Origin of the sequence: Streptomyces milbemycinicus, from assembly GCF_002154605.1 — a bacterium.
Lineage (GTDB): Bacteria > Actinomycetota > Actinomycetes > Streptomycetales > Streptomycetaceae > Streptomyces > Streptomyces milbemycinicus.
In genome coordinates this window covers 1-51826 of record NZ_MUNE01000334.1, presented here as the reverse complement: position 1 = coordinate 51826, position 51826 = coordinate 1, and the positions used below count along the sequence as shown (strand labels likewise).

Genomic DNA, 51826 nt, shown 5'->3' with positions numbered 1-51826 from the left:
CCGACCGCGGCTTCGGCGCGGCGGACATGGTCGCGCTCGGCCAGGCCATGCGCGGCTTCACCGTCGAGTCCTCCGAGTTCGTCTCGGTCCCGGTCCAGCTGCCCGGCACCCCGGTCAAGGGCCTCGGCTCGACGCTCCGCTGGGACCGGGTGCGGGCCGCGCGCCTGTTCCAGGCCCTCCGCGAGGACCGCCCGCTCGCCGTCCACCGCCGCAAGCGGCTGCGGGCCACCCCGGTCGACGTGCCGCCCGCCCAGGTCCGCGTCCGCGTGTTCAACGGCACCAGCACCACGGGCCTGGCCCGGCGCACCCTCCGCGCGCTGCGCACCCACGGCTTCGCCACCACCGGGGCCCCGGCGGACGCCGCGTCCTCGGCGGTGCGGCGCACACTGATCGAGTACGACCCGATCTGGAACCGCTCGGTGCGCACCCTGGCCGCCGCCCTGCCCGGCTCCCGGCTGAAGCCGGTGGCGCGGCAGGGGTCGGTGATGCGGGTCACGCTGGGCTCGGACTTCCGGTCGGTGCACCCGGTGCGGGCCGAGGACCCCTCGGCGGACAAGGGCGCGGGCAAAGCGGTCAGCGGCGCCGAGGTCGCCTGCCTTTAGGGGGGCGGACGGTGCCGGTGTTGCGGAGGGGGCTGGTGTCGTGGGGCCCCGCGGGCTGCGGCTCTCTCCGGGCCGCACCGGCCCGCCGCCCGCCCACGTACAGCCCGATCAGGGCGGTCAGCAGGGACAGGATCTGGGCGCACAGGCCCACCAGGGCCGTCGCGATCGCCGGCACATTGGCCTGGAGCGTCGTCCCGCCCTGCCCGGTGCCCTGCCGCGCCGCGGGCAGGGCTGCCGCGCTGTGCAGGGCCGCGGGGCGCCAGAGCGCCCTCGGCTGCCCGCCCTGCGGCTGCTGCTGGGGTTGCTGCTGGGGTTGCTGGGGCTGGTCCGGCTTGGGTGGTTGCTGGGGCTGCGGCTGCTCGGGCCGGTGCGGTGACTCCTGGGGCCCCGGTGAGTTTGTGTCGGGGCCGCCGGTCGGGGGCGAGGTTGGCGGTGAGGTCGGCGGTGAGGTCGGCGGTGAGGTCGGAATGACGTCGGGGCCGGTCGGGGCCGGCGTGACCGGCGCCTGGCCCGGCGTGGTGGACCAGGTGGGGTTGGGTTCGGGGGTGACGGTGCGCACGGGCCTGACCGTCAGCGTGACGAGTCCGCCCGCGTTGATGACCGTCCCGCCGACCATCAGCCCGACGGCGACGAACAGCAGGGTGGCCGGGATGTGGATGACGGCCAGCGAACCGGCGCGGGGAAGGCGTGGCATGCGCCCACTGTACGAACCATGGGTAAGCGCGCAATCACACACCGTTGCGCCTGTCGGGGGCGACCCCGGGGCGGCCCCGCGGCACCTCAGGCGTCCTCGATGCCCTCCGCGGCCCGCTGGGCGCGCAGCTCCTTGATCGCGCGGCGCCGGGCGAGCCGGTGCGTACGGCGGATCTGGGCCTCCTCGTAGCGCCGCTTGTCCCGCCCGGTCTCCGGTATGACCGGCGGTACGAGGCGCGGCTTGCCGTCGGCGTCGACGGCCGCGAAGACCAGATAGGCGCTGCCGACCTGGGTCGCAGGCGTGGATTCGTTCCAGCGCTCGGCCATCACCCGCACCCCGATCTCCATCGAGGACCGCCCGGTCCAGTTCACCTGGGCCTTCACATGGACGAGGTCGCCGACCCTGACCGGCTCCAGAAAGGCCATCTCGTCCATCGAGGCCGTGACCGCGGGGCCCTCGGAGTGACGCCCGGCGACCGCTCCCGCCGCGTCATCGACCAATTTCATGATCACGCCGCCGTGCACGGTGCCGAGGAGATTGGTGTCACTGCCGGTCATGATGTGAGAGAGGGTGATGCGTGCGGCGGACGTGGGCTTACCCGGAATGTCTGACTCCGGATCCGAGGCCTGAATGGTCATGCCGACAACCATATGCCGGGCGGATTCTTATCAGGTCTGCAACAGCCGTGCCCCGATCCGGCACCCGCCCTGTAAGGCGACCGCCCCGGGAAGGCACACTTCCCTTCATGAATGATTGGCCCGACGGGTGGACGAGCGACCGCAGGGACCGGTACGGCAGCGGCAGCGGCAGCGCCGAACCGGAAGGCGCCCGCGCCATGCCGCAGGTGCGGCGCGCGGGCCAGGGCGTCGGAGGCCCGCCGCGGCACACCGAGCCGCCGCTCCCCCCTGATCTGTCGCCGCGCCGCTCCGTCCCGCACCAGCAGCAGGCATCCCGGGGCCAGGACGACTACGACGACTACGGCGGCCACGCCGACGACGGCTACAACACCGGTCAGGTCTACGGCCGCGGCGGCCCCGGCGACCCGGGCGGGCCCGGCGGACCGGGTGGACCGGACGGCCACGGCGGCGCCCCGCGCGCGGCCCGGCCCAAGAACTGGAAGCGCCGCATAACCATCGGCCTGATCACCTTCCTGGTGCTGCTGCTCGCGGTCGGCGTCGGCACGTACTTCTGGGCCGACTCCAAGCTCCGGCGCGAGGTGGACCTCAGCAAGGTCGAGGACCGGCCGGACGGCAGCAAGGGCACCAACTATCTGATCGTCGGCTCGGACAGCCGCGAGGGCCTGTCCGACGATGAGAAGAAGAAGCTGCACACCGGCTCCGCCAACGGCCGCCGCACCGACTCGATCATCATCCTGCACGTCGGTGACAACGGAAACACCATGGTCAGCCTGCCCCGTGACTCCTGGGTCACCATCCCGGCCTTCACCGGCCCGGACACCGGCAAGCGGTACCAGAACTCGCAGAACAAGCTGAACGCCTCCTTCTCGATGGCCGGCCCCGAGCTGTTGGTCCGCACGGTCGAGTACAACACCGGTCTGCATATCGACCACTACGCGGAGATCGGCTTCGACGGCTTCGCCAAGATCGTCGACTCGGTCGGCGGCGTGGAGATCGACGTCCCGCAGGACATGAAGGAGAAGCACGCCGGCACCAACCTGAAGAAGGGCAAGCAGACGCTGAACGGCACGGAGGCGCTGGCCTTCGTCCGCCAGCGCTACGGCCTGGCCGGCGGCGACCTGGACCGCACCAAGAACCAGCAGAAGTTCCTGTCCGCGCTGGCCAACAAGGCCGCCACGCCGAGCACCGTCCTCAACCCCTTCAAGCTCTACCCGACCATGGGCGCGGGCCTGGACTCGCTGATCGTGGACAAGGACATGAGCCTGTGGGACGTGAAGGACATGTTCTTCGCGATGAAGAGCGTCTCCGGCGGTGACGGCAAGCAGATGAACATGCCCGTCTCCAACCCCGGCCTGGCCACCTCCAAGGGCAGCGCGGTGCAGTGGGACATGCCGAAGGTCAAGCAGCTGGTGGAGGAGCTGAAGAACGACGAGAAGGTAACCGTCTCCAGCAAGTAGGGCCACCGCGTGACCTGCGCGGAACGTGAACGGCTGCCGCACCTGATTCGGTGCGGCAGCCGTTCCGCTTTTCTTGCGCGTCGGCTACGACTCCGCCGTCCCGCCGAATCCGGCTATCCGCTTACTGCTCAGCACCCACATGAGCAGCAGATAGCCGAGCAGCACACCGAAGTAGACGGCCGTCGTGCCGCCGACCGGGCCGAAGAACACCTGCCGCAGCAGCGAAGAGGCGTAGAAGGCGGGGTTCGCCCAGCCGATCCAGACCATGAAGTCCGGCAGCAGATGGGCCGGGATGGCCACGGGCCCGAGCGAGACCATGGCCAGGACGGACAGCAGGCTCAGCGAACCGGCCTCCTCCGGGCTGTTCGCCCGGCTTCCGAGCCATGCGCCGTAGCCGACGAACGGCAGGACCACCGCGAGCAGCACCGGAACGGCCAGCGGCGAGAGGCTGACGTTCAGCCCGAGGATCAGCACACCGAACAGCGTGGTGCACACCAGCGCGGGCAGCGCCAGCAGGGTGAACGCGGCCGCCGTGGCGACGATGAACGCCTGCGGGCGCACCGGCAGCGCGGCGTAGAAGGCGAAGGCGTCATTGAACTTCATGAAGGCGAAGTTCGCGGCGACCTTGTTCTGCGTCTCGAAAAGCAGCGCCAGGGTCAGACTGCCGACGAATACCTGCTGCACCGACTGGCCGCCCGATTCCTTGGCGAATACCCCCATCGCGGCGAGGGTGAGGATGGGCGCCACCATGCCGGTGATCACCATCCCCCGCCAGGACCACCGCCAGTTGGAGAGCTGCACCAGAAACAGGGTCCATACCGCGCGATGGAACGGCAGCGGCTTGCGCTCAATTCCCTCAGTTCCCGTACTCAAAATACACCTCCTCCAGCGTCTTGGACTGCAGCCGGAATTCGAGGACTTCGTCGAGATCGAGATCGGCGGTCAGCCGCGCGACATCCGTACGGGAGACCTGCGCGACCACCTTGCCTCGGTGCCGGCTCTGCACCAGGAGGTAGTCGGGCAGCTCGGCGGCCATCCCCTCGCGCAGGGTCAGATGCACGCTCAGCGTTTTGGCCAGCCCGCTCTTGAGCTCCGCAGGCCGCCCCACGGCCACCAGCCCGCCCTCGCGGAGGATGCCCACCCGCTCGATCACCTGCTCGGCCTCGAGGGCGTTGTGGGTGATCAGGACGATGGTCTGCCCTTGTTCATGGTTGAGTTCGCGCAGCAGGTCCCAGACCATGCGCCGGCGCGCCGGGTCCAGCTCGTTCGTCGGCTCGTCGAGGATCAGCACGGGCAGATCGGCCACCAGCGCCACCGCCAGCTGAAGCAGCCGGCGCTCCCCGCCGGACATCCGCCGGGCGGCCTTGTTCCGCATCGCCCCGATGTCCAGCCGCTCGATGAGCGCGTCCCGGCGGCGCCTGGCCTCCCCCCGCCCGAGCCCCCTCAGATGCGCCGTGACATAGATCGCCTCGGCGGCCGTCAGGCTGTTGAGGGCGAACGCGGTCTGGGGCATGTACGAGACCCGCATGCTGGTGAAGACGGGGTCGGCGAGCACGTCCTTGCCGTAGAGCCGGATGGTGCCCGAATTGCTCTTCAGCAGTCCCACCATCTGTTTGATCAGGGTGGTTTTTCCGGCACCATTGCTGCCAAGCATGCCGAAGAACTCACCCTGTTCAATGGTGAACGAAATATCTTCGTTGGCTGCCCGCTCGGCGCCGGCGAATCTCTTCGTAACGCCGCTGATTTCATAAACGACCTGGCCGTCCCCCATCCCCGCTCCTTACCCCCATCGCGAATTGGACGGGATGCTAGCAGCCGGGCAGAACGCTGGAGAGCCGGGTGCTCACCCTGGGCGGCTGGTCGGCGCGGTTGTCGGTGGCTCGTGACAACATCGGTTCGGATTGGGCCACTTGACCTTCGCAGGGAGAGGGCGACGATGTCGACCGATATGTACGGCGTGCGGGTGCTTTCCGTCGACCGGGAGCGGCTGCGCGCCCGGTTCCAGGTGTTCGTGGTCCGCTCGCCGCGCAGCAGTGGGAGCGGCTGCACGACTTCTACTACGAGCGCGACGGGGCCTGGCAGGACGAAGACCTGCTCGTCCAGTGCGAGTACGAGGTCACGGTCACCGACCGGCGCTGGCTGGAGCCGCTGCGCGAGGGTGCCGCCTGGGGGACGGCGGCGTTTCCGCTCATCGCGGACACCTGGACGGCGTTGGACGCGCCGCATATCCCGGACCTGGCCGGCCCCGCGGTCACCCTGCGCCCGTTCGACAGCGCCACCGGCGACCTGGCCTACGACCATCTCCTGGAGGTGGAGTTCTCCGACGACGGCAAGTATCTGGCCGTATGCAGCGACCAGAACCGGGTGTGGGTGTACGACACCGCCGACTGGAGCGAGGTGCTGCACACCTCGGCGGGTGACGAGTGGATCGTGCCGGTGCTGATGTGGGTGCCGGGGGAGCACATCCTCACGGTCAAGACATACCCTCAGCCGGAGGATGCCGAGGTCGAGCCGCAGTGGGCCTTCGACGTCGACGCTCGTACGGAGGCCGAGGTCCCGTTCCAGGGCGGGAAGACCCGCTCGCGGGACGGCGCCTACCGGCTCCACCCCAATGACGCGCGCGACGGCGGCTATGACCTGCTCGCCACGGAGCGGTCGCCGCGCCGGCGCGTGGCCCACGCCGACAGCTGGGACCCCATCCAGTGCGAAAGCTTCTCCGGGGACGACTCCCGGCTGTTCCTGGGCGCGCAGGAGAACCTGTACGTCGTCGATCCGGCGACGGGTGAGGTCGTCGACAAGGTCATGGACGCCTCGGAACGGCTGTTCCAGCTCGAGTCGAGCCCCGACGGCAGCTACCTCGTGGTCAACTGCTCCAGCCGCAAGCTGTCCTATCTGTACGAGGGCCAGGAGGGCCTGCAGGAGCTCTGTGTGTGGCGGACGGCCGATAAGGAGATCGTCATGGGTCGGCAGCTGACGACCTGGGTCGAAGGGCTCTCCTGGTCACCGGACGGACGGTGGCTGGCCGCTCTCCTGGAGCCCCGCGGCGAAGACGATTTCCACAACGGCCGGACCGAGCTCGTCCTCTTCGCCATGGGCCCGTCCGACAACTAGCGCAAGGAGATACCGGATTGACCCCCGAGCAGCTTCGCTCCTTCTGCCTCTCCTTCAATGCGGCAGTGGAGGAGTTCCCCTTCCCCAGAGTCCCGGAAGTCTCGGTCTACAAGGTGGGCGGCAAGATGTTCGCCCTGACGACCCTGGAAGCCCGCCCCCTCACGGTGAATCTGAAGTGCGACCCGGAGCAGGCGATCAGGTTCCGTGCCGAGCATCCGGAGTTGATCGTTCCGGGATGGCATATGAACAAGCGCCACTGGAACACGGTGACGGTCGACGGCGAGCTCCCGGACCGGCTGGTCCGGGAGCTCATCGAGGATTCGTACGACCTGGTGGTCGCGGGTCTGCCGCGAGCCGAGCGGCTGCGCCTCGACCGCCCCTGAGCCCTTAGCCCTGCACCCCGAGAGCTCAGTCGCACATGGGCGGGGTCGCCTTCGTCGCCGTGAAGTACACCGGTGGGAAGCCCGCCGCCTCGAACACCGCCTCGTCCTTCGCCATCAGCGTCATATAGCCCGCGAGGACGTCAGCCCCCTCCGGGGCATCGCCCTCGACCTGCCTGCTGATGCTGGGGCCGACCCCGGAGATCTTCCAGGTCCTGCCGCCGAAGGTCGCCCATGCGATGCCGCAGTGGCCCGGCATGTCGTACGGATACGCCACATGCACCTTGGGGTGCTTGGGCCCCTCCTCCCAGCGCTCGCCCTCCTTCTTCCGCGCCTTCAGCCGCTTCTCGGCCGGCGGCTCCCCCGGCGAGCCGCCGTCCCCACCGCACGCCACCGCACCTAACGCCAGCAGCAACCCCAGCGCCCCCACGCGCACTCTGCCCATGACTGCCCCCGCCCCCTGGCTCGACTGTCCTGTGGTGCTACGACGGCCAGGGAGGGCGGCGGGTTCCCCGAGCTCAGAGGCTGCCTGCTACGGCAGGTTCCTCGCCATCACGATCCGCTGCACCTGATTCGTGCCTTCATAAATCTGCGTGATCTTGGCGTCGCGCATCATGCGCTCGACCGGGTAGTCACGGGTGTAGCCGTAGCCGCCGAGGAGCTGGACCGCGTCGGTGGTGATCTCCATGGCGGCGTCGGAGGCATAGCACTTGGCGGCGGCGCCGAAGAAGGTGAGATCTTCCTTCCCGCTTCCCGCGGCGACGCGCTCGGACCTGGCGGCGGCCGCGTAGGTGAGCTGGCGGGCGGCCTCGAGCTTCATGGCCATGTCGGCGAGCATGAACTGGATGCCCTGGAAGTCCGCGATCGGCTTGCCGAACTGCTTGCGCTCCTGGACATAGCCCTTGGCGTAGTCCAGGGCGCCCTGGGCGATGCCGAGGGCCTGGGCGGCGATGGTGATACGGGTGTGGTCGAGGGTCTTCATGGCGGTGGCGAAGCCGGTGCCCTCGGCGCCGATCATGCGGTCGGCGGGGATGCGGACGTTGTCGAGGTAGACCTCGCGGGTCGGGGAGCCCTTGATGCCGAGCTTCTTCTCGGGGGCGCCGAAGGAGACGCCCGGATCGGACTTCTCGACGACGAAGGCGGATATGCCCTTGGAGCGCTTGTCGGGGTCGGTCACGGCCATGACGGTGTAGTACTCGGAGACCCCGGCGTTGGTGATCCAGCGCTTGACGCCGTTGAGGACGTAGTGGTCGCCGTCGCGCACGGCCTTGGTCTTCATACCGGCCGCGTCGGAGCCCGCGTCCGGCTCGCTCAGGCAGTACGAGAACATCGCGTCGCCCTTGGCCAGCGGCGCCAGGTACTTCTTCTTCAGCTCCTCGGAGCCGGAGAGGATCACCGGGAGGGAGCCCAGCTTGTTGACGGCCGGGATCAGGGAGGAGGACGCGCAGACGCGGGCGACCTCCTCGATGACGATCACGGTCGCGAGGGCGTCCGCGCCCGCGCCGCCGTACGACTCGGGTACATGCACCGCGTGCAGGTCATTGGCGACCAGGGCCTCCAGCGCCTCCTGAGGGAAGCGGGCCTCCTCGTCGACCTCTGCCGCATGGGGGGCGATCTTCGCCTCGGCGAGCGAGCGCACCGATTCGCGGAGCATGTCGTGCTCCTCCAACGGCCGGTACAGGTCGAAGTCCACGGAACTCGCCAAGATCTTCTCACTCCCCTGAGTGCTAACTACCGTTAAGTAACTGAATTCTAGAGCGCGGTCCCAAGCAGGTACAGGTGACTTTGCCGACAGCGGACGGCAGGGAGAAGAGCAGGGAGCGGTGCGGGGAGGGGACAGCGGATCGGAGCTCGCGCGCGGGCACGACTATGCTCAGGCAGCGCATCCCGCCCGCACGCCTACAGGAGCACGCATGGCCCTCAAGATCACCGTGATCGGCACCGGCTACCTGGGCGCCACGCACGCCGCGGCCATGGCCGAGCTCGGCTTCGAGGTGCTTGGCCTGGACATCGTCCCCGAGAAGATCGCGATGCTCTCGGCGGGCAAGGCGCCGATGTACGAACCGGGTCTTGAGGAGCTGCTGCGGCGGCATGTCCCGGGGTTCGAGGGATCGACGGGGCGGCTGCGCTTCACCACCTCCTACGAGGAGGTCGGCGAGTTCGGCGATATCCACTTCGTCTGCGTGACCACTCCGCAGAAGCACGGCGAGTACGCGTGTGACATGAGTTACGTGGACGCGGCCATCGACTCGCTCGCCCCGCATCTGCGCCGCCCGGCCCTGGTCGTGGGCAAGTCCACCGTCCCGGTCGGCAGCGCGGCCCGGCTCGCGGCCCGGCTGACGGAGCTGGCCCCGGCGGGGGCGGACGCCGAGCTGGCCTGGAACCCGGAGTTTCTGCGCGAGGGCTTCGCCGTACAGGACACCCTGCACCCGGACCGCATCGTGGTCGGCGTGACGAGTGACCGTGCGGAAAAGCTGCTGCGCGAGGTTTACGAGACGCCGCTCGCTGAAGGCTCGCCGTTCGTCGTCACCGACTACCCGACCGCCGAGCTGGTGAAGACCGCGGCGAACTCCTTCCTCGCCACCAAGATCTCGTTCATCAACGCCATGGCCGAGGTCTGCGAGGCGTCGGACGGCGATGTGGTCAAGCTGGCCGAGGCCATCGGCCATGACGAGCGGATCGGAAAGAAGTTCCTGCGGGCCGGGATCGGCTTCGGCGGCGGCTGTCTGCCCAAGGACATCCGGGCCTTCATGGCGCGCGCCGGCGAACTCGGCGCCGACCAGGCGCTGACGTTCCTGCGTGAGGTCGACTCGATCAACATGCGGCGGCGCGGCCACATGGTCGAGCTGGCCCGCGAGGCCGTCGGCGGCAGCTTCCTCGGCAAGCGCGTCGCGGTGCTGGGGGCGACCTTCAAACCGGACTCGGACGACGTACGGGACTCCCCCGCGCTCAATGTCGCGGGCCAGATCCACCTCCAGGGCGCCCAGGTCACCGTCTTCGACCCCAAGGGCATGGACAACGCGCGCGCCCTCTTCCCGACCCTCGCCTACGCGCCCAGCGCGCTGGAGGCCGCGCAGGGCGCGCACGCGGTGCTGCATCTGACCGAGTGGGCCGAGTTCCGCGAGCTGGACCCGGCGGCGCTGGACGGGGCGGTCGCGGAGCGCCGGATTCTGGACGGGCGCAACGCGCTCGACCCGGAGCGGTGGCGCGAGGCCGGCTGGACCTACCGGGCGCTGGGCCGCCCCACCGTATAGCCGTCCCCGCCGTATAGCCGTCCCCGCCGCGTCAGGTCCCCGCCGCGTCCAACTCCTCGATCGTCGCGAGGGAAGGCCCCCGGTGGGTGCCGAGGTCGCGCGCCACCGCCTCCGCGTCGCGCACCACCCGTACCGCGTTCTGCCAGGTCAGCTTGGCCAGATCGGCCTCGGACCAGCGTCGCTCCAGCAACTCGGCGATCAGGTTCGGGTAGCCCGCGACATCGGCGAGATCCACGGGGACGAAGGGCGTGCCGTCGTAGTCGCCGCCGATGCCGAGGTGGTCGATGCCCGCCACGTCCCGCATATGGTCGAGGTGGTCGGCGACGGTGGCGGCCGTGGCCACCGGGCGGGGGTTGGCCTCCTCGTACGCCTGGTGGACCTTGATCGCCTCGGGCGTGGTGGCCAGCGGGTCCAGGCCGTGGGCGCGCAGGTTCTCCTCCGCCGCCCGCGTCCAGGCCACGGCCTGTGGCAGGACGAACTTCGGGACGAACGTGACCATCGCCACACCGCCGTTGGCGGGCAGCTGGGCCAGCACGTCGTCCGGGATGTTGCGCGGGTGGTCGCATACGGCGCGCGCCGAGGAGTGCGAGAAGACGACGGGGGCGTCGCTCACCCGCAGCGCGTCCCGCATGGTGTCCGCCGAGACATGCGAGAGGTCGACGAGCATGCCGAGCCGGTTCATCTCCCGGACGACCTCCTCGCCGAAGCGGGTGAGGCCATGGGCGCGCGGCTCGTCGGTCGCCGAGTCCGCCCAGGGGGTGTTGTCGTTGTGCGTGAGCGTCATATAGCGCACGCCGAGTTCGTACAGCGCGCGCAGGGTGGCGAGCGAGCAGTTGATGCTGTGGCCGCCCTCGGCGCCCATGAGGGAGGCGATCCGGCCCTCGGCCCGCGCCGCCTCCATGTCGTCGGCGGTGCGGGCGAGCCGCAGATCGGAGCCGTAGCGGCCGGCCAGCTGCCGCACCGCGTCGATCTGTTCGAGGGTGGCGCTGACGGCGGCGTCGCCGCTCAGGCGCGAGGGTACGTAGACGGACCAGAACTGCGCGCCCACGCCGCCCGCCCGCAGCCGCGGGATGTCGGTGTGGAGGTGGGCGCGCTGGTCGAGGGCGATATCGCGCTGGTTCAGGTCGTAGCGGACCTGCTCGCGCAGGGCCCACGGAAGGTCGTTGTGGCCGTCGACGACGGGGTGGGCGGCCAGCAGGGCACGGGCTTGCGCGAGTCGGTCGGTCATTGCCCCATCCTCTTACGAGGCCCGGCCCAAGTCACGGGGCCACGGGCAGCCGCGCCCCGTATGCCCCTCCCGCTACTTCCCGAAGCCGAACGACCCCGCGCTCTCCACCTTGGCCCGCAGCCGCTTGCCCTTCTGCGTGGCCTGCTCGTTCAGCTCTTCCTGGAAGTCGCGCATCCGGGCGAGCAGTTCGGGGTCGTGGGCGGCCAGCATGCGGGCGGCCAGCAGCCCGGCGTTACGGGCGCCGCCGACGGAGACGGTGGCCACGGGCACGCCCGCGGGCATCTGGACGATCGACAGCAGCGAGTCCATCCCGTCCAGGTACTTGAGCGGGACCGGCACGCCGATCACCGGCAGCGGGGTGACGGAGGCCAGCATGCCGGGGAGGTGGGCGGCGCCGCCGGCGCCCGCGATGATCGCCTTGAGGCCGCGGGGCGCCGCGTTCTCGCCGTAGGCGACCATCTCGCGCGGCATGCGGTGGGCGGAGACGACATCCACCTCGTACGGGATCTCGAACTCGTCGAGGGCCTTCGCCGCCTCCTCCATCACGGGCCAGTCGGAGTCGGAGCCCATGACGATGCCGACGACGGGGGCGCTGGGGCTGCTCATTCGGTGATGGTCCCTCGGAGGTAGTCGGCGGCATGGCGACCGCGCTCGCGCACGTCGGCCAGGTCGTCGCCGTAGGTGTTGACGTGGCCGACCTTGCGGCCGGGCTTCACATCCTTGCCGTACATATGGATCTTCAGGGCCGGGTCGCGGGCCATGCAGTGCAGATAGGCGGAGTACATATCGGGGAAGTCGCCGCCGAGCACATTGGTCATCACGGTCCAGGTGGCGCGCGGGCGCGGGTCGCCGAGCGGCAGGTCGAGCACAGCGCGCACATGGTTGGCGAACTGCGAGGTGACGGCGCCGTCCTGGGTCCAGTGGCCGGAATTGTGCGGGCGCATCGCCAGCTCGTTGACCAGCAGCCGCCCGTCCCGGGTCTCGAAGAGCTCGACCGCGAGATGGCCGACGACCCCGAGCTCCGCCGCGATCTTGATTGCCATCTCCTGGGCCTGGCCGGACAGCTCCTCGCTCAGCCCGGGGGCCGGGGCGATGACCGTGTCGCAGACCCCGTTCACCTGGATCGACTCGACGACGGGGTAGGCGACGGCCTGGCCGTGCGGGGACCGTACGACATTGGCGGCGAGCTCGCGGGCGAAGTCGACCTTCTCCTCGGCGAGCACCGGCACCCCGGCGCGGAAGGGCTCGGCCGCCTCCTCGGCGTCGCCGACGACCCACACCCCCTTGCCGTCGTAGCCGCCGCGGACCGTCTTCAGAACGACCGGAAAACCATCGCCCTCCGCGGCGAACCGCTCCACGTCGGCGGGGTCCGCCACGATGCGGTGGCGGGGGCAGGGCACCCCGGCCGCGCGCAGCCGCTCCCGCATGACGCCCTTGTCCTGGGCGTGCAGCAGCGCCTCGACGCCGGGGCGGATGACGACGCCCTCCGCCTCCAGGGCGCGCAGATGCTCGGCCGGGACGTGTTCGTGATCGAAGGTGACCACATCACAGCCTTGTGCGAAAGCACGAAGGGTCTCCAGGTCGCGGTAGTCGCCCACCACGACGTCGCTGACCACCTGGGCCGCCGAGTCCTGGCGGGTGTCACTGAGCAGCTTGAACCTGATGCCGAGCGGGATGCCCGCTTCGTGGGTCATACGGGCGAGCTGGCCGCCGCCGACCATGCCGACTACCGGGAATGTCACGCCCCCAAGGGTAGCTTCCCGGCCAGACGGGCCCCGGGGCGCATGGCGATGGCCCTGACCTCGGCGGATCTATTGGATGTTCCTGCACGACGTTATGATCTCCGTGCATTCGACATGGACCTGCCGGGCACGGTTTGACGTGGACCTGCCGCGCGCGTCCTACAGGGGGAAGCCGAATGACGACGGGCAGGCTGAGAGAGAAGTTCACCGACAACCAGGACGGGCTGGACAAGCTGCACAAGCGCGTCCAGGCGATCCAGGTGGACCCCGATTCGTTCGACGACCAGATGAGGGCGCGCAACGACCTGGCCGGCGCGATCAGCGAGGCCCGGGAGTTCTCCGCCCCGCACGGCAGCCCGGACCATATCGACGGCGTCGCGGGACGCTACCGGGAAGCGGCCGCGATCGTGGACAGGGCCCAGGGCGATCTGCGGAAGGTCGCCAAGGACGGGCTGCCCGCCGTGTGGGTGGGCACCGCCGGGGCGAAGGCGAGCGAGGTCATCAACGCCGCCTCGTACTCCGCCGACCAGATGGGCCAGAAGTTCCAGGAGGCCGTCCCCGCGCTGAGGGCCCTGGCCGAGGGCATCCGCGAGGCCCAGTCGAAGCACGACTACGGGGTCAGCGCGCTCAACGCGGCGGCGTCGATCCTGAACAACGGCGACCTCATCATGCCGGCCGACGAGCTGCGCCGGGCCAGGACGGCCATCCTCGACGGCGTCTCGTATATGAGCGACGCCGCCGGCCGCGCCAAGGCGGCCGGCAACGAGGCCCAGAAGACGCTCACCAAGCTGGCGTCCGAGGCCCGGGCCCGGAAGGTCACCGCCGACGGGCTGACCGACGCCGACCAGCTCGTTCTCGCCGACGCCGCCGCCCCCGGCGGCCCCGCCGACCTCAACGAGATCCTCACCGCCAACGAGCTCAAGCGCTCCTCCGAGTTCATGGACAAGATGAACGCGCACGACAAGGCGGAGTTCAACCGGCTGCTGTCCTCCGCCAAGTCCCCGCAGGAGCGGGCGTATCTGATGAAGGCCCTGGCAGCGGGGCACGGTCTGCAGCAGATCGACGGCTTCGCCCAGCAGATCCACGGCCGGCCCCCGCAGTGGCTGAGCGACCGCCTCACCCCCGTCGTCATCCAGAGCACCGACGCCGGCACCAACTATGTGAACTACCAGGGCGCCAAGTGGGACCAGGGTCCGGACGGAACATGTGTCGCCTCGTCGACCGTCAACGCCCGGGCGATGGTCGACCCCCTCTACGCCCTCCAGCTCACGACCGGCGGCCGCCCCGACGACCCCGCGTACGACAACCCCATCGCGTTCGCCGACCGCCTCAAGCAGGAGCAGAACCGCGTGCATGCGGAGGGCGGCGGCGATCCCCTCCCCGACGGCGGCATGGACCCCTACGGCCAGCAGCACGTCGCCGACGTCGAGGTGGGCAGCTACACCGACGCCAACTACGCCGAACGGAAGCTGGACAACAACGCGGAGCGCCAGGCGTCCCTGGCCGAGATCGAGCGGCACATCGACAACGGCGTGCCCGTCCCGGTCGACGTCAAGGGCTCCACCGGCAAACACGCGATGATGATCGTCGGGCACGAGGGCGACCGGCTCCAGGTCTACAACCCGAACGGCACCATCACCTGGATCAGCGAGGACGACTTCGTCCACAACAGGATGGGCTACACGACCAACGGCTACTTCCCGACCGCCTACTCCGTCTACCTGCCGAAGTGATTATGAGCACCATCACCCGTCGCACCTCCGCCCTGCTCCTGACCGGCCTCGCGCTCTGCGCCGCGGGCTGCCAGTCGGACGACGGCTCCCCCGCCAAGTCCGCGGGCCCCTCGTCGTCCTCGAACTCACCCTCGACCTCCCCCTCACCGTCCTCCGACCCGAAACCCACCGGCCTCGGCACGGTGCACCAGGACCGGACCTACTCCAAGGACCTGGACCGCACCGAGGGCCCGATCACCGTCAAGCGCGGCGAGCGGTTCTCGATCGCCATGCGGCAGAACATCTCCGCGCGCGCCGACTGGAGCGTGGCCAAGCCCGGCCCGTCGGCGGCGGTGCTGCGCAAGGTGGGCGAGAGCTCGTACCAGACCGCCCGGGAGAAGGAACTCATCGGCGGGGGCCACACCAAGTACTTCACCTTCGAGGCGCTGAAGGCCGGACAGACCCGGATCGTCCTCGCCAACTCCTTCGGCACGGACAAGTCCGCCGGCGGCTACTCCCCCGACCTTCCCCGCACCGTCACCTATCGGGTGACCGTGCGCTGATCCGGCGTTTCGGGACGACGCCGATGGCCCGCCAGTCCGGCCCGCCCGTCCCGGTCTCAGTCACGATGGTTAGGATTCGGCCGTATTTGACGCGGGCCCGCCGCGTCCACTTCCTCGGGGGAGGCCTTTATGGGACAGGACAAGGACCTCGGCATCCAGCACGGCGGCGCGCTCAGCCAGGCGGAGCGCCTGGGGCTCGCCGCCGACGACATCAAGGCGGCCAAGGGGCTGCTGGAGCAGGGCGACGAGGGCGGCGGGTTCCCCGGATTCGGTGGACTCCTCGAACTGCCCTCCTCCCTGATGCACTTCGGCGAGTACGGGGCCGCGCCCGCCTTCAACGATTTCTCCGACGCCTGGATCGCCGAGTGCAAGACCCTTGAGGGCGCGGTGCGCGAGCTGCAGAAGAAGATCGGGGTCAGTTCGAAGGCGTATCGCGGAACCGACCACGCCAGAGAGAGCGACTTCAGCGCTATCCACCGCTACTCGCAGAACTCCTGAGGAGCAGGGCGCACATGGCCGGGCACGATAAAACACAGCAGAAGCCGCAGGATCAGGCCAAGCGGCAGAAGCTGGACGCGCTGCATAAGCATGTGCAGTCCCTGAAGGTCGAGGACACGGGCTTCGCGGCGATCGGGTTCTGCTCGGATCTGTCCGACGCGATCGGCAAAGCACGGGACACTCCGAAGCCCGTCGGTGACTCGGACCACATCGACGGCGTCGCGGCGAGCTACACGCGGGCCGCGGAGCTCTTGGAGTCCGCGCAGGGCGACCTGGGAAAGGTGGCGAAGGCCGGGCTGCCCGCGGTGTGGGTGGGCACGGCCGGGGAGAAGGCGAGCGAGGTCGTGGGCGCCGCCTCGCGCACCACCGATGACACGGCCGAAAAGCTACGGGAGGCCGTACCGGTGCTGCGGCAGCTGGCCATCGATATCGGAGCGGCGCAGGCGACGGACGAATACGCGCGCCTCGCGCTGGACTACGGGAAGTCGCTGTGCGGCATGTTCAGCGATCGCGAACAGCTCCGGGAAGCCAAGAAGGCCACCCTCGACGGCATCACGTACCTGATCGAGGCGGACGACCGGGCCAAGGAGGGCGGGAAGAAGGCGGCGGACAAGCTCACCAAGCTGGCCGCACAGGCCCGGACCCGGAGGGTCACCGCAAGCGGCCTCACCGATGCGGACCGGCTGGTCATCGCCGACGCGGCCGATCCGGGCGGCCCCGCGGACCTCAACGAAATCCTCAGCGCCAACGAACTCAAGCGCTCGGCGCAGTTCAGGGACAAGATGAGCGCGCAGGACCAGGCCGAGTTCGACCGGCTGATCTCCCGCGCCAAGTCCCCGCAGGAGAGCGCGTATCTGATGAAGGCCCTGGCCGCCGGGTACGACATCAAGACGCTGCGGTCCTTCGGCGAGGACATCCACAGCCGGGACACGACCTGGCTGCGTGAACACCTCGCGCCGTTCCACACCAGCGGGGACACCAGGGTCGGCGTGGACTCGGCGTCCGAGTTCGATGTCCCCGGCGCCAAGGGGGCGCAGTGGACACAGGGCGACAACGGGACCTGCGTGTCCTCGTCCACCGTCGCCGCCCGCGCCCTGGTCGACCCCGTCTACACACTGCGGCTGACCACCGGCGGGCACCCCGGCGACCCGGCGTACGACAGCCCCGCCGCGTTCAAGAAGCGGCTGCTCAACGAGCAGATCCGGGTCCACGAGGAGGGCGACGGCGGTCCCCTCCCCGACGGCGGCATGGACCTGACCGGCAAGCGCGAAGTCCTCAACGACGAGCTCGCGCAGCACACCGGCGGCACCTATGAGCACCACAGAATGAACAACACGGAGAGCCGGCGGGACGCCCTACCGTTGATCGAGGAGGCGGTGGACGAGGGCAAGCCCGTACCGATCGGCGTCGAAGGGTATTCGACGGACAGCTCCGGCCAGGTGCGTACCGGGCACGCCATGTTGATCGTCGGCCATGAGGGCGACAAGCTCGAGGTCTACAACCCGTGGGGGTACACCACCTGGGTCAGCGAGGAAGACTTCATCAACAACCACATGGACAAGGCGTCCGACCACCGCCTGCCGAACGCGTATGTGTATTCCCTGCCCCGATGAGCCTTCCCGCTGAGGTGACCCCGGCCCATGACACACCAGAACATGACCGACGAGGAGCTGATCGCCCTCGACGTCCCCCTGATGATCCGCTACGGGATGATGTTCGGCGGCGCGCACCGCGCCGCGCTCTTCGGGGACGGGGCGATCGCCGCGGCGCTCGGGGCCGAGCGGCTGGAGGTGCAGCCGCGGTCGGTGGCGTACCTCGCGGAGGTGGTACGGCGCGGTGGCACCCGGATGGCCTCGGAGCTGCCGGAACCGCTGCCCGGGCCCGAGGCGGGCGCGCTGGCGCGCGAGTGGCTGGGGACGGCCGCGCCCATGGTGAAGGGCGTGGCGGAGGACGAGATCGTGGCGCGCTGGCTGGAGGCGGTGGCCGCGGTGCTGGAGCTGCGGCTGCGCACCCGTGGCGGCCTGTGACAGTTCGGTGATAAAAGGCCGGTTCTGCAACACCGACGGGCGGGCGCTCCGGCCGCTGGTTAGCATGGTCGGAGTTGTTGACGCCGATCGGACGGGGCTGAGTAGTTGCCATGAGTGAACAGCGCACGATCGGCAGGCTGCGCGCACGAGTGGATCAACTCACCCATGAGATCCTCAAGTTCGGCGCTGTCGGCGGTGCCGGTGTCCTGGTCAACCTGGGCGTTTTCAACCTGGTCAGCCATTTCACCGAGCTGCCCACGGTACGGGCCAGCATCGTGGCGACCATCGTCGCCATCGCCTTCAACTACGTGGGGTTCCGGTACTTCACCTACCGGGACCGCGACAAGCAGGGACGTACGAAGGAGCTCACCCTCTTTCTGCTGTTCAGCGCGGTCGGCCTGATCATCGAGAACGGCGTGCTCTACACCGCGACGTACGGTTTCGGCTGGGACAGCCAGCTGCAGAACAACGTGTTCAAGTTCGTCGGCATCGGCATCGCCACGCTCTTCCGGTTCTGGTCCTACCGCACCTGGGTGTTCCGTGCGCTGCCCGCCCGCGAGGCGGTGGAGACCGCCGAGTCCTTCCTGTCCGAGGCGAGCGACCAGCCGACGGCCAGGAAGTAGCCCCGGCCCATAAGGGCGTCAGGCGGTGTCGGAGTCGGCTCCCGGGCCGGCCTCGCGGCCCGGGTCGCCCTCGCGGCTCAGGAAGAGCGCGAAGACCGGCGGATGCTGCTGCAGCAGCTCCAGACGGCCGCCGTCCGCCTCCGCGAGATCGCGGGCGACGGCGAGCCCGAGCCCCGTCGAGTTGCGCCCGCTGACCGTGCGCTCGAAGACCCGCGCGCCGAGGTCGGGCGGCACACCGGGCCCCTCGTCGGACACCTCGACCACCGCCTGGTTGCCGGTGACGCGGGTGCGCAGGGCGACCGTGCCGTCACCGTGCATCAGCGAGTTCTCGATCAGCGTGGCGAGCACCTGGGCGACGGCCCCCGGGGTGCCGACCGCCCGCAGCCCCTTCTTCCCCGACCGCACGATGGCGCGGCCCTCGCTGCGCGAGGCGGGGCGCCACTCCTCGATCTGCTGCTTGACCACCTCATCCAGGTCGAAGGCCACGGCGGAGCCGGTCCGCGGGTCCCGCGAGTTGGTCAGCAGCCGCTGGACGACGTCGGTCAGCCGCTCCACCTGCGCCAGCGCGATCGTGGCCTCCTCCTTGACCGTCTCCGGGTCGTCGGTGAGCGTGATCTCCTCCAGCCGCATGGACAGCGCGGTCAGCGGCGTACGGAGCTGATGCGAGGCGTCGGCCGCCAGCCGGCGCTCGGCGGTGAGCATCCGGGCGATCCGCTCCGCGCTCGAGTCGAGCACATCGGCGACCCGGTCCAGCTCCGGTACGCCGTAGCGCCGGTGGCGGGGGCGCGGGTCCCCCGAGCCCAGGCGCTCGGCGGTCTCGGCGAGGTCGGTGAGCGGGGCGGAGAGCCGGTGTGCCTGCCGTACGGCGAGGAAGACGGCGGCGAGCACGGCGAGCAGCGCCACCGCCAGGATGATCAGCATGGTGCGGCCGATCTCCCGGCTGACCGTCGAGCGCGACGCCTCGACCCGCACCGTCTCGCCCTGCTCGCCCCGCTCCTGCGAGGAGATCACACTGCCGGTCGGACGCTTGCCGATCTCCAGAACATCGCGGTTCGGGATCTTGATCATGGCGTAGCGGCCGGGCTCGATCTGCTCGCGCAGCACCGCGGGGGTCACCCCCTCGCCGCCCAGCAGCCTGCTGTCGACGATGCTGACCAGGCGCACCGCGTCGGAGTCGACGCTCTCCTGAGCGCTGTTCTCGATGGTCCGCGTCTCCACGATGACCAGTGAGAGGCCGAAGACGGCGATGACGACGAGCACCACGGCGAGCGTGGAATTGATCAAGCGACGGCGCATGGTCCTACCGTGTCACGCTGAGATGTCTGCCGGCTTCTCTCAGCTCTTCTCAGCTTTTCTCGAACCGGAATCCGACTCCGCGCACGGTGGCGATGTACCGGGGGTTGGCCGCGTCGTCGCCGAGCTTCTTGCGGAGCCAGGAGATATGCATATCGAGCGTCTTGGTCGACGACCACCACGTGGTGTCCCACACCTCGCGCATCAGCTGGTCGCGGGTGACGACCCGCCCCGCGTCCCGGACCAGGACCCGCAGCAGATCGAATTCCTTGGCGGTCAGCTGAAGCTCCTCGTCACCCATCCAGGCGCGGTGCGACTCGACGTCGATACGCACCCCATGGGTGGCCGGCTGCTGCGCCTGTGTCTCGACGGCGCCGCGCCGCAGCAGGGCCCGCACCCGGGCCAGCAGCTCGGCGAGGCGGAACGGCTTGGTGACGTAGTCATCGGCGCCGGCGTCCAGGCCGACCACCGTGTCCACCTCGTCCGCGCGCGCGGTGAGCACCAGGACGGGGAAGCCATGGCCCTCCGTACGCAGCCGGCGGCAGACCTCCAGGCCGTCCATGCCCGGCAGGCCCAGGTCGAGGACGAGCAGATCGACGCCTCCCTGCAGACCGGCGTCGAGCGCGGTCGGTCCGTCTTCCCGCACCTCCACCTCGTACCCCTCGCGGCGCAGGGCGCGGGCGAGCGGCTCCGAGATGGATGCGTCATCCTCGGCGAGCAGTACTCGGGTCATGGGGTGATGGTAGTCCGACCAGGTTCGCGCACGGGGCGCGCACAGGACTACGGACGGAGCACAAAAGGTTGCACACGCCATGCGTGAGCTATCTCTCAATACGGTCATTGGCGAGCATGGCGTGTCGTATGGTGACAACGAGTCCGTAGCAACTTTTCGGGACCTTTGGCCGCAACCCAGCGCCGAAGGTCCTCGTCGTGTACCCCGCGGCAGCAGCCACCAGCTCTGCCGGCCCGGCACGCGGCCGCCACCCCCCACCGGGCGTGCCTTCGGGCGGTCATGCCCGGGCACGAGCACACGCAAGGAACCACCATGGCGTCCAGCCTGACGAAGGACGCGGCCGGGCAGGGAACCCCTGCCGACGGCGGCAAGACCTTCTTCGGCCACCCCCGCGGCCTGGCCACCCTCTTCATGACCGAGATGTGGGAGCGCTTCAGCTTCTACGGCATGCGGGCCCTGCTCGTGCTGTATCTGATCGCCGGAGGCCCGGACGCCAAGCACGGCAGCCAGGGCGGCGGCCTCGGACTGTCCGAGGGCAACGCGGTGGCCATCTACTCGGTGTATCTGGCCATGGTCTATCTGCTCGCCATGCCGGGCGGCTGGTTCGGCGACCGCGTCTGGGGCCCGCGCAAGACGGTCGCCATCGCGGCCGGCATCATCATGGCCGGCCACCTGGCGCTCGCCGTGCCCGGCCAGGCCACGTTCTTCGCCGGTCTGGCGCTGGTCGCCCTCGGCTCGGGCCTGCTGAAGGCCAATATCTCCACGATGGTCGGCCACCTCTACGACGGGCCGTCCGACCCGCGCCGGGACGGCGGCTTCACGATCTTCTACATGGGCATCAACCTCGGTGCCTTCGCCGCGCCCCTGGTCATCGGCACCATCGGCCAGAGCTACAGCTGGCACCTGGGCTTCGCGCTCGCCGCGCTCGGCATGGCGCTGGGCCTGGTCCAGTTCCTGATCGGCACCCGCCACCTGAGCCCGCGCAGCAGCGTGGTGCCGACCCCGCTGGCGGTCGCGGAGCGCACCGCCTGGCTGCGCAAGGGCCTGATCTGGCTGGTCGTCGCCGCGGTCTTCTACTCCGTGGTGGTGGCCACCGGCCACTGGACGCTCAACTGGGCGCTGGTGCCGATCACCATCCTCGGCCTGATCATCCCGACCGGTGTGCTGGTCCGCATCAAGCGCGACAAGGAGCTCACCCCGGTCGAGCAGAGCAAGGTCAGCGGCTACATCTGGTTCTTCGTGGCCGCGGCCGTCTTCTGGATGATCTACGACCAGGGCGGCTCGACGATGTCCGCCTTCGGCGAGACCAAGACCGCCGACACGATCTTCGGCCTGCACTTCCCGTCCTCCTGGTTCCAGTCCGTGAACCCGCTGATGGTGATGGCGCTGGCGCCGGTCTTCGCCTGGGCCTGGCTGGCCCTGGCCCGGCGCAGCCGGGAGCCGGGCACGATGGCGAAGTTCTCCCTGGCCCTGATGCTGATCGGCGCGTCGTTCTTCGTCTTCGTGGTCCCGATGGGGATGGCCTCGGACGGTACGACGGTCAGCCCGATGTGGCTGGTGTCGATCTATCTGATCCAGACCATGGGCGAGCTGTGCCTGTCGCCGGTGGGGCTCTCGGTGACCACCAAGATGGCGCCCGCGAAGTACGCGAGCCAGATGATGGGCGTGTGGTTCCTGGCCGTCACCGCGGGTGACTGCACCACGGGTCTGCTGTCCATCGCGGGGGTCGATCTGAGCGGTGTGGGGATCATCGCGCTGGAGGCGGCGGTGGCCGCGGTGGCCGGTGTCGCGATCTATCTCCAGCGCAAGAAGGTCGTACAGCTGATGGCCGACGTCCACTGAGGCCGCGTATACGCGAGTGAGGGGCCCGGCGCGGTGATCGCGCCGGGCCCCTCACGTACACGCCGTGCGTACACGCGCGTGCGTACGCGCCGTGCGTCAGCGTGTGCCGCGCAGTTTGCGCCAGGGGGTCAGGGTGAAGACGGCGGCGCCGAGCAGGGTGACCGTACCGGCCACCAGCCCGAGGGCCTTGAGGCCGCCGTGGTCACTGGCGCCGGTCTCGGCCAGCCCGCCGCTGGTGGAGGCGCCACTGGACGTGGTGCCGCCGCCGCTGGAGCCGCTGCCACTGGAACCGTTGCCACCGCTGCCGTTACCGCCCGAGGTGCCGTTGGACTGGGCCGTGGTGTCCAGCTCCAGCGAGGCCTGGGTGTCGTTGGCGGGGGTGCAGGTGGTCGTCGTACCGAGCGCATTGACCGTGAGCACCCCGGGGGTGAGCGTCGACTTGCCGCTCGCGCCGGGCTTGTAGGTGCCGGTCAGGTCCGGGATCTCGATCGGGTCGCCGGACTTGATCGGCCCCTTGTTGGTCGGTCCCGTCACCGCGACCGTGCCCTTGTCCGCGCCGCCGACCTTGACCTTCATCGACGGCTTGACCGAGTCCGCGGGGATGTCGACCGGGCTGTCCATGACGGACTTGCCGAACTTGACGGTCAGATCGAAGCTCCCGCCGTTCTTGACGGCGTCGATGCGGACCGAGGAGGTGGCGTTCTTGTCGCCGATGGGGGTCTTGCAGGCGTAGGCGACCGGGACCTCCTTGCCGGTGTACGAGTCGCCGCCGCCACCGCCACCGGTGGTGTTCCCTCCGGTGGTGTTCCCTCCGGTCGTCGTGCCGCCCGTGGTGGTACCGGTGGTGGTGCCGCCCGTCGTGTTCCCTCCGGTGGTGTTACCGCCTGTGGTGGTACCCCCGGTCGTGTTCCCTCCGGTCGTCGTGCCGCCCGTCGTGGTGGAGCCGCTGCCCGTCACCTTGATGGTGGCCGCGGCCTTGACGGTCTCCTTCGCCGAACACTTGGTGTCCGTGGACAGCGGCTTGCTGACGTTGATGTTGTACGCGCCCGGGGTCAGCGTCACCTCCCCCGCCTGTGTCAGCTTGAGCTTGCCCTTCATATCGGACAGCTTCATCGGGCTGTCCTTGGGGATCGCCGGGTTCTCCCGCGGCCCCTCCATGGCCAGTTCGCCCGTCTGCGCGCCACCCACCGTGATGGTGCCGGTCGGCAAGACGGTGTTCTCCTCGATGTCGAGGATCGGCGGGTTCTTGGAAGCGGCCTGCACGGTCTTCCAGACCACTTCGACCTCGTCGCCGACCTTCGCCGTCGCCGGGGCCTGCACATCCACTGTCGTGGTGCCCTCCACCGGAGGCAGGCCGGAGATCGGCGGCGGCAGACACTCGGTCGCGTACGAGACCTCTGCCGCCCGTGCGGTGCCCGCGCCCATCAGCACGCCCGCACCGCCGAGCAGCAGCGCAGCCGCTGCCGCGCCCACTCTTCGTTGCGTACTCACGTCGATCCTTTCGGGGTCGGTCGGTTCTCCTGGGACGGTGCGGAAAGGTGTTGCGTCTGTGTGCTTCGTGCGCTCTGTGTGCTTCGTGCGCTCTGTGCGCTCTGTGTCTGCGGCAGCGCGCCGTCCGGCAGGGTGTCCGGGGTGAACCAGGGCAGCGCGCCGCCGCCGTCCTCACCGCCGCCGCGCGCCGCGACCACCGCCGTACGTGGCCGCACCTTGTCCACGACGGCCATGCCGATGCGGAAGACCGCCGCCGGGACCACCACGCACAGCAGAATCCAGAAGAGGGTGACGCCCCACGGCCGCCCCACCGTCCACGGCTGTTCGACCAGCACCTTCCCGCCGTACTTCAGCGACACCTGATAGTCGCCGTGCGCACCCGCGGACAGTTCGACAGGGAGCTTGACCTGTGCCTTCTTCCCGGCCGCTATGGTCCCCCGCCACTGCTGCTCCTCCCAGGAGGGGGCGAACACGCCGTGGGAGGTGCCGACTTTGAAGACCGGGTCGCGGGCCGGGGTGGAACCGAGGTTGGCGATGGTGACCACCAGGCGGCGCTGCGGGGGCGCGCCGAACCAGGTGAGCAGCCCGCTCGAACCGTCGAGCCGCGCCGACAGCACTCGCAGCCGCTCGCCCCCGGTCCCCTCCTGCTTGGGCAGCGGCGCGACCGGATGCCCCGCGACCCGGAACGGCACATCGTCGTAGGCGGCTTCGCCGGTGACGGTCGCCACATGGATGACGCACGGGCAGGGCTTGGGCGGCTCGGCGACCGGCAGCTTCTTGTGGAACGCCCCCTTCGAGTCGGTGGTGACCGCTCTGCCGTCGGAGTTGGCGCAGGAGTTGGTGCCGCCGATCATGTTCTGTCCGCAGATGAGCATCATGAGCAGGGCGCGGGGCCGCCACCCCTGGCCGCTCACGGTGACCGTGCCACCCGCGCCCGCCTCCGCCTTGGACACCGTCGCGGTCGGGCCGTCGGCCGCGGCGGCCTCCGGGACCTGCGGCGGTGCGCCCAGCGCGAGCACGACGAGCGTGACCACGGCCAACAGCGCGGCGAGCGGGCGGCGTGGTTTCGCCGCTGGTGTGGGTGTGGGTGTGGGTACCGAGCGCGGGGTCGGCTGGGTCTCCGTACGGCCTGTCACGTCCTAGCTCCTGACCCCGAGCCTGCTGGTTCCCGTGCCTCCCGTGCCTCCCGCGCCGGTTCCGCGGGCGCATCGCCGTCCTCGGGGCGGTGGCGCCCGCGCCGCCACCGCAGCAGCCAGGCGCCCCCGCCCGCGACCGCGCCCAGCGCCAGGGCCGCAGCCCCGGCCAGAACACCCCAGGGCACGGCGGTGTAACCGGCGGAGCCGGCCGCCTGGGCGCCGCCCGCCGCCGTGACGGTGAGGGTGACGTCCACCGAGTCGAGGGCGGGCGCGTCCGGCCACTTCTCGGTGAGCCGGGCCCGGCGGCCCGGCGCCAGTTCGACGGGCAGGGTGCGGGCGTCCCGGCGCAGCACCTCGCCGAAGAGCCCGTCGGCGCGCACCGCCAGCCGGGGCGTCAGCACGGTGTTGCCGCGGTTGACGAGCTCGTAGTGGATGGCGGCCCCGCCACCGGCCTTGACCACCTTCACGTCCTCGACGGAGATCGCCGCCAGCGTCCGCCCGCTGACCCGCAGATGCACCGGCACCCGGATCTCCCGGCCGCCGCCGGTCACGACGATGGCGCCGGGGTGGTCGCCGGGCGGTGTCTCGGCCGGGACGGTGAGGGTGAAGGGGACATCGGCACGGGTGCGGGCCGGGACCGTGACCCGCTTGGCGGCGAGCGAGATCCACGCACCGCTGCCCCGGGCCGTCGAGGCCGCGTCAGGAGTGCTGTCGGCCGGGCGGAGTTGGACGGTACGGGGCCGCTTGCCGCGGTTGACGATCGAGAGCCGGTCCTGGAGCGCGCTGCCGGGCCCGCCCTCCAGATAGAAGTACGGCCGGTCGCCCGCGCCCGGCCCGGCCGTACCACCGGCCGCCGGCCTCGCGGACCAGTCCGGCCCGGCGGCCGTGGCGGGCGCGGTGAGCAGCGCGGCGGCGACGGCGGGCGCGGCGGCGACCGTCCATGCTGCGCGGATACGAGACGGCATCGGCGGCTCCTTGGGTGCTGGTGCTCGTGCTCGTTCGTCCAGGGCCTGAGTTGCGGTGAGTATCGGACAGCGACACGCCGTGGTGTCGGCGTGTCGCCGTCCGATACTCACCGCAAAGTCACTGGTATGGGGCCTAGGCGCGGTGCGGGCGCCTGCGGCGGGTCAGCCAGAGCGTTCCGGCCGCACCGGCGAGGACCACGGTGGCGCCGAGCGTGCCGAGGGCGACCGCGGAGTCGGCCGGTCCGGTCTGCGGGAGGCTGCCACCGGAGGAGGTCTGCGCACCGCTGGTGCCGCTGGTGCCGCTGGTGCCGGATCCGCCCGTACCGCTCCCGCCCGTACTGTCGGAGCCACCCGAACCGCCGCTGCCGCCGGAGCCGCCCGCGCCCGTGACATCCAGGGTCAGCGAGGGCCCCGGGTTGTTGCCCGGGGTGCAGGTCGTGGTGGTGCCCAGCGCCTTGATGGTGAGGGTCGAGGCGGTGAAGGTGACCTTCCCGGTCTTCTTCGGGGTGTACGTACCCGTCAGATCGGAGATCTTGATGGGGGTGTTGGCAGGGATGGCCTCGGCGTTGGGGGGCCCGGAGACCTGGAGCGTGCCGGTCTCCGCGCCGCCGAGCTTGATGAGCGCGCTCGGATTCATGGCGCCTTTGCCCAGCTCGACGGGGCTGGAGGAGACGCCCTTCTGGAAGGACATGGTGAGCTTGTACGCGCTGCCGCTCTTCACGGATTTGATGTCGATGGGCGACACGGCGCTCTTGTCACCGATCGGCGTCTTGCACTTGTAGTCGACGTCCACGGTGGTGGCCTGCGCGGCCGGGGCGGTGAGGAGCACCGCCGAACCGGCCATGGCGGCGGCGAGTGCGAGGGCTGCGCCACGGCCGACCGCGTGACGTGCTGTGTGGGACACCTCGAGATCCCCTCTCGTCAAGTGCCGCAGCCGAATGTTACTGACGACACATCAGATCGGGCGCTGACAGTACGCCGGGGACCTTGTCGAGGGAAGACAAAGTACGCGCCGGTTCGGCGCGAAGCGGGTGAGGATGCGGAAACCGGGGCCTGCGTGGGCCCGTGTCCGCCGGATTGTCAGGTGTGGACGAGGAGTGGTGACCCCAGGCGTCAGGAGGGGGCGGCCAGTTCGGCCCAGACCGTCTTGCCGGCGCCGTCCGGGTTCCGTACGACCCCCCAGTCGAGGCACAGCCGCTGCACGATAAACATGCCATGGCCCCCGGGGCGGCCCGCGCGGTGCGGGGTGCGGGGGGCGGGGGTGCCCGAGCCGAGGTCCACCACTTCGAGCCGGAGCACCTTCGGTGAGCAGCTGACGCGCAGCTCTTCGGGCCCGTCGGCGTGCAGACAGGCGTTGGTGACGAGCTCGGAGACGACGAGCAGGACATCCTCGGCGGCGGCCCGCTGATCGGCCGTCACGGCCGGCAGCCAGCCCCAGTCGCGCAGCGCCTCGCGGGTGAAGTCGCGGGCGCGCGGCACGGCGCCGCTGGCTCCGATCAGGTGGAGCCTGCGGATCTGGCGGATATGCCCGACGGGTGGGGTCACCGCTGGGGTGGCCGAAGCGGCGGGGCCGTCCGGCTCCGGGCCACGGTCGCCCGGCGGGTACGGCCGGGTGGTGCTCATCAGCGGCTTCACCTCACCGATTCACCGATTCAGGGACAAGGAATACCTGATCTTTTCAACAGTTTCAGCCTGTCTCCTGCCCGGCGAAAGCGCGAGAACACCCACTTCCCCCGAACGTCTCGTGTGACGAGGACTACGCACCGCTGACGCGCCGAAGACACACCCGGAAAACTCCGGGAACACAAGGGTCACCGCTACTCGACGAGCGCCGTGTCCAGAGAGTCATGGACCGTGAAGACGGCCTCTGCGCCTGTGATCTCGAACACGCGCGCCACGACCGGCTGCATCGCGACCAGATGGACCGCGCCGCCCTCGGCCTCGGCTTTCAGACGGGCGCCGAGGAGGACGTTGAGCCCGGTGGAATCACAGAACTCCAGCCTGGAACAGTCCACCACCAGCCGCGTATGCCCCTCCTCCACGCAGGCCTCAAGCGGTTCGCGCAACGCCTCGGCGGTGTGGTGATCCAGCTCACCCGCCGGTGTCACGACCGCGCTCGCCCCGTGGTGCCGAACCTCGACCTGCAGTCGGCCCTTGCTTGCGCTGCCGACCATCTGGCGGTCCATGTGCGCACCTCTTCTGGCGTCTCGTTGCTTTCGATTGCGCGCATCGAACATTACGCCTTCTCTACGCCCTCCGGTAGCTGAACAATCCACATACTTCGCCAAATATGGACAAGATGGACTTGCCACTTGCAGGTGATTGCGGGTAGGCGTAGAGAGACACAACCACCACGGCCGGCTTTGGAGGCGCCGCAAACCGCAGCAGCTCGTAATGGCATCGGCAGCCATATGCCGAGAATGATGGAGGAGACGTATGTCACCCCGGCTCGACGAATCGCGCACCGATTCCTCTGTGAACACATCGGCCACTCAGGACACTCGGATCACCGCCTCGTCGGCAATCACGTCGTCACAGCAGTTCACATCCGGCCCGGATGGCCCCACGGCCACCGGCCATTCTTTCGAGGACCTGCCCGAACTGGCGGACCTACCGGAGATTCCGCCGTACGAGACGGTGGGCCCGGTGGACGCGCGGGCGCTGTCCAAGACGCTCTTCGAGCGGCTCGAGATCCTCGAAGAAGGCACACACGAATACGCGTATGTGCGCAACACCCTGGTCGAACTCAACTTGGCCCTGGTCAAGTTCGCCGCCTCCCGCTTCCGCTCCCGCAGCGAGCCCATGGAGGACATCGTCCAGGTCGGGACCATCGGCCTGATCAAGGCCATCGACCGCTTCGAGCTCAGCCGGGGCGTCGAATTCCCCACCTTCGCGATGCCGACCATCGTCGGCGAGATCAAGCGCTTCTTCCGGGACACCAGTTGGTCGGTCCGGGTGCCCAGGCGGCTTCAGGAGCTCCGGCTCGACCTGGCCAAGGCCGGCGACGAACTGGCCCAGCGGCTGGACCGCGCCCCGACCGCCGGCGAGTTGGCCGAGCGGCTGGGCCTGACCACCGCGGAGGTCATCGAGGGCATGGCCGCGAGCAACGCGTACACCGCGAGCTCGCTGGACGCCCAGCCGGAGGAGGACGACACCGAGGGCGCGCTCGCGGACCGCATCGGCTATGAGGACCACGGACTTGAGGGCATCGAATATGTCGAATCCCTCAAACCCCTCATCGCGGATCTCTCGCCGCGCGATCGGAAGATTCTCTCGCTGCGTTTTGTGGCGAATATGACGCAATCGGAGATCGGTGATGAGCTGGGCATTTCCCAGATGCATGTCTCCCGGCTGCTGTCGCGCACCCTCGTTCGGCTCCGCAGAGGTCTGATGGTCGAGGAATAAGCGCTCACCGCAGACGGATAAGGGCCCGCCCCCGCTTGGGACGGGCCCTTATCCGTGCCCGTTCGGAGGCTTTGAGTACAGCGTCGTGCGGACCTTCTCCGCCGCCTTCGCGGCCGCGGCGAGCGCGGCGGCGCGGTCCTTCCAGTCACCGGACGTCACGATCACACCGCCCAGGCGGACATAGACCTGGTACGACGGGCCCAGGTCGGCCACATTCTCCTGCTCGGCGTCGGCGTCCTTCGACTGCGAGGTCTCGACGAAGGCGTCGTCGCCCAGCTCCACGTCGTCCGCGGTGTAGCGGTAGGTGTGCGGCGGGCCCGCCTCGGCGTCGACCGCCGTCCGGGGACAGCTCTTGTAGAGCGCGCGCGTGAGCTCGAGGTAGCGGTCGGCGCGCTCCCGTGTCATCGAGAGCAGCACCTCGGGCCTGATCCCGGCGCCGCCCGCGGCCGCCTTCCGGTCGTCGGGGACCAGATGCCGTACGACGCTGGGCGCGCGGAAGGCCCACAGCTCCGCGATATCGCCCTTGACCGCGGCCGGGCAGTCCGCCCACAGGCCGCCGCCTTCTGGCACCTGGGCCACCTGGTTGAAGGTGCCCCGCGCGCTCCACACCTCCCGCCCGCCGCCGGGGAGTTCGTCGCCGTCCAGCAGCGCCTTCTCCAACTGGGCCTCGGTGAACAGAAGGTCCGGGTCGGAGGATCCGTCGACCCCGGGGACGCGTGGGGCACTCGTGGGGGGCTTTGTCTCCGCGCCCGGCCGGCCCCTGCCGCTCTCGTCGGCGGTGCCGCCCCGCTCGTCCTCGGTGTCGGAGCCACAGCCCGCGGCCGGCAGCCCGGCCGCGACCAGCGCGGCGCACGCCGCGATCCCCCGCCGTATCCGCATCACTTCTGACCCCCGTTCATCCCGCCCCGCCGGTCCCGGCCTCGGCCTCGGTCCCGGTCCCTGCCCTTGTCCTGCTGGAGGCCGGCTCGCAGCCTATCTCCCGGGGCCGAGGCGCTGCTCGGCCGCCGGGTGCGCGGAAAGGCGGTCCTGGAGGTGCCGTCAGACCAGCGTGCCGCCGTGCCAGACCGCCGCGGCGAGGGGGACGCCGGGGCGGTAGGCGAGGTGGACGGGCGAGGGGGCGTCCAGCAGGGTCAGATCGGCGCGGGCGCCGGGGGCGACCCGGCCGACGTCGGTACGGCGCAGGGCCCGCGCCCCGCCCGCCGTGGCCGCCCAGACGGCCTCGTCCGGGGTCATCCCCATCTCGCGGACGGCCAGCGCCACGCAGAAGGACATGGAGCTGGTGAAGGACGAGCCCGGGTTGCAGTCGGGCGAGAGCGCCACGGTCACGCCCGCGTCCAGCAGGCGCCGCGCGTCGGGGTACCGCGAGCGGGTGGAGAACTCCGCGCCCGGCAGCAGGGTGGCGACCGTGTCGCCCTGGGCCAGGGCGTCGACGTCGGCATCGGAGAGATGCGTGCAGTGGTCGGCGGAGGCGGCGCCGAGCTCGACGGCGAGCTGGACGCCGGGGCCCTGGGTCAGCTGGTTGGCGTGCACGCGCGGGGTCAGACCGCGCTGCGCTCCGGCGGTGAGGATCGTACGGGCCTGGTCGCCGTCGAAGGCGCCCTGCTCGCAGAACACGTCGATCCAGCGGGCGTGCGGGGCGCACAGGTCCAGCATCGGGCCGGTGACCAGGTCCACATACGCGGCTGGGTCGTCGGCGAACTCGGGCGGCACGACATGCGCGCCCAGGTAGGTGACCTCGTCGGTGAAGGCGGAGGCGACCTCCAGCGAGCGGGCCTCGTCCTGGGAGGTGAGGCCGTAGCCGGACTTGATCTCCAGCGTCGTGGTGCCCTGGCGGCGCGCCTCGCGGACGTAGCGCGCCACGTTCTCCTCCAGGTCCTGGTCGGAGGCGGCGCGGGTGGCGGCGACGGTGGTGCGGATGCCGCCCGCGCTGTAGGGGCGGCCGGACATCCGGGCGTTGAACTCCGCCGTCCGATCGCCCGCGAAGACCAGGTGGGAGTGGGAGTCGACGAAGCCGGGGAGGAGCGCCCGGCCGCCCGCGTCGACCTGATTGTCAGTGGCGGGTGCTTTGCTTGACTCACCGACCCAGACGATGCGGTCGCCGTCGATGACGACGGCCGCGTTCTGGAGCAGACCGAGGGGGCCTTCGCCGAGGGAGGGGTCGTTGGTGACGAGGGTGGAGATGTCGATGATGGCTGTCGCGGTCGTCATCGCGGGGTTCTCCTTGATAGGGCCGTGCGTGGGGCGGTCGCGCTCTGGGCCGCGCGCAAGGCCGTTCGTGCCGTTCGTGCCTTGCATGCCGTTCATGGGGCCCCGGCTCAGTCCCGCAGGGCTGCGATGGACTCGGCCAGGGCCTCGGGGACGCGCGGGACGAGCTGATGAGCCCCGTCCCGTACGACATGGCGCCCGCCGACGACGGTATGCCGGACATCCGCGTTGGTCGCCGCGAATACGGCCGTCTCGGCCCCGAGCCGGGGCGGCGGTCCCGCCGTGCGGACGGAATCCAGCGCGATCGTCGTGAGGTCGGCGAGCGCACCGGGTTCGATCCGGCCCGCGTCGTCCCCCCAGCCGAGGGCGGCGTGGCCGTCGACCGTGGCGGCGCGCAGCAGCCGGGCCGCGCTCCAGTGACCCCGGGTGCGGGTGTGCAGCCGCTCGTCCATCTCCATGGCGCGCGCCTCTTCCAGGATGTCGATCACTGCGTGGCTGTCGCTGCCCAGCGAGAGCGGTGAGCCCGCCTGCTGGAGCTGGGCGGCCGGGCCGATGCCGTCGGCGAGGTCACGCTCGGTGGTCGGGCACATGCACACACCCGTGGCCGAGTGGCCCAGCAGCCGGATGTCGCCGGGGGTGAGGTGGGTGGCGTGCACGGCCGTGGTGCGCGGGCCCAGCACGCCGTGGTCGGCGAGCAGCCGGGTCGGGGTGAAGCCGTGTGCCTCGACACAGGCGTCGTTCTCGGCGGTCTGCTCGGAGAGGTGGACATGCAGGGGCGCCGCATGGTGGTCGGCCCAGCCGGAGACGGTCCCGATCTGGTCCACGGGCACCGCCCGCACCGAGTGGACGGCCGCGCCAATCCGGGTGTTGCCGTCGCCCTTGAGCGCGGACACCCGCTCCGCCCATGCCTCCGCCGAGCCGTCGGAGAAGCGCAGCTGGTGGGTGTTGGGGTCGGCGCCGAAGCCGGAGGAGAGATAGCAGGTGTCGAGGAGGGTGATTCTGATCCCGGCCTCGGCGGCTGCCGCGATCAGGGCCTCCCCCATCGCGTTGGGGTTGTCGTAGCGGGTGCCGCCGGGCGCGTGGTGAAGGTAGTGGAACTCACCGACGCAGGTGATGCCCGCCATGGTCATCTCGGCGTAGACGGCGCGGGCCAGCTCGAAGTAGCGCTCGGGGGTGAGCTTGTCCGCGACGCCGTACATCACCTCGCGCCATGTCCAGAACGTGCCGCTGCCGGCCTGGACGACGCCGCGCAGGGCGCGGTGGAAGGCGTGGCTGTGCGCGTTGGCCAGGCCCGGAAGGGTCAGGCCGTGCAGCCCGACGGCCCCGGCCGGCGGCACGGGCGTATTCGCCCGCACCTCCTTGATCCGGCCGTCGACCGCCGTCACGATGAGCACGTTCGGCTGCACGCTCTCGCCCAGCCAGGCGTGCTCCGCCCAGTAGGTCTGCGCCGTCAGCGACACGCCAGGCCCTCCAGTACGTCGGCGAGTGCCGTCACCCCTGCGAGGCAGTCATCCTCGGCCGCCGTCTCGGCGGGAGAGTGCGAGACGCCTGTGGGGTTCCTTACAAACAGCATGGCGGTCGGCACGGACGCGGACAAAATGCCCGCGTCGTGTCCCGCGCCGGTGGGCAGCACCGGGGCGCCGCTGAGCAGCCGTACCAGCTCGTCACGGAGGCCATGGGCGAACTCCACCACAGGCGTGAACGACTCCCGCGTGACCTTGACGTCCACGCCGTCCCGCAGGCCGCGCTCGACGGCCGCGCGCTCGATCTCGCCGACGACCGCCGCAAGCGTCTCCTCGTCGGGCGCCCGCGAGTCCAGCCAGCCCCGCACCAGCGAGGCGATGGCGTTTACGCCGTTCGGCTCCACGCCGACCTTGCCGAAGGTCGCCAGCGCCCCGGCGAGCCGGGCCTTCTTACGGGCGGCCAGGACCGTGTTCGCGTAGGTCAGCATCGGGTCGCGGCGGTCGTCCAGCCGGGTCGTCCCGGCGTGGTTGGCCTCGCCGTGGAAGTCGAACCGCCAGCGGCCGTGCGGCCAGATCGCTGAGGCGACGCCGACAGGGTGCACTGTCTCCGCGAGGGCGCGGCCCTGCTCGACGTGCAGCTCCACGAACGCGCCGATGCGGGCCAGCCGCTCCGGGTCGGGGCCGATCGCCTCCGGGTCGTACCCGGCCCGCTCCATGGCCTGCGCCAGGCTCACCCCGTCGCCGTCGCGCAGCGCATGCGCCTGCTCGACGCCCAGCTGCCCGGCGGACAGCCGCGAGCCGACGCAGGCCAGGCCGAAGCGGGCGCCCTCCTCGTCGCCGAAGTTGGCGATGGCGAGCGGCTTGGCGGGGCGCGCCCCGCGGGCGCGGAGCTCGTCCAGCGCGGCGAAGGACGAGACGACGCCGAGGGGGCCGTCGAAGGCGCCGCCGTCCGGCACGGAGTCCAGGTGCGAGCCCGTTACGACCGCGTCCCCGGCGGTCGGGTCGCCCAGCCACGCCCACTGGTTGCCGTTGCGGTCCTCCTCGTACGCCAGGCCGCGGGTTTCCGCCTGGGCTCGGAACCAGGCGCGGCAGTCGGCGTCGGCGGGGGTCCAGGCGTAGCGGCGGTAGCCGTTGGTTGACGCGTTACGGCCGATGGGGAGGAGGTCGCGCCACATCTCGTGGAACGTGGCCCCGGGTGCGCCTGGCGCCGCCTGAGGTTCCGTTTCGTGGGCGGGTGCGGGCCGGTGGGTGGGTTGTGCCCACCCGTTCCTCCCCCAGCTACCGCTGGGAGGTGCCCCCTCAGCGGAACGATTGCCCACAACCTGGTTGTCGTGATCGCTCACGCCGTTTCGTCCTCGCGCATGGGGATCCTTACGCCTCGTTCCGCCGCTACCTCGTCCGCTCGGTCGTAGCCCGCGTCGACGTGGCGGATTACGCCCATGCCCGGGTCGTTAGTCAGCACGCGGCGGATCTTCTCGCCCGCCAGCGGTGTGCCGTCGGCGACCGTGACCTGGCCGGCGTGGATGGAGCGGCCCATGCCGACGCCGCCGCCGTGGTGGATGGAGACCCAGGACGCGCCCGAGGCGACGTTGACCATGGCGTTGAGCAGCGGCCAGTCCGCGATCGCGTCCGAGCCGTCGAGCATCGCCTCGGTCTCGCGGTACGGGGAGGCCACCGAGCCGCAGTCCAGGTGGTCGCGGCCGATCGCGAGCGGCGCGGCGAGGGTGCCGTCGGCCACCATCTCGTTGAAGCGCTCGCCCGCCTTGTCGCGCTCGCCGTAGCCGAGCCAGCAGATCCGGGCGGGCAGGCCCTGGAAGTGGACCCGCTCCCCCGCCAGCTTGATCCAGCGGGCCAGCGACTCGTTCTCCGGGAAGAGGTCGAGGATGGCCTTGTCGGTGGCCGCGATGTCCTTGGGGTCGCCGGACAGGGCCGCCCAGCGGAAGGGGCCCTTGCCCTCGGCGAAGAGGGGGCGGATGTAGGCGGGCACAAAACCGGGGAAGGCGAAGGCGCGGTCGTATCCGGCCAGCTGGGCCTCGCCGCGGATCGAGTTGCCGTAGTCGAAGACCTCGGCGCCCGCGTCCATGAAGCCGACCATGGCCTCGACGTGGGTCGCCATGGCCTCGCGGGCCCGCTGGGTGAAGTCGGCGGGCTTCTCGGCCGCGTACGAGGCCATCTCGTCGAAGTCCACGCCCAGCGGCAGATACGACAGCGGGTCGTGGGCGCTGGTCTGGTCGGTGACGATGTCGATGGGGGCGTTCATCGCGAGCAGCTGGGGGACCAGCTCGGCCGCGTTGCCCAGGACGCCGATGGACAGCGGCCGCCTGGCGTCGCGCGCCTCGACCGCAAGCTGGAGGGCGTGGTCCAGGCTGTCGGCCCGTACGTCCAGGTAGCGGTGGTCGATACGGCGCTCGATGGCGCGCGGGTCGCAGTCGATGCAGATGGCGACGCCGTCGTTCATGGTGACCGCGAGCGGCTGGGCGCCGCCCATGCCGCCGAGCCCGGCGGTGAGGGTGATGGTCCCGGCCAGGGTGCCGTTGACCCCTCTACCCATTGAATGCAGCTTCGCGGCGACCGCGGCGAACGTCTCGTACGTCCCCTGGAGGATTCCCTGGGTGCCGATGTAGATCCACGAGCCCGCGGTCATCTGGCCGTACATGGTCAGGCCCAGCGCCTCCAGGCGGCGGAACTCCTCCCAGTTGGCCCAGTCGCCGACCAGGTTGGAGTTGGCGATCAGCACGCGCGGCGCCCATTCGTGGGTCTGCATCACGCCGACCGGCCGGCCCGACTGGACCAGCATCGTCTCGTCCTGCTTGAGCGTGGTCAGCGTGCGGACCATGGCGTCGAACGAGCGCCAGTCGCGGGCTGCCTTGCCCGTGCCGCCGTAGACCACGAGTTTGTCCGGGTGCTCGGCGACCTCCGGGTCGAGGTTGTTCTGCAGCATCCGGAGGGCGGCTTCCTGCTGCCATCCCCGGGCGCTGAGCTCGGTGCCGCGCGGTGCGCGTACGGGTCGCGGTCCTGACATGGGCCGTGCCTCCCTGCCGTCGACTGGATCGAGATATTCACATCTTCACCTTGATGAATAGAGCTAGTCAATACCGCCTCGCGGAGTGTTCTGGGGGACGGGCTTGCGGTTGACGTATACGTCAGGTCTTACCGTCTCGGCGTTCCGCTCCACCGCTACTCCCACTCCCCACCACACCGAGGAGCGCTCCATGCCGCTGTCCGTGCCCGCCACCCACCGCCAGGTGCTGCTGGCCGCCCGGCCCCAGGACAAGCTCACCACCGACCACTTCGAGGTCACCACCGCCCCGGTAACCGAGCCCGGCCCCGGGCAGGTGCTCGTGCGCAACCAGCTCATGAATGTCGCCGCCGTGATGCGCCCCCTGACCATCGCCGACCCCGACCGCTTCGCCCTGGCCCAGCTGCTGCAGCAGCCCGGCGACCCCATGCACGGCCCCGCCATCGGCGAGGTGGTCGCGGCCGCGCCCGGCACCGACCTCGTCCCCGGCGAACTGGTCCGGCACCGGCTGGGCTGGCGCGAGTACGCGGTCGTGGACGCCGCCGAGGCGCAGCGGCTGAGCCCGGGGACGCTCCCTGACCCCGCCGCGTATCTGTCGCAGGGCTTCGCCGCCTGGCTGGGGGTGGTGCGCGGGGCCGAGGTACGGGCCGGGGACACCGTGTTCGTCACCGGCGCGGCCGGCGGGGTCGGCACCCTGGCCGGGCAGTTCGCCCGGCTGCACGGCGCCGCCCGGGTCATCGGCTCCACCGGCTCCCCGCGCAAGGCCGAATACCTGGTCAAGGAGCTCGGCTACGACGCGGCCGTCATCCGGGGCGCCGGACCCATCGAGGACCAGCTGCGCGAGGCGGCCCCGGACGGCATCGACGCGGTCTTCGACAACGTCGGCGGCGAACAACTGCTGGCCGCGCTGGCCGTGGCCCGCCGGGGCGCCCGCTTCGCCCTCGTCGGCGCGCTGTCCGCGCAGCTGACCGGCGACGCCATGGCCACCGTCCCGATCAGCGCCTTCGACCTCATCGCGCGAGGGATCACGCTGCGCGGCACCGCGGCCTACGACTACCTGGACGCGTATCCGCAGTACGAGCGCGAATTCGGCCGCGCGCTGAGCGAGGGCACGATGACCTATCCGCACACCCGGCTGCGGGGCGTCGAGCAGGCGCCGCGCGCACTGTGCGAACTGGTCGAGGGTCGCCATGTGGGCGCGGTACTGGTGGAGTTGTAGGCGGCTCGGCGCGACAATGGCCTTCCCAGCGGAAAGGAACAGAAGGAACGGGGGACCCATGCGGATCGGGGACGCGGCCGCTGCCGCCGGGCTGACACCGCGGGCGCTGCGCTACTACGAAGAGCGCGGACTGCTCACCGCGCGCCGCACGTCCTCCGGCCACCGCGACTACACGGCCGAGGACGTACGACATCTGCGCGCCGTGCGCGAGTTGCTGACCGCGGGCCTGACCATCGAGGACGTACGGGCCCTCGTGGCGGCCATCGGAGCGCTCCCCGCGAACCGCCGCGACCGCCCCACCCGCGGAGAGCCCCGGACGGACGGGTCCCGGGCCGACGGGTCCCGCGCCGACGGGGAGCCGGGCCTGTGCACCCTCCCCAACATGATCGTCCGCCGCCGGCTGGCGTATCTCGACGAGCGCATCGAGCGGCTGACGGAGCTGCGCGACGGGCTCGCGCACCGGGTCGGCGGCCCGCTGCGCGACCTCGGCCGCGACCTGGACCCCGCACGAACCCCTGCGGCGGGCTAGGGCCTGTCGTCAAAGGGGGCGCCCCGCACGCGACGCCGGGGCCGATGGCGGCGCGGCGGTCGGCGTCCACACCCGCGCGGACGGGTAAACCGTCTGGCCCACCACGCGGGACAACGGGCGGGACAGGCTGGGCGGCGGGGGCGCATGGTGCTTGGCTGGTGACCATGACATCGAAGCCGGTGGCAACGGGGGCAGGGGCAGGCGCGCAGGCGGCCGTCCGTCGGGAGCGGGCGGTGCGGGCCGCCGTGGAGCAGGGGCTGATCGGGGCCGATCAGCCCGTCGTCGGGCTGCTGGACGTGGCCGGCATCCGGGCCGCCGCGGCCGAGCTGTGGGCCGCCTTCGACGAGGTCGTCGCGCCGGGCACACCCGTGCTGCACGCCTTCGCCGTCAAGGCCGCCTCGCTGGTCCCCGTGCTGCGGCTGCTGGCCGACGAGGGGATCGGCTGCGAGGTGGCCAGCCCCGGCGAACTGGCCCTGGCCCGGGCCGCGGGGGTCCGGGCCGAGCACATCGTGCTCGACGCGCCCGCCAAGACCACCGCCGAGCTGCGCGAGGCCATCGAGCTCGGCATCGCGGTCAACGCCGACAACCCGCAGGAGCTGGCGCGCCTCGACGCGCTCGTACGGCCACGGAACGGCCCCGGGCCCGCCCTGCCGCCCGGCCCGCTCGGGCTGCGGGTCAATCCGCAGGTGGGCGGCGGCAGCATCGGGGCGCTCAGCACCGCCACGGCGACCTCGAAGTTCGGGGTGGCGCTGCTGGACCCGGGGGCGCGCGAGTGGGTTGTGAACGCGTTCACCAGACGGCCCTGGCTGACCCGGCTGCATGCACACGTGGGCTCGCAGGGCTGCCCGCTGGAGCTGATGGCGGCGGGCGTACGGGCGGCGTACGAGCTCGCCGAGGAGATCAACCGGGCGGTCGGCCGACAGCAGATCGACACGCTCGACATCGGCGGCGGGCTGCCCGTCAACTTCGGCTCCGACGAGATCACCCCCGGCTACCGCGACTACGCCCGGCTGCTGCTCGACACCGTCCCCGGGCTGTTCGACGGCCGGTACGGGCTGGTCACCGAGTTCGGGCGGTCGCTGCTCGCCAAGTCCGGCACGGTGCTGGCGCGGGTGGAGTACGCCAAGTCGGCCGGCGGCCGGCCGATCGCCATCACCCACGCGGGCGCCCAGCTGGCCACGCGCACCGTGTTCGCCCCGGAGTCATGGCCGCTGCGGGTGACGGCCTACGACTGGGAGGGCGTGGCCAAGCCGACCGGACCGGACGGCCCGGTCGCCCAGGACGTCGCCGGGCCGTGCTGCTTCGCGGGCGACCTGGTCGCCGTGGACCGGCCGCTGCCCGAGCTCAAGGCGGGTGACCTGGTCGCGCTGCTCGACACGGGCGCGTACTACTTCTCCAACCACTTCGCCTACAACAGCCTGCCCCGCCCCGGGATCTACGGCTTCTCGGTCACCGGCGGCGGCAGCGGCAGCAGGAAAGGCCACGTTCGCTTCGCCCCCGTACGCTCGCCGCAGTCCCTCGACGAGATCGTCGCCGAGAGCGGCGGCGAGCACATGGGCGCGCTGTCGGGCCTGTGACCCGTGCACGTGCGGGACGCACGGGGCGCGGGCGGCGCGGCGAGCGCGGCGCCCGGCCCATCGTGCCCCGCTCCCCGTGTCCCGTACGTCGCGTGCGCGGCAGACGCGGCAGACGCGGTGCCACCACGCACGGCGCGCACACCGCCACCGCGTCAGCGCGTCAGCGCGCCGCCGCCGTCGCGCGGCCCCGCCGGGCGCCGCCCGGCCCCGCGTCGCCGGCCACCATCCCCGTGGTCTGGTAGGCGCTGACGCCCTTGCCCGCCGGCTTGCCGCGGGCCACCCACTCCGTGCGCACCCACAGCAGTACGTCGTTGGCCCGTTCCCAGCGGCCCAGCCACAGCGCCTTGGCCCACAGACCGGCGCCGATCCCGGCCTGCAGCATCCCGGCGGCCGCGGGTACGGCGGCCGACGACCCCACCGCGGCCAGGAACGCCAGCAGCAGCCACCAGCGCAGTGCCCGCCGCCGGGCCCGTACCGTCACCGCGCGGTCCTGGAGGAACACCGACTTGCCCGCCCGGGAGGCGGCGCGCGCCAGTTCCAGATAGCGTCCCCGGCGCACCAGGAAGGCCACGGCCGCCGCGATCAGGAACAGCGCCGCCCCGGCCAGCACTCCGATCCGGCGGCCCGTCAGCCCCGGCACCAACACCCCGACGCCGGCGGCCAGTACGCCCGGCCACCACAGCCACCCCGCCGGCGCCCGTACGACCACGGCCACCCGGGCCAGCGCATACGCCCCGCGCCCCACGACAGACCTCCTCCTGGTCAACGAATTCGGCTCACGCTCAAGCCGTACATACATCCGTTCGGGGAGGGACTCTAGTCACCAGGTGTGAGAATTCCGTGAGACGCGCCTAGTCCGCGCCTGCTCCACGCCTGCTCCACGCCTACTCCACGAAGAGTCCCCGCTCCGCGGCCTTCGCGTCGAACTCCTCCAGCCGCGCCTGTGCCTCCGGCAGCGCGTCGCACATCGCCTCCAGCAGCACCCGCCCCAGCAGCATCGGCGCGCAGGCCGTGTCGAAGGCGAGGCCGGTGCCCACCGCCGCGGGGAGCAGCAGATCGCTGTGGCGGGCGACCGGCGCGAAGGCGCTGTCGGCGACGGTCACCACGGTCAGCCCGGCGGACCGGGCGTACTCCAGGCCCTCGACGACCTCGCGCGGATGGCGCGGCAGGGCGAAGCACAGCAGGGCGCTCGCGCCCGCGCGTACGGCGGCGTCGACGCGGTCGGTGAGCATGGTGCCGCCCTCGTCCAGCAGGCGTACGTCCGGGTGGACCTTGCGCGCGAAGTACGCGAAGCCGCCCGCCTGGGCGGAGGCCGCGCGCAGCCCGAGGACCGGCAGCGGCCGGGACTCGGCGAGCAGCCGCCCGGCCCGGGCGACCGGGGCCGGGTCGGCGAGCAGGGACGCCAGATGGCGCAGGTTGTCGATCTCCGACTGCACCGCCTGCTGGTACTCGTTGTACGCGCCCTCGCCCGCGACCCGCTCGGCGACGGCGGCGGCGGGGGCGACCTCCCGCAGATGTCTGCGCAGCGCCGGGTAGCCGTCGAAGCCGAGGGCGACCGCGAAGCGGGTCACCGACGGCTGGCTGACGCCGGCCAGCTCGGCGAGTTCGACGCTCGACAGGAACGGCGCGTCGGCCGCCCGCCGCACCATGCAGTGGGCGATGCGCCGCTGGGTGGGCGTCAGGCGGTGGCCCTCGAAGAGCTGCTGCAGCCGCGCCGCGCCGCTGCCCGCCCCGGCCGGCTCGTCCGCGCCGACCGCGCCAACCGCGCCGCCCGCACCGGCCGTCCCGGCCGCGACGCCCGTCCCGGCCACCTCGTCCACCTCGTCCACGCCGACCGCGCCGACCGCGCCGACCGCCTGTGCCGATGCCCCCGTATCCGTACTCATCGCTCTCTCCTGCCCCTCTGAGCCCTCCCGGGCCCACTCCCCGATGCTCAACTCTCCACACTCATGACGCTCATGTCCGCCAGCCCGTCCAGCAGGTCCGCGGCCACCGCCACATCCTGCGTCAGCGGACGGTCCTCCATCCTCGGATCGAGCGCCTTCTCGGCCAACGCGTAGGCCGCGCCGACCGGCAGCTCGGGGTCCGGCTCCAGTCCGCGCTGGCGCAGCGCCCGTATGGCCGCGACCAGTTCGCAGCCCAGCACCTGCCGGTAGTTGTCGACCACGCGCAGAGTCTGCCGGGCGGCGAGCGAGGCGAAGCTGGCCTGTTCCTCGACGCCGCGCGAGAGCACGGCGTGGCCGAGGGAGGCGGGGTGGGAGACGGCCCGCATCTCGCCGAGGGCCGCCCCCGCCGCGTACTCCAGGATCATCACGCCCGAGCTGGCGGGCGCGGTGTCGCCGAGGAAGGGGCGCAGCCGGGTGAACTCCGGTTCGGAGAGCGCGGCGAGCCGGGCGGTGGACAGCCGGGCGGTCTGCAGGGCAGCGAGCCGGAAGTGGTCGAGGGCGAGGGCGGTGTGCGCGGCGTAGAAGTTGCCGTGGTGGTAGGCGGCCTCGTCGTCGGGGCAGATCAGCGGGTTCTCGGCGGCGGCGTTGAACTCGACGGTCAACACCCGTTCCAGCGCGTCGGCGGCGTCCTCCGCCGGGCCGTGGATCTGTGGCAGGCAGCGGAAGCCGTACGGGTCCTGGATCCGGCCGAGCGGCGGCGTCGGGCGGGCCGGGGCGCCGAGCAGGGCGCGCATCCGGGCGGCCGCCTCGACGGAGCCGGGGTGCGGGCGGGCCTCGTGCACGGGCTGGGCGTAGGCCTCCAGTGAGCCGCCGACCGCGATCAGTGAGAGCGCGGCGACGGTGAGCGAGGCGGCCAGCAGTCGGCGCAGCTCGGCGAGGGCGAGCGCCGACTGGCCGAGGGTGAGGGCGTTGCTGCTGATCAGGGCCAGGGCGTCGTTGCTGTCGAGCTCGATTGGCGCGGGGGCGCCGCCGCCCGGGGCGGCGTCGGCGAGGTCCCAGGGGTGCTCGCCGACGAGCGCGAGGCCGGTCTGGGCGAGTGCGGCGAGGTCGCCGGTGCCGACCGCGCCGTGTTCGTTGACGATCGGGTGGGCGCCGCGCGCCAGGGCCTCGACAAGGGCGGTGACGACGGCGGGGCGCAGCCCGGCGCCGCCCGCGAGGAGCTGGTTGGCGCGTACGGCGAGCATGGCGCGGACCTCGCGGGCGGGCAGCGGCGCGCCGATGGCCCCGGCGTGGCTGCGCAGCAGGCGCAGGCCGTGGTCCTGGTCGGCGGCGCCGACGTCCTCGGTGCGGTTGGCGCCGACGCCGGTGCTGCGGCCGTAGACGCGCCCGGTGGCGGCCAGCCGGTTCGCGGTCTCCCAGGCGCGCTCGGCGCGGGCGAGGGCGGCCGGATCGGGGGCCGCGGGGCGGCCCGTACGGTCGGCGAGGCGTACGACATCGGCCACGCGCAGGGTTCGCCCGTCCAGCACGATGCGCGGCGCGGCGTCACCCGCCGTGCCCGCCGAGTCCAGAATCTGAGACAACATCCAGAGGAGCCCCTTCCATCCGCACCCTTATCGGACGGAGACATGCATTCCGTCCCGCATTGTGAGCAGAAGTAACCGTTGATTAACGCCAAACTCTTGACTTCTATTCACTCGCCTATGACTGTGCATGACTATATGCAGACAGGGCAAGGGGAAGCGGATGATCAGCTTCAAGCACGTCAGCAAGCACTACCCGAACGGCACCACTGCCGTAGACAATCTCGATCTCGAACTCCCCGAGGGCGACATCACCGTCCTCGTGGGCTCCTCCGGCTGCGGTAAGACCACCACCCTCCGGATGGTCAACCGGATGGTCGACCCGAGCAGCGGCACGATCAGCGTCGGCGGCCGTGACATACGCAAGGCCGACGCCGCCGAGCTGCGGCGCGGTATCGGCTACGTCATCCAGCAGGCCGGGCTGTTCCCGCACCGCACGGTGCTCGACAACATCGCCACGGTCCCGTTGCTGCTCGGCTGGGGCCGCCGCAAGGCGCGGGCGCGCGCCGCCGAGCTGCTGGAGCTGGTGGGCCTGACCGCCGACGCCGGCAAGCGGTATCCGCATCAGCTCTCCGGAGGACAGCAGCAGCGGGTGGGCGTCGCCCGCGCGCTGGCCGCCGACCCGCCGGTGCTGCTGATGGACGAGCCGTTCGGCGCCGTGGACCCGGTGGTCCGCGAGCGGCTGCAGACCGAGTTCCTGCGGCTGCAGTCCCAGGTCCGCAAGACGGTGCTGCTGGTGACCCACGACATCGAGGAGGCGGTCCGGCTCGGCGACCGCATCGCGGTGTACGGGGCCGGGCGGATCGAGCAGTTCGACACGCCCGCGTCGGTGCTGGGCGCGCCCGCCACGCCGTACGTCGCGGACTTCGTCGGCGCGGACCGCGGTCTGAAGCGGCTGTCCGTCACCCCCATCGAGCCGGGCGACCTCGAACAGCCCCCGGTGGTGCACCTCGACGACCCGCTGGCCAAGGCCGCCGCCCGGCTGTCGGCCGACGGGGCGCGCTGGGCCGTCGTACTGGACGACGCGGACCGGCTGCACGGCTGGATCCCGGCGGATGCGGCGGAGGAGCCCGGCAAGGAGGCGGCCGGAGGGACCGTACGGGACCATGCCCGCCGCATGGAGGCGTGGCTGCCGGTCGGCTCCTCGCTCAAGCAGGCGTTCAGCACCATGCTGCAGCACGACGCGGGCTGGATAGCGGTCCTCGACGACGACCGCTTCCTCGGTGTGCTCACCCCCGCCCGCCTCCACGAGGCGCTGCGCCGCTCGATCGACGCCGACGCGGGCGGTATCGCCCGGGCGGAGGTGGAGCTGCAGACGGTCGCCGACGTGTGAGCGCGCGCGGCGGTTCGCCGCGCGCGCTCAGTGGCCGTGGCTCAGTGGCCGTGGCTCAGTGGCCGTGGCTCAGTGGCTCAGCGATCGCGCCTCAGCGCTCGCGGCCCGGCGTACGCCTCAGCGCTCGCGGCCCGGCGTGCGCCTCAACGGTTGCGGTTCAGCCATCGCGCCGCGCCTCAACGGTTGCTGAGCCGGCCGCCCAGCCACTCCAGCGCGGCGGGCACCTCGCGCTTCCAGGTGTTGAAGTTGTGGCCGCCGGTCTTGAGGATGATGGAGGAGATCCTGGTGGGCTCGCCCCGGCCGTTGAGCTCCTTGACCTTCTCGATGAACTTCACGGTGCCCTTGTAGTTCTTCTCACCGTGCTCGCTGCTGGAGACCAGGAGGGACACCGGCGGCGCGGGTTTGTGGTCCAGCCGCCACATCAGGTTGTTCTCCCGCTCCAGTTGCTTGCTGCCGCCGAACAGATCGCCGGTGGTCGCGTCGATCGGGGCCTTGTACGAGGGGGAGAGACCGGCCGCGGCGGAGAAGGCCTCGGGGTGGCGCATGGCCATCTTCAACGCGCAGTAGCCGCCGGTGGAATTGCCGATGACGCCCCAGTTACGGGCGTGCTCACCCACCCGGTAGTGCCCGGCCACGGCTGTCGGCACGTCCTTGGTGAAGAACGTCTCGGTCTGCGGGCCCCGGGGCACGTCCACGCACTCGGTGTCACGCGGCGGGGCGACGGTCGGACGCAGCATCACCAGGACCATCGGCTGCATCCTGCCGTCTTTGACCAACTTATGGGCGTTCTGAGGGTATTTCAGGCCGTTGATCAGCGCCTCCGTGGTGCCCGGGTACCCGGTCAGCACCAGCGTGGCGGGGAAGTCGCGCCGGGCGTACTCCGGCTGGAAGTACTCCGGCGGCAGATAGACATACGCCGGGCTGGCCAGCCCGGAGAGCGGCCCCTTGATGGTGACCTTCTCGATCCGCCCGGCGGCGGCGGGCGCCGAGCCGCCGGGCACGTTGACCGTCCGGATGTCGGTGACCTGCACCCGGGTGGAGCCCGGAGTGTGGTTCACGACGACGCCCGGGGTGGTCTCCGTGCCGAACAGGTCGGCCCAGGAACCGTAGAAGCCGAACGACTGGTTGGCGAACAGACCGAGCGCGGCGAACAGCGATACCTGTGTGACCAGGAGCATGCCGATCCGGCCGAGCACCGGGGCGACTCCGCGTCGGGCGAGCCTGGGCCAGACCCAGATCGTGGCGCCGAACAGCAGCACCGACGCGACGACTGACACCATCACGACGTTGTTGCTCGTAAGACCCATCACTATCTTTCTGCCGGGCGGCCGGCTCCCCCGTGCCGCGCGATGGAACCCCGCCCCGACAAACGCCGTCTTGGTAGGCGCGAAATGTCCAGATACTGCGTCAGAGACGGATCTCTAGACCGGAGCGACGGGAAAGCGAATGTCTGACAGTCAAGATGCCGAAAAGTCCGGAAGGGTTGCCTCCCGGGCACCGAGGCTGCCGCGCGGACCCCGGCCGGAGGCTGTGCCGACCGCCGTGGGCACCGCCTGCACGCTGATCGGGCTGCTGAACATCGTTTTCCCACGACTGCGCTACAGCAAGGTGCACGCCCTCACCGACGTGCTGCCGGGCGCGGTGAGTTCGCTGGCCGCCGCCGCGTCCATCGTGGTGGGGCTGCTGTTGCTGATGCTGGCGCACGGGCTGAAGCGGCGTAAGCGGCGCGCCTGGGTCGCCGCCGTCGGGCTGCTGCCCGTCGGCGCGGCCGCCCAGCTGCTCTACCGGCACTCCATATGCGGGGCGGTGCTCTCGCTGGTGCTGCTCGGCGTCATGATCCGCTATCGCCGGGAGTTCGCGGCGCTGCCGGATCCGCGCAGCCGCTGGATGGCGCTGGCCAACTTCGTGGTGCTGGGCGCGGTGAGCGTCGGGATCGGGCTGCTGATCGTACGGTCGCACCCCGAGGACGTCATGGGACGGCCGTCGTTCCAGGAGCAGCTGGAACATGTGCTGTGGGGGCTGTTCGGCTTCGAGGGGCCGGTCGGCTACCGGGACGGTACGGACTACACCGTCGGCTACTCCCTCGGCGCGCTCGGCCTGCTGACCGTCGCGACCACCGCCTACCTCGCCTTCCGCCCCGAGCACCCCGCCGCCCGGCTGACCCCCGCGGACGAGGAGCGGCTGCGCGACCTGCTCGCCGCGCACGGGCGCCGCGACTCGCTGGGCCACTTCGCGCTCCGCCGCGACAAGGGCGTGGTCTTCTCACCGAGCGGCAAGGCCGCCGTCTGCTACCGGGTCGTCTCCGGGGTGATGCTCGCCAGCGGCGACCCGGTCGGCGATGTGGAGGCCTGGCCGGGCGCCATCTCCCGCTTCATGGAGGAGGCGCGGGCGCACTCCTGGACCCCGGCGGTCATGGGGTGCAGCGAGACCGGGGGCGAGGTGTGGACCCGGGAGACCGGCCTCGACGCGCTGGAGCTGGGCGACGAGGCGATCGTGGACGTGGCGGACTTCACCCTGTCCGGGCGCGCGATGCGTAACGTCCGCCAGATGGTCAAGCGCATCGAGCGGGCCGGGTACGAGACCCGGGTACGGCGCGCGAGCGACCTGAGCGAGGACGAGCTGGGGACCATCCGGCAGGCCGCCGCGGACTGGCGGGGCACCGACACCGAGCGCGGCTTCTCCATGGCGCTGGGCCGGATCGGCGACCCGGCGGACGGGGACTCGGTCATCGCCACCGCCCACAAGGCCCCCGAGGAGGGCGCCGAGCCGGGCCCGTACGGGGACCTCAAGGCCGTACTGCACTTCGTGCCGTGGGGCCGGGACGGGATGTCACTGGACCTCATGCGCCGCGACCGCAGCGCCGACCCGGGCATGAACGAGCTGCTGATCGTCGCCTCCCTGCAGGCCGCCGGGGGGCTCGGGGTCGGCCGCGTGTCGCTGAACTTCGCGATGTTCCGCTCCGCGCTGGCGCGCGGCGAGAAGCTGGGCGCGGGGCCGGTGCTGCGGGGCTGGCGGGGGCTGCTGGTGTTCCTGTCGCGCTGGTTCCAGATCGAGTCGCTGTACAAGTTCAACGCCAAGTTCCAGCCGCGCTGGGAGCCGCGCTTCGTGGTCTTCCGCAACACCCGCGATCTGCCGCGCATCGGGTTGGCGGCGATGCAGGCCGAGGGCTTCGTCTCACTGGCCCTGCCCCGGCTGCTGCGCCGTGGGCGGCGCCCCGAGCCGAGGCCCTGCGCCCATCAGGTCGCGGCGGCCTCGCGCGGCGGCCTCGAACAGGCCGCGTGACGCGCCCGCCGGCCTGGGCACGGGCGGGCGCGGGCGAGGCAGCTCCTGCTCGTACGCCTAGGCTGGGGTCATGAGGACGTTGCGTGAACGGGGCCGGGTGGCCGGACTGCCGGAGTGGGACCGGTGCGCGGTGATGGGCGTGGTCAATGTCACGCCCGACTCGTTCTCCGACGGCGGTCAGTGGTTCGACACCGAGCTGGCCGTCAAGCACGGCCTGGACCTGGTCGCGGCCGGGGCGGACCTGGTGGACGTCGGAGGCGAGTCGACCCGCCCGGGCGCGCCGCGCGTCGACGAGGCCGAGGAGCTGCGCCGGGTGGTCCCGGTGGTGCGCGAGCTGGCCGCCGCGGGGCTCGTGGTCAGCGTGGACACCATGCGCGCGGCGGTCGCCGAGCGCGCGGTGGAGGCCGGGGCGCGGCTGGTCAACGACGTGAGCGGGGGCGGTGCCGACCCGGCGATGGTCCCGATGGTCGCCGCCGCCGGGGTGCCCTTCGTGGTGATGCACTGGCGCGGCCAGTCGATCGACATGAACAACCGCGCGGTCTACGCGGACGTGGTCGGCGAGGTCGTCGCGGAGCTGCGGGCGAGCCTGGAGCGTGCGGTGGCCGGCGGCGTCGATCCGGAGCGGATCGTGATCGACCCCGGCCTCGGCTTCGCGAAGGACGCCGAGCACGACCTGGCGCTCGTCGCCCGGCTGAGCGCGCTGCGGGAGCTGGGCCGGCCGCTGCTGGTGGCGGCCTCGCGGAAGCGGTTCCTGGGGCGCGTACTGGCCGGGGATGGCGGCAGCCCGCCACGCGCCCGGGAGCGGGACGCGGCGACGGCGGCGGTGTCGGCGATCGCGGCGCGGGAAGGCGCGTGGGCGGTGCGGGTGCACGAGGTACGCGCGAGCGCCGACGCGGTGCGCGTGGCCCGGGCGATCGAAGCGGCTGACACGGCGGGAGCGGTGTGACTTCCCTGACGGACAGCGAGCGGGTGGCACTGGCCAACACCGCGCTCTACGAGGCCATGGAGCAGGGCGACCACGGGGCGATGTCGCGGCTGTGGCTCGACGACCCGGACACCGAGGTCTCCTGTGTGCACCCGGGCTGGCCGGTGCTGCGCGGGCGCAGCGAGGTGCTTCGCTCCTATGCGCTGATCATGGCGAACACCGACTACATCCAGTTCTTCCTGACGGATGTGGAGGTGTCGATCATGTCCGATACCGCAATGGTGACCTGTACGGAGAACATCCTCAGCGGCGCCCCGGCGGAGGAGGAGGGCCAGCTCGGCCCGCTGGTGGGGCAGCTGGTGGTGGCCACGAACGCCTTCCGGCGGACCGAGGACGGCTGGAAGGTCTGGGCCCACCACGGATCGCCGGTGCTGGCGGAGCAGGACGACGCAGCCGACGCCGCGGCGGAGCCCGAGGGCCCGGACGACGACCCGGATCAGCTGCTGCCCTGAGCGCCGCACCCGGAACGCCATATCGCGCGACCCGCCCCCTCTTTTTTTCGGGCCCGGTTCTCCTCCGGGGCGCCTCAGCCCCTGTCGACGGTCGACAGCGGCGCGCCCCTTCGGTTCACTCGCCAAACCGTGCGTGAGATCTGCGCCGAGGGCGGGTAGGGGGAAGTGGCGCGGGGGCTCCTGGAGCGCGCGCCACGGGCCCCCGTGGGCGAGTGCTGTCCTTGCTCGCAGGTAGATTCGAAGGAGGTGCCCCCGCCGACGGCGGGGGACGGGTGGTGCGTTCCGGCTATATCGGACGTGCCCCGACCGACGACAGCAGGAGTGATTCGGGTGGATCGTGTCGCGCTGCGCGGCCTGAAGGCCCGCGGGCACCACGGGGTTTTCCCCCATGAGCGCGAGGAGGGCCAGACCTTCGTCGTGGACCTGGTGCTCGGCCTGGACACCCGGCCCGCCGCGGCCACCGACGACCTCACCAAGACCGTCCACTACGGCGTGGTGGCCGAGGAGGTCGTGGAGGTGGTGGAGGGGGAGCCGGTCGCCCTGATCGAAACCCTCGCCGACCGGATCGCCGAGCGGTGCCTCAAGCACGAGCAGGTGCGGGAGGTCGAGGTCGTGGTGCACAAGCCGGAGGCCCCGATCACCGTGCCCTTCGACGACGTGACCATCACCATCACCCGGAGCCGAGCATGAGCAGCAGCGACCCGACCGTGCAGCCCGTCCCAGCCTCCGTCGTGGAGCGGGTGGACGCGGCCGATGTGACGTTGTCGAATCCGAAATGGGCGGTGATCTCGCTCGGCAGCAATCTGGGCAATCGCCTGGAGACCCTGCAGGGCGCGGTCGACGCGCTGGAGGACACCCCGGGCCTGCGGGTCAAGGCGGTCTCTCCGGTGTACGAGACCGAGCCGTGGGGGGTGGAACCGGGCGCCCAGGCGACGTATTTCAACGCCGTGGTGCTGATCAAAACGACGCTGCCGCCCTCCTCGCTGCTGGAGCGGGGACACGCCATCGAGGAGGCGTTCGAGCGAGTGCGCGATGAGCGCTGGGGCCCCCGGACGCTGGATGTGGACATCGTCACGTACCAGGACGTGATCTCCGACGACCCGGTGCTCACCCTGCCGCACCCCCGCGCCCACGAGCGCGCCTTCGTGCTCGTCCCCTGGCACGACGTGGACCCGGGGGCCGAGGTCCCTGGGCTCGGGGCGGTCTCGCGGCTGCTGGCCGAGGTGGGCCGGGAGGGCGTACAGGCGCGGGCGGACCTGGAACTGCGGCTGCCCGAATAGACGTTGATCTCGTGGATGCCGTGGATTCCACGAATCACTTGGCTTCCGCAGATCCCGCAGATTCCACGGATCCCGTAGATTCCGCGCGACTGCGTACGACTTCGCGATTACGTACGACTTGAGGGGCGACCGCTCGGTGAAGCAACTTCGGATCACGGTGCTGCTCGGGCTGTTCGTCGTGGCCGGTGTGGTGTCATGGGCGGGCGCCCGGCTGTGGGACACGCTGGGCTCGCTGCCCAGCGTGCCGGTGGCCGCGCCGATCGTGCTGGCCCTGATCGCGGTCGTGCTGGCCGCGACCGCCCTGTCCCTGCGGGCCCGGCTGCGCGCCCAGCGCGAGCGCCGGCCCGGCGCGAAGGGCGTGGATCCGCTGGTGGCCGCCCGCGCGGTGGTCTTCGGCCAGGCGAGCGCGCTGGTGGCAGCGCTGGTCTCGGGGATGTACGGCGGGGTCGGGGTGTTTCTGCTGCTGGAGCAGATGGATGTGCCCGCCCGCAAGGACCAGGCGATCTACGCGGCGGCTTCGGTGCTGGCAGGGGCGGCCGTGGTCGCCGCCGCGTTCTTCCTGGAGCGGGTCTGCAAACTGCCCGAGGACGACGACACCGGGAACGGGCCGGGCGCGGCGGCCCGGGCGTAGCTCAGCACGGCGGCGATACGCAGCAATTACGCAGCAATTACGCAGCGATACGGCGCGCGGCTAGCGCGCCATGATGAGGCTCATCGCCTCGGCGCGGGTCGCCGGATCGCGCAGCTGGCCGCGCACGGCTGAGGTGAGCGTCTTCGCCCCGGGCTTGCGCACCCCGCGCATGGTCATGCACATGTGCTCGCATTCGACCACCACGATCACACCGCGCGGCTCCAGGATCCGCATCAGGGAGTCGGCGATCTGCGTGGTCAGCCGCTCCTGGACCTGCGGGCGACGGGCGAAGACATCGACCAGCCGGGCCAGCTTGGACAGCCCGGTGATCTTGCCGTCGTTGGACGGGATATAGCCGACATGGGCGACGCCCACGAAGGGCACCAGGTGGTGCTCGCACGAGGACATCACCTCGATGTCCTTCACCAGCACCATCTCGTCATGGCCCAGGTCGAAGGTCGTGGTCAGGACCTCCTCGGGCTTCTGCCGCAGCCCCGCGAATATCTCCCGGTACGCACGGGCCACCCGCCCCGGGGTCTCCCGCAGCCCCTCCCGGTCAGGGTCCTCGCCGACGGCGATAAGCAGCTCGCGGATCGCCTGCTCGGCGCGCTTTTCGTCGAACACGCCGACGGGGCCCTGGCCGTCCAGCGAGATGGAGTCGGTCATGCAGCTGCCTCGTTCCTCATGCGCACCGAAAAAACGTGAAACCTCAAACCGCGAAACCTCAAAAAACGCGGATGCCGCGCCCCCAAGGCTAGAACCTGGGGGACGCGGCATTCATTCCGGGTCGGTTTGGGCCGCTACGGGCCTGTACGGCCCGCAGACGACCCACCGGTCGGGTCAGCTCTCGGGACCGGCCTCTTCCGGGCGCTCGGCGCTGTCCTCGGGGGTGGTGGCCTTCGCGAGACCGGCCGCCGAGGGGGGCTGGGCACCGTTGGCCGGGGCGAGCTCCCGGGGGGAGAGCACCGGCCAACGGTGCCCAGCCCCCCTC

General features: G+C 71.1%; 50 protein-coding genes. 23 read left to right on the top strand and 27 right to left on the bottom strand.

Annotated elements, in window-relative coordinates:
• A partial coding sequence (locus CCN51_RS26335) for an LCP family protein (RefSeq protein ID WP_143675896.1) occupies nucleotides 1-602 on the top strand: 602 nt, incomplete at its 5' end.
• Here the strand turns inward: CCN51_RS26335 and CCN51_RS26330 are convergent.
• Nucleotides 574-1296, bottom strand: coding sequence for a hypothetical protein (locus CCN51_RS26330; protein ID WP_014177092.1), 723 nt, complete (start codon nucleotides 1294-1296; stop codon nucleotides 574-576). The genes CCN51_RS26335 and CCN51_RS26330 overlap by 29 nt on opposite strands.
• An 86-nt stretch (nucleotides 1297-1382) precedes the next feature.
• Nucleotides 1383-1934 carry an acyl-CoA thioesterase gene (locus tag CCN51_RS26325; protein ID WP_043490450.1) on the bottom strand — a complete coding sequence of 184 codons (552 nt, stop codon included), beginning with the start codon at nucleotides 1932-1934 and terminating at the stop codon, nucleotides 1383-1385.
• 107 nt (nucleotides 1935-2041) lie between these two features.
• Between CCN51_RS26325 and CCN51_RS26320 the strand changes: the two genes are divergently transcribed.
• The gene (locus CCN51_RS26320; protein WP_014177094.1) at nucleotides 2042-3391 is read left to right on the top strand and encodes an LCP family protein; all 1350 of its coding nucleotides are present in this window, start codon (nucleotides 2042-2044) and stop codon (nucleotides 3389-3391) included.
• An 84-nt stretch (nucleotides 3392-3475) separates the two neighbouring features.
• On the opposite strand, the gene CCN51_RS26315 is transcribed toward CCN51_RS26320, so the two are convergent.
• Both CCN51_RS26315 and CCN51_RS26310 read right to left on the bottom strand, forming a co-directional pair.
• The gene (locus tag CCN51_RS26315; protein WP_078610484.1) at nucleotides 3476-4264 is read right to left on the bottom strand and encodes an ABC transporter permease; all 789 of its coding nucleotides are present in this window, start codon (nucleotides 4262-4264) and stop codon (nucleotides 3476-3478) included.
• Nucleotides 4248-5162 carry an ABC transporter ATP-binding protein gene (locus CCN51_RS26310; protein ID WP_014177096.1) on the bottom strand — a complete coding sequence of 305 codons (915 nt, stop codon included), beginning with the start codon at nucleotides 5160-5162 and terminating at the stop codon, nucleotides 4248-4250. The genes CCN51_RS26315 and CCN51_RS26310 overlap by 17 nt, the downstream gene beginning before the upstream one ends.
• Before the next feature lie 440 nt (nucleotides 5163-5602).
• Here CCN51_RS26310 and CCN51_RS26305 point away from each other — a divergent pair, with 440 nt between their 5' ends.
• Both CCN51_RS26305 and CCN51_RS26300 read left to right on the top strand, forming a co-directional pair.
• Nucleotides 5603-6502, top strand: coding sequence for a WD40 repeat domain-containing protein (locus CCN51_RS26305; protein ID WP_014177097.1), 900 nt, complete (start codon nucleotides 5603-5605; stop codon nucleotides 6500-6502).
• Between the two features lie 17 nt (nucleotides 6503-6519).
• A complete protein-coding gene (locus tag CCN51_RS26300) occupies nucleotides 6520-6885 on the top strand; it encodes an MmcQ/YjbR family DNA-binding protein (protein ID WP_014177098.1) in 366 nt (121 codons plus the stop codon).
• A gap of 25 nt (nucleotides 6886-6910) precedes the next feature.
• Here CCN51_RS26300 and CCN51_RS26295 read toward each other — a convergent pair whose 3' ends face one another.
• On the bottom strand, nucleotides 6911-7327 hold the full coding sequence (locus CCN51_RS26295; RefSeq protein ID WP_014177099.1) for a hypothetical protein: 417 nt from the start codon (nucleotides 7325-7327) through the stop codon (nucleotides 6911-6913).
• Between the two features lie 87 nt (nucleotides 7328-7414).
• Nucleotides 7415-8587 (bottom strand): acyl-CoA dehydrogenase, encoded by a 1173-nt coding sequence (locus CCN51_RS26290; protein WP_043487015.1) that lies wholly within the window; start codon nucleotides 8585-8587, stop codon nucleotides 7415-7417.
• 208 nt (nucleotides 8588-8795) lie between these two features.
• Between CCN51_RS26290 and CCN51_RS26285 the strand changes: the two genes are divergently transcribed.
• Nucleotides 8796-10136, top strand: a complete 1341-nt coding sequence (locus CCN51_RS26285; protein WP_014177101.1) for a UDP-glucose dehydrogenase family protein — start codon at nucleotides 8796-8798, stop codon at nucleotides 10134-10136.
• Nucleotides 10137-10167: 31 nt separating this feature from the next.
• On the opposite strand, the gene CCN51_RS26280 is transcribed toward CCN51_RS26285, so the two are convergent.
• The 3 genes from CCN51_RS26280 to CCN51_RS26270 form a co-directional block, all read right to left on the bottom strand.
• On the bottom strand, nucleotides 10168-11364 hold the full coding sequence (locus CCN51_RS26280) for a dipeptidase (protein ID WP_014177102.1): 1197 nt from the start codon (nucleotides 11362-11364) through the stop codon (nucleotides 10168-10170).
• A gap of 72 nt (nucleotides 11365-11436) precedes the next feature.
• A complete protein-coding gene (purE, locus tag CCN51_RS26275; RefSeq protein WP_014177103.1) occupies nucleotides 11437-11970 on the bottom strand; it encodes a 5-(carboxyamino)imidazole ribonucleotide mutase in 534 nt (177 codons plus the stop codon).
• Entirely contained in the window at nucleotides 11967-13085 is a 1119-nt protein-coding gene (locus CCN51_RS26270; RefSeq protein ID WP_014177104.1) for a 5-(carboxyamino)imidazole ribonucleotide synthase, read from the bottom strand. Before CCN51_RS26270 ends, purE begins: the two co-directional genes overlap by 4 nt.
• A gap of 197 nt (nucleotides 13086-13282) precedes the next feature.
• Here CCN51_RS26270 and CCN51_RS55110 point away from each other — a divergent pair, with 197 nt between their 5' ends.
• From CCN51_RS55110 to CCN51_RS26245, 6 genes are all read left to right on the top strand, one after another.
• A complete protein-coding gene (locus CCN51_RS55110; protein ID WP_014177105.1) occupies nucleotides 13283-14839 on the top strand; it encodes a cysteine peptidase family C39 domain-containing protein in 1557 nt (518 codons plus the stop codon).
• A gap of 2 nt (nucleotides 14840-14841) precedes the next feature.
• Nucleotides 14842-15381, top strand: a complete 540-nt coding sequence (locus CCN51_RS55105) for a protease inhibitor I42 family protein (RefSeq protein ID WP_014177106.1) — start codon at nucleotides 14842-14844, stop codon at nucleotides 15379-15381.
• Nucleotides 15382-15510: 129 nt separating this feature from the next.
• Nucleotides 15511-15879: a hypothetical protein gene (locus CCN51_RS26260; RefSeq protein ID WP_014177107.1), complete on the top strand. Its 369-nt coding sequence runs from the start codon at nucleotides 15511-15513 to the stop codon at nucleotides 15877-15879.
• A gap of 14 nt (nucleotides 15880-15893) precedes the next feature.
• Nucleotides 15894-17492, top strand: a complete 1599-nt coding sequence (locus tag CCN51_RS26255) for a hypothetical protein (protein ID WP_014177108.1) — start codon at nucleotides 15894-15896, stop codon at nucleotides 17490-17492.
• A gap of 27 nt (nucleotides 17493-17519) precedes the next feature.
• Nucleotides 17520-17906, top strand: a complete 387-nt coding sequence (locus CCN51_RS26250) for a hypothetical protein (protein WP_014177109.1) — start codon at nucleotides 17520-17522, stop codon at nucleotides 17904-17906.
• 110 nt (nucleotides 17907-18016) lie between these two features.
• Complete coding sequence (locus tag CCN51_RS26245; RefSeq protein WP_014177110.1) at nucleotides 18017-18529, top strand: GtrA family protein; 513 nt, start codon at nucleotides 18017-18019, stop codon at nucleotides 18527-18529.
• Between the two features lie 18 nt (nucleotides 18530-18547).
• On the opposite strand, the gene CCN51_RS26240 is transcribed toward CCN51_RS26245, so the two are convergent.
• Both CCN51_RS26240 and CCN51_RS26235 read right to left on the bottom strand, forming a co-directional pair.
• Nucleotides 18548-19825, bottom strand: coding sequence for an ATP-binding protein (locus tag CCN51_RS26240; protein ID WP_055413952.1), 1278 nt, complete (start codon nucleotides 19823-19825; stop codon nucleotides 18548-18550).
• Between the two features lie 49 nt (nucleotides 19826-19874).
• Entirely contained in the window at nucleotides 19875-20555 is a 681-nt protein-coding gene (locus tag CCN51_RS26235) for a response regulator transcription factor (protein ID WP_014177112.1), read from the bottom strand.
• A 312-nt stretch (nucleotides 20556-20867) separates the two neighbouring features.
• Between CCN51_RS26235 and CCN51_RS26230 the strand changes: the two genes are divergently transcribed.
• Nucleotides 20868-22397, top strand: a complete 1530-nt coding sequence (locus CCN51_RS26230; RefSeq protein WP_014177113.1) for a peptide MFS transporter — start codon at nucleotides 20868-20870, stop codon at nucleotides 22395-22397.
• A gap of 96 nt (nucleotides 22398-22493) precedes the next feature.
• Here CCN51_RS26230 and CCN51_RS26225 read toward each other — a convergent pair whose 3' ends face one another.
• From CCN51_RS26225 to CCN51_RS26200, 6 genes are all read right to left on the bottom strand, one after another.
• Nucleotides 22494-23870 carry a hypothetical protein gene (locus CCN51_RS26225; RefSeq protein ID WP_014177114.1) on the bottom strand — a complete coding sequence of 459 codons (1377 nt, stop codon included), beginning with the start codon at nucleotides 23868-23870 and terminating at the stop codon, nucleotides 22494-22496.
• 14 nt (nucleotides 23871-23884) lie between these two features.
• Nucleotides 23885-25024 (bottom strand): hypothetical protein, encoded by a 1140-nt coding sequence (locus tag CCN51_RS26220; RefSeq protein WP_014177115.1) that lies wholly within the window; start codon nucleotides 25022-25024, stop codon nucleotides 23885-23887.
• Nucleotides 25021-25989 (bottom strand): COG1470 family protein, encoded by a 969-nt coding sequence (locus tag CCN51_RS26215; RefSeq protein WP_086860146.1) that lies wholly within the window; start codon nucleotides 25987-25989, stop codon nucleotides 25021-25023. Before CCN51_RS26215 ends, CCN51_RS26220 begins: the two co-directional genes overlap by 4 nt.
• 133 nt (nucleotides 25990-26122) lie before the next feature.
• Nucleotides 26123-26833: an LPXTG cell wall anchor domain-containing protein gene (locus CCN51_RS26210; RefSeq protein ID WP_086013743.1), complete on the bottom strand. Its 711-nt coding sequence runs from the start codon at nucleotides 26831-26833 to the stop codon at nucleotides 26123-26125.
• A 269-nt stretch (nucleotides 26834-27102) separates the two neighbouring features.
• Nucleotides 27103-27612 (bottom strand): ATP-binding protein, encoded by a 510-nt coding sequence (locus CCN51_RS26205; protein WP_014177118.1) that lies wholly within the window; start codon nucleotides 27610-27612, stop codon nucleotides 27103-27105.
• Between the two features lie 194 nt (nucleotides 27613-27806).
• Nucleotides 27807-28175, bottom strand: coding sequence for an STAS domain-containing protein (locus CCN51_RS26200; RefSeq protein WP_014177119.1), 369 nt, complete (start codon nucleotides 28173-28175; stop codon nucleotides 27807-27809).
• A gap of 250 nt (nucleotides 28176-28425) precedes the next feature.
• Between CCN51_RS26200 and CCN51_RS26195 the strand changes: the two genes are divergently transcribed.
• Complete coding sequence (locus CCN51_RS26195; protein ID WP_014177120.1) at nucleotides 28426-29394, top strand: RNA polymerase sigma factor SigF; 969 nt, start codon at nucleotides 28426-28428, stop codon at nucleotides 29392-29394.
• A 48-nt stretch (nucleotides 29395-29442) separates the two neighbouring features.
• Here the strand turns inward: CCN51_RS26195 and CCN51_RS26190 are convergent, their stop codons facing one another.
• The 5 genes from CCN51_RS26190 to hutU all read right to left on the bottom strand — a co-directional run bounded on the left by CCN51_RS26190 (nucleotide 29443) and on the right by hutU (nucleotide 36084).
• Nucleotides 29443-30273, bottom strand: coding sequence for a hypothetical protein (locus CCN51_RS26190; protein ID WP_043487016.1), 831 nt, complete (start codon nucleotides 30271-30273; stop codon nucleotides 29443-29445).
• A gap of 159 nt (nucleotides 30274-30432) precedes the next feature.
• A complete protein-coding gene (hutI, locus tag CCN51_RS26185; RefSeq protein WP_014177122.1) occupies nucleotides 30433-31602 on the bottom strand; it encodes an imidazolonepropionase in 1170 nt (389 codons plus the stop codon).
• A gap of 107 nt (nucleotides 31603-31709) precedes the next feature.
• A complete protein-coding gene (locus CCN51_RS26180) occupies nucleotides 31710-33053 on the bottom strand; it encodes a formimidoylglutamate deiminase (RefSeq protein WP_086013744.1) in 1344 nt (447 codons plus the stop codon).
• On the bottom strand, nucleotides 33050-34237 hold the full coding sequence (locus CCN51_RS26175) for an allantoate amidohydrolase (RefSeq protein ID WP_014177124.1): 1188 nt from the start codon (nucleotides 34235-34237) through the stop codon (nucleotides 33050-33052). The genes CCN51_RS26180 and CCN51_RS26175 overlap by 4 nt, the downstream gene beginning before the upstream one ends.
• Before the next feature lie 164 nt (nucleotides 34238-34401).
• The gene (gene hutU, locus CCN51_RS26170; protein ID WP_014177125.1) at nucleotides 34402-36084 is read right to left on the bottom strand and encodes a urocanate hydratase; all 1683 of its coding nucleotides are present in this window, start codon (nucleotides 36082-36084) and stop codon (nucleotides 34402-34404) included.
• Nucleotides 36085-36274: 190 nt separating this feature from the next.
• Here hutU and CCN51_RS26165 point away from each other — a divergent pair, with 190 nt between their 5' ends.
• The 3 genes from CCN51_RS26165 to CCN51_RS26155 all read left to right on the top strand — a co-directional run bounded on the left by CCN51_RS26165 (nucleotide 36275) and on the right by CCN51_RS26155 (nucleotide 39406).
• Nucleotides 36275-37300, top strand: a complete 1026-nt coding sequence (locus CCN51_RS26165) for an MDR family NADP-dependent oxidoreductase (RefSeq protein WP_014177126.1) — start codon at nucleotides 36275-36277, stop codon at nucleotides 37298-37300.
• A gap of 58 nt (nucleotides 37301-37358) precedes the next feature.
• A complete protein-coding gene (locus tag CCN51_RS26160) occupies nucleotides 37359-37829 on the top strand; it encodes a MerR family transcriptional regulator (RefSeq protein ID WP_014177127.1) in 471 nt (156 codons plus the stop codon).
• Between the two features lie 164 nt (nucleotides 37830-37993).
• Nucleotides 37994-39406, top strand: coding sequence for a type III PLP-dependent enzyme domain-containing protein (locus tag CCN51_RS26155; RefSeq protein ID WP_078610912.1), 1413 nt, complete (start codon nucleotides 37994-37996; stop codon nucleotides 39404-39406).
• Nucleotides 39407-39566: 160 nt separating this feature from the next.
• On the opposite strand, the gene CCN51_RS26150 is transcribed toward CCN51_RS26155, so the two are convergent.
• From CCN51_RS26150 to CCN51_RS26140, 3 genes are all read right to left on the bottom strand, one after another.
• The gene (locus CCN51_RS26150; RefSeq protein ID WP_014177129.1) at nucleotides 39567-40151 is read right to left on the bottom strand and encodes a hypothetical protein; all 585 of its coding nucleotides are present in this window, start codon (nucleotides 40149-40151) and stop codon (nucleotides 39567-39569) included.
• A gap of 139 nt (nucleotides 40152-40290) precedes the next feature.
• Nucleotides 40291-41292 (bottom strand): MurR/RpiR family transcriptional regulator, encoded by a 1002-nt coding sequence (locus CCN51_RS26145; protein ID WP_014177130.1) that lies wholly within the window; start codon nucleotides 41290-41292, stop codon nucleotides 40291-40293.
• A gap of 47 nt (nucleotides 41293-41339) precedes the next feature.
• A complete protein-coding gene (locus tag CCN51_RS26140) occupies nucleotides 41340-42875 on the bottom strand; it encodes an aromatic amino acid ammonia-lyase (protein ID WP_014177131.1) in 1536 nt (511 codons plus the stop codon).
• 160 nt (nucleotides 42876-43035) lie between these two features.
• Between CCN51_RS26140 and CCN51_RS26135 the strand changes: the two genes are divergently transcribed.
• Nucleotides 43036-44205 (top strand): ABC transporter ATP-binding protein, encoded by a 1170-nt coding sequence (locus CCN51_RS26135; RefSeq protein ID WP_086860144.1) that lies wholly within the window; start codon nucleotides 43036-43038, stop codon nucleotides 44203-44205.
• Between the two features lie 176 nt (nucleotides 44206-44381).
• On the opposite strand, the gene CCN51_RS26130 is transcribed toward CCN51_RS26135, so the two are convergent.
• Nucleotides 44382-45512, bottom strand: coding sequence for an alpha/beta hydrolase (locus CCN51_RS26130; RefSeq protein ID WP_014178511.1), 1131 nt, complete (start codon nucleotides 45510-45512; stop codon nucleotides 44382-44384).
• Nucleotides 45513-45651: 139 nt separating this feature from the next.
• On the opposite strand from CCN51_RS26130, the gene CCN51_RS26125 reads away from it, so the two are divergent.
• From CCN51_RS26125 to CCN51_RS26100, 6 genes are all read left to right on the top strand, one after another.
• Nucleotides 45652-47487 carry a phosphatidylglycerol lysyltransferase domain-containing protein gene (locus tag CCN51_RS26125; protein ID WP_055413988.1) on the top strand — a complete coding sequence of 612 codons (1836 nt, stop codon included), beginning with the start codon at nucleotides 45652-45654 and terminating at the stop codon, nucleotides 47485-47487.
• A 70-nt stretch (nucleotides 47488-47557) separates the two neighbouring features.
• A complete protein-coding gene (gene folP, locus CCN51_RS26120; protein ID WP_043487382.1) occupies nucleotides 47558-48433 on the top strand; it encodes a dihydropteroate synthase in 876 nt (291 codons plus the stop codon).
• Nucleotides 48430-48924 carry a nuclear transport factor 2 family protein gene (locus tag CCN51_RS26115; RefSeq protein ID WP_014178508.1) on the top strand — a complete coding sequence of 165 codons (495 nt, stop codon included), beginning with the start codon at nucleotides 48430-48432 and terminating at the stop codon, nucleotides 48922-48924. The genes folP and CCN51_RS26115 overlap by 4 nt, the downstream gene beginning before the upstream one ends.
• 330 nt (nucleotides 48925-49254) lie before the next feature.
• On the top strand, nucleotides 49255-49614 hold the full coding sequence (folB, locus tag CCN51_RS26110) for a dihydroneopterin aldolase (RefSeq protein ID WP_014178507.1): 360 nt from the start codon (nucleotides 49255-49257) through the stop codon (nucleotides 49612-49614).
• Nucleotides 49611-50204, top strand: a complete 594-nt coding sequence (gene folK / locus CCN51_RS26105) for a 2-amino-4-hydroxy-6-hydroxymethyldihydropteridine diphosphokinase (protein ID WP_014178506.1) — start codon at nucleotides 49611-49613, stop codon at nucleotides 50202-50204. Before folB ends, folK begins: the two co-directional genes overlap by 4 nt.
• Before the next feature lie 136 nt (nucleotides 50205-50340).
• Nucleotides 50341-50835: a DUF3180 domain-containing protein gene (locus CCN51_RS26100; protein WP_014178505.1), complete on the top strand. Its 495-nt coding sequence runs from the start codon at nucleotides 50341-50343 to the stop codon at nucleotides 50833-50835.
• 60 nt (nucleotides 50836-50895) lie between these two features.
• Here the strand turns inward: CCN51_RS26100 and folE are convergent, their stop codons facing one another.
• The gene (gene folE, locus CCN51_RS26095; protein ID WP_014178504.1) at nucleotides 50896-51501 is read right to left on the bottom strand and encodes a GTP cyclohydrolase I FolE; all 606 of its coding nucleotides are present in this window, start codon (nucleotides 51499-51501) and stop codon (nucleotides 50896-50898) included.
• Nucleotides 51502-51826 lie beyond the last annotated feature (325 nt).

Bases quoted from the DNA above. Each gene is read 5' to 3' on its own strand.
- CCN51_RS26200 (WP_014177119.1), bottom strand. From the start codon at position 28,175: ATGGACCGCCAGATGGTCGGCAGCGCAAGCAAGGGCCGACTGCAGGTC.
- purE (WP_014177103.1), bottom strand. From the start codon at position 11,970: ATGAGCAGCCCCAGCGCCCCCGTCGTCGGCATCGTCATGGGCTCCGAC.
- CCN51_RS26195 (WP_014177120.1), top strand. From the start codon at position 28,426: ATGTCACCCCGGCTCGACGAATCGCGCACCGATTCCTCTGTGAACACA.
- CCN51_RS26135 (WP_086860144.1), top strand. From the start codon at position 43,036: ATGATCAGCTTCAAGCACGTCAGCAAGCACTACCCGAACGGCACCACT.
- CCN51_RS26255 (WP_014177108.1), top strand. From the start codon at position 15,894: ATGGCCGGGCACGATAAAACACAGCAGAAGCCGCAGGATCAGGCCAAG.
- CCN51_RS26260 (WP_014177107.1), top strand. From the start codon at position 15,511: ATGGGACAGGACAAGGACCTCGGCATCCAGCACGGCGGCGCGCTCAGC.
- CCN51_RS55110 (WP_014177105.1), top strand. From the start codon at position 13,283: ATGACGACGGGCAGGCTGAGAGAGAAGTTCACCGACAACCAGGACGGG.
- CCN51_RS26175 (WP_014177124.1), bottom strand. From the start codon at position 34,237: ATGTGGCGCGACCTCCTCCCCATCGGCCGTAACGCGTCAACCAACGGC.
- CCN51_RS26250 (WP_014177109.1), top strand. From the start codon at position 17,520: ATGACACACCAGAACATGACCGACGAGGAGCTGATCGCCCTCGACGTC.
- CCN51_RS26215 (WP_086860146.1), bottom strand. From the start codon at position 25,989: ATGCCGTCTCGTATCCGCGCAGCATGGACGGTCGCCGCCGCGCCCGCC.
- CCN51_RS26280 (WP_014177102.1), bottom strand. From the start codon at position 11,364: ATGACCGACCGACTCGCGCAAGCCCGTGCCCTGCTGGCCGCCCACCCC.
- CCN51_RS26145 (WP_014177130.1), bottom strand. From the start codon at position 41,292: ATGAGTACGGATACGGGGGCATCGGCACAGGCGGTCGGCGCGGTCGGC.
- CCN51_RS26155 (WP_078610912.1), top strand. From the start codon at position 37,994: ATGACATCGAAGCCGGTGGCAACGGGGGCAGGGGCAGGCGCGCAGGCG.
- CCN51_RS26230 (WP_014177113.1), top strand. From the start codon at position 20,868: ATGGCGTCCAGCCTGACGAAGGACGCGGCCGGGCAGGGAACCCCTGCC.
- CCN51_RS26285 (WP_014177101.1), top strand. From the start codon at position 8,796: ATGGCCCTCAAGATCACCGTGATCGGCACCGGCTACCTGGGCGCCACG.
- CCN51_RS26295 (WP_014177099.1), bottom strand. From the start codon at position 7,327: ATGGGCAGAGTGCGCGTGGGGGCGCTGGGGTTGCTGCTGGCGTTAGGT.
- CCN51_RS26160 (WP_014177127.1), top strand. From the start codon at position 37,359: ATGCGGATCGGGGACGCGGCCGCTGCCGCCGGGCTGACACCGCGGGCG.
- CCN51_RS26240 (WP_055413952.1), bottom strand. From the start codon at position 19,825: ATGCGCCGTCGCTTGATCAATTCCACGCTCGCCGTGGTGCTCGTCGTC.
- CCN51_RS26325 (WP_043490450.1), bottom strand. From the start codon at position 1,934: ATGACCATTCAGGCCTCGGATCCGGAGTCAGACATTCCGGGTAAGCCC.
- CCN51_RS26130 (WP_014178511.1), bottom strand. From the start codon at position 45,512: ATGGGTCTTACGAGCAACAACGTCGTGATGGTGTCAGTCGTCGCGTCG.
- CCN51_RS26210 (WP_086013743.1), bottom strand. From the start codon at position 26,833: ATGGCCGGTTCGGCGGTGCTCCTCACCGCCCCGGCCGCGCAGGCCACC.
- hutU (WP_014177125.1), bottom strand. From the start codon at position 36,084: ATGTCAGGACCGCGACCCGTACGCGCACCGCGCGGCACCGAGCTCAGC.
- folE (WP_014178504.1), bottom strand. From the start codon at position 51,501: ATGACCGACTCCATCTCGCTGGACGGCCAGGGCCCCGTCGGCGTGTTC.
- CCN51_RS26270 (WP_014177104.1), bottom strand. From the start codon at position 13,085: ATGGTCGGCGGCGGCCAGCTCGCCCGTATGACCCACGAAGCGGGCATC.
- CCN51_RS55105 (WP_014177106.1), top strand. From the start codon at position 14,842: ATGAGCACCATCACCCGTCGCACCTCCGCCCTGCTCCTGACCGGCCTC.
- CCN51_RS26205 (WP_014177118.1), bottom strand. From the start codon at position 27,612: ATGAGCACCACCCGGCCGTACCCGCCGGGCGACCGTGGCCCGGAGCCG.
- CCN51_RS26330 (WP_014177092.1), bottom strand. From the start codon at position 1,296: ATGCCACGCCTTCCCCGCGCCGGTTCGCTGGCCGTCATCCACATCCCG.
- CCN51_RS26245 (WP_014177110.1), top strand. From the start codon at position 18,017: ATGAGTGAACAGCGCACGATCGGCAGGCTGCGCGCACGAGTGGATCAA.
- CCN51_RS26310 (WP_014177096.1), bottom strand. From the start codon at position 5,162: ATGGGGGACGGCCAGGTCGTTTATGAAATCAGCGGCGTTACGAAGAGA.
- CCN51_RS26140 (WP_014177131.1), bottom strand. From the start codon at position 42,875: ATGTTGTCTCAGATTCTGGACTCGGCGGGCACGGCGGGTGACGCCGCG.
- folP (WP_043487382.1), top strand. From the start codon at position 47,558: ATGAGGACGTTGCGTGAACGGGGCCGGGTGGCCGGACTGCCGGAGTGG.
- hutI (WP_014177122.1), bottom strand. From the start codon at position 31,602: ATGACGACCGCGACAGCCATCATCGACATCTCCACCCTCGTCACCAAC.
- CCN51_RS26235 (WP_014177112.1), bottom strand. From the start codon at position 20,555: ATGACCCGAGTACTGCTCGCCGAGGATGACGCATCCATCTCGGAGCCG.
- CCN51_RS26165 (WP_014177126.1), top strand. From the start codon at position 36,275: ATGCCGCTGTCCGTGCCCGCCACCCACCGCCAGGTGCTGCTGGCCGCC.
- folK (WP_014178506.1), top strand. From the start codon at position 49,611: ATGAGCAGCAGCGACCCGACCGTGCAGCCCGTCCCAGCCTCCGTCGTG.
- CCN51_RS26125 (WP_055413988.1), top strand. From the start codon at position 45,652: ATGTCTGACAGTCAAGATGCCGAAAAGTCCGGAAGGGTTGCCTCCCGG.
- CCN51_RS26320 (WP_014177094.1), top strand. From the start codon at position 2,042: ATGAATGATTGGCCCGACGGGTGGACGAGCGACCGCAGGGACCGGTAC.
- CCN51_RS26190 (WP_043487016.1), bottom strand. From the start codon at position 30,273: ATGCGGATACGGCGGGGGATCGCGGCGTGCGCCGCGCTGGTCGCGGCC.